This is a genomic window from Hydrosulfovibrio ferrireducens, assembly GCF_046883345.1.
Taxonomy (GTDB): Bacteria; Desulfobacterota; Desulfobulbia; order Desulfobulbales; family Desulfurivibrionaceae; genus Thiovibrio; species Thiovibrio ferrireducens.
Genome location: NZ_JALKCW010000013.1, coordinates 1 through 57,218, shown reverse-complemented (window position 1 = coordinate 57,218; position 57,218 = coordinate 1). Strand labels below are relative to the sequence as shown.

The window sequence follows — 57,218 nt, the reverse complement described above, 5'->3', positions numbered from 1 at the left end:
GGTATAGGCGGAGATCAGCCCAGGTTGTACGACAATTTCTTGTACGCCGTAAAGGCGGTCGATATGTCCGGCAAAAATCATATTGACGCCGTCAACACCGCCTTCGTCGATCATGCCCTGCGCGCCGCCGTCCCCTTCTTCCGCGGGCTGGAAGAGGAGAACCACCCGCCCGGGAAGTTCCGCCTCCTGTGCCTTAAGCAGGGCGGCCGCGCCGAGCAACATGGCCACATGGCCGTCGTGCCCGCAGGCATGCATCACCCCAGGGACTTCCGAGGCAAAGGGCAGTCCGGTCTGCTCGAGAATGGGCAGGGCGTCCATGTCGGCCCGCAGGGCGACACAGGGCGCGTCTGTTTCTCTGCTTCCCAGGGTGGCGACGATGCCGGTGCGGCCCACTTGCTCCCGGCAGGGGATGCCCATCTTTTTCAGCTCTTCGGCAATACAGCGTGCGGTGGCGAATTCGGCAAAGGCCAGCTCCGGGTGTTGGTGGAGGTGGCGGCGAATATCCCGCATCCAGGTGATCTGCGCGCTGCTGGGCTTTGGCAGGAGGTTCATGGCGGCTGTATCCCGAAATTAATGCCAACGCTGTTTTTTTTACTTGCGACTTTGCGCCGGTGCGTTATTTTTGCTCTTCTTTACACCCATCATAGTTCCAACTGGACCGCTGTACATCATTAAAATTTATCTTTTTGATGCCGATGACCACAGACTCACGCCCTGTGCAGACAGACGGGCAGGGTGCCGAAAATGGCCACCCCTGCCCCAGCAATGCCGATGATTTTTTCCACCGGGGTCTTGACCTGCACCGGCAGGGAGAGGCGGATTCGGCAATCTCCCTGTACCTTCAGGCCATTTCCCTCTGCCCGGAACATGTGGATGCCTGTTTTTACCTGGCCCTGCTCCAGCGCAATGAGGGCGATTTGGCCGAGGCCGCCCGTTGGTTTGACCAAGCCCATTGCTTGCTGCCGCAGGAGGCAACGATCGTCTATGAGCAAGGCGTAACCCGGTATTCCCTGGAACAGCATCACATGGCCATTGAGCATTTTAAAGAGGTTCTCGTTCTGGACGACACGCACTGGCAGGCGGCCTACAATCTGGGTACCGCGCTTCTCGCCCAAGGCAACATGGCCGAGGCCATCCAAGCCTATCACCGGGCCGCGCAACTCAATCCACAGGATGCCGATATCCATTTCAACCTCGGCTTGGCCTGTAAAAGGGCGGGGCGGCTGGAAGAGTCCATGCAGTCCTATCTCTGCGCCATGGAAATAGCGCCGGACGACGCGGAGGTGCATTACAACCTGGCCCTGGTCTACAAGGGACTGGGTTGCAAGGACGAGGCCATCGCCTCCCTGGAGATCGCCGTGGCCCTGCGCCCGGAATACGGCGCAGCCCACGGCAATCTGGGGGTTCTCTACCTTGACCAAGACAGGGTGGCCGAGGCAAAAGCCTGTTACCGCAAGCTCATCGAGCTGGATCACAACGCGGCCTCGGCCCGGCATATCCTTGCGGCCCTCACCGGCGAAACAACCGCAGTGGCCCCGTCCTCATACATTGCCGAGCTGTTCGACAGCTTTTCCGGCCACTTTGAAGAGCGGCTGCTGGTTGATCTGGAATACCGCACCCCCTGGGAACTCAAAAGCCTGCTGCTTGCCGATCCTGCCGGGCCTCAACATTTTGCCCGCCTTCTGGACCTTGGCTGCGGCACCGGTTTGGTGGGCCAGATTTTTCAGGAAATAAGCGGCTGCCTGGTCGGGGTGGATCTTTCCGCCAAGATGGTGGAGGCGGCAGCGGCCAAGAAGGTGTATGATCATCTGGCCGTGGCCGAGATCGTGACCTTTCTGGAGCAGAACCGGGAGCCCTTCGATCTGATTGTCGCGGCGGATGTCCTGATCTATGTGGGCGAGCTGGACCGGATTTTCGCTATTTTGGCCACAGGGCTTGCGCCACAGGGCAGGTTCCTTTTCTCCACCGAGCAGATGGCAGGGCAGGGCTACCAGTTGCGTCCTTCCGGCCGCTATGCCCATTCTTTTTCCTACATCGAGGCCGTGGCCGCCCGCCATGGCTTTCGCATCCTCAGCACCCAGTCCGCCAACATCCGCAAGGAAAAAGGCGCATGGATACTGGGGGAGCTTTTCCTCCTCGGCTTTTGACCCTTTCCCGACATTTCGTTGCCCGTCTCGGCTTTTTCCCTAAGCATTTCCTGGCCGCAGCCCAGGAAAATATGATTGGGATATTGCCCCTCTGCGGCTGTATACTAAAAGAAAATGATCGCCATGCCGGCTGCTAACACAGAGGGGGGGCTGTTATGACCGCACAGGAACTGGATCTGCTGAAAGAAAAACTCCTCGCCCTGCGTCAGGATGTCTTTCAACGCCTGCGGCGCCTCGACGATGACTGGCAGGAACTTGCCGAAAAGGATACCGAATTTGAGGAGGAGGCGCAAAAGGCCGGGCTCTCCGAACTCAATGCCTTGCTCGATGAGCGGGAAAAAGAGGAGATCGAGGCAATCGATCGTGCCCTGGACAAGATGGACGCCGTGCAGTATGGAAAGTGCGAAGGGTGCGGCGAGCCGATTCCCTTGCCGCGGTTGCTGGCTTTGCCTGCTGCGCGTTTTTGCCTTGCCTGCGGCGCCAAGGCTGAAGAGAAAAGCAGAATTCCGCCCGCACTTCCCTGAGAGCAACACGGGGTCAGCACACAATATTACCATTGCGGGGGATGAGATCTATTTCCACCGCAACAGCCTCATCAACGCCGATTTAGCCGGCCTCTCCTTTGGCGACGAGGCGCGGCTTGTCGAGGACCAGGGGGACAATGGCCCTCAGGCGACCAGTGTGCGCGTGGCCGGCAGACCTTAGCCCGGCGTTTTGGACGGAGAGCAAAATAACCCGATTTTGGGGAGTTGCGATGGTACGGATTTCACAGACGGTTGATATCCCGGAAAACGAGATCGAGATCACCGCCATCCGTGCCCAGGGGGCAGGGGGGCAGAATGTCAACAAGGTCTCCTCGGCCGTGCACCTGCGTTTCGATATCCGCGCCTCGTCCCTGCCGGATTTTTACAAGGAGAGGATGCTGGGGATAAGCGATCAGCGGTTGACCAAGGACGGCGAGATTATTATCAAGGCGCAGCAGTTTCGCAGCCTGGAAAAAAATCGGGCCGATGCCCTGGAACGGCTGGGGGAACTGATCAGGGAGGCGGTCAAGCAGGAACGTAAGCGCAGGCCCACCAAGCCCTCCCGCAGCGCCAAGGAAAAACGGTTGGAAGGCAAGGAAAAGCGGGGCAGGGTGAAGGCCATGCGCGGCAAGGTTTCCGAGTAAACTCTATTCACGAAGGTCAACCGGCGTAGCCAGCACTTTATCGATCCGTTTATCGTCCATGTCCACAACCTCCAGACGCCAACCTTCCCACTCGGTGTAATCTCCGGTGTTGGGCACGCGCCCGAGTAACAGCATGACCAGACCGCTGAGGGTGTGGTAGCGCCCTTTGTCTTCTTCCGGTACAGCCTTGAGTTTGAGGCGATCTTTCAGCTCCGGGATTGGAATTGCTCCATCCAGAAGCCAAGAGCCATCTTCCCGCTGTACAGCCCAGGCATCCTCGGCGTTATGCGGGGTGAACTCCCCGGTAACGGCCTCAATCAAGTCCTGCAGGGTCACCACCCCCTCTATTTCGCCATACTCGTCGATGACGAACGCCATTTGCATGCTATTGGCGCGGAATTGTTCCAGCAATTCCGTGCCGGTGAGCGTTTCCGGGACAAAAACACCGGGGCGGAGAATGGCCGAGAAATCCAACGCCTTGCCCTGAGCCACGGCGGCCAGGGCATGCTTGGCATGGACCACGCCGAGCAGCTTGTCGAGGCCGCCGTCGCACAGCGGAAAGCAGGAATGTTCCGATTCGATCAAGCGCCGCAGGTTGTCCTCCTGGGTCTGCCGGATGTCAAGGTACACCACGGCCGAGCGGGGAATCATCAGGGAGCCGAGTTGCCGGTCATCCAGCCGGAACACGTTGCGCACCATTTCATGCTGGTGCTGCTCGATGATCCCCGATTCAGAGCCCTCTTCCAGCATTGCGTGAATTTCTTCTTCGGTGACGCCGGTGGCGGCGTTCTGATTGACCCCCATGATCCGCAGAAGAGAGTGGGTGGAAAACGACAGCAACAGGACGAAAGGGCGGGCGAGAAGGGCCAGTGTCCGCATGGGACGGGCGACTATGCGGGCAATGGTTTCCGGGTTGATTTGTCCGAGGCGTTTGGGTACCAGTTCGCCGACAACGATGGCAACATAGGTGACCACCATGACGACGGCGGCCGTGGCAATAACGTCGGCTGTCGGTGCCGGCAGCCCGAAGGATTGCAGCCACTGGGAGAATGGGACAGCCAACACCGATTCACCCACAATACCACTCAAAACGCCGATGGAGGTAATGCCGATCTGGATGGTGGAGAGAAAGCGGGTGGGGTCTTCCCCGAGTTCCAGGGCGACACCGGCAGATGCGTCGCCATCGGCAACGAGCTTTTTCAGTCGTGCCTTGCGGGCTGTCAGGAGCGCAATCTCGGACATGGCGAAAACACCATTGAGGGCGATTAGGCCGAACAAGATCAGGATTTTCATTGGCAGCTCGTAATAATTATCATTGGATCGTGCCGGACCAGCGGCAAGACAAAAAAACGCGGTTTTTCAATGGGGTTGCGTGGGAAGCGCTACTTGCCGAAGCCGCAGATGGGATAGGCGCAGGTCTTGCACTGTCGGCACAGGCCGCCGTGCCCCAGCAAGGCCATATCATGCCGGGTGATCTTTTCGCCGCACAGCACCCTGGGCAGGATCAGATCGAAGACGGTGATCTTGTGGAACATGCCGCAGGCAGGCAGCCCCAGCACCGGCACCTCCCCGATATAGCCCACGAGAAACATGGCCCCTGGCAGAACCGGGGTGCCGTAGACGATATCCCGCGCCCCGGCCTTGGCAATGCCTTGCCTGGTTACATCATCCGGGTCCACGGACATGCCGCCGCTGGTGACGATGAGGTCCGCGCCTGCGTCCAGGCAGGCTTTGATTTCCGCGGCAATGGTCTCGATATCGTCCGGGGCGAAGCGGACCGCAACCACCTCCGAGCCGAGTTTTTCCAGTTTCTTGCGCAGCACCGGTTCAAAGGCATCCTTGATCCGGCCATGGAACACCTCGTTGCCGGTGATGATCAACCCGGCCTTGGCCTGTTTCAGTTGGGCAACCTTGAGGATTCCCTTGGCCTTGTCGGCGATGGCAACCGCAGCGTTCACGACCCCTCTTTTGGAAACCAAGGGGATGAGCCTGGTTCCGGCCAGTTGTTCGCCCTGCTTGACCGGGGTATTGTTGTGCAGGGTGGCGCACATGACCTCGCCCAATAGGTTGAACTGGTACAGGGCCTCGACCTCGATCTTGAGCAGCCCGTCATGGGCCGCGACGATGTTGAGTTTGCCTTCCACCGGTTCTCCGGAAACCGAGGTGCCCGGCCCGGCCAGGGAAGAGGCCATCAGTTCGGCCGCCTTGTTTTCATGGATATCGTCCGGCCCCAGCTCCAGCACATAGATGTTGTCCTTGCCAAGCCGTTTCAAGCGTTCGATATCCTCGGCCTGGATGATGTGGCCTTTACGAAAGGCACGGCCCTTGAATTCTTCGCTGCGGATTTCGGTGATGTCGTGGGGCAGGACCATGCCGACGGCCTGCTCAACCGGGATTGTTTTTGTCATATTGTGCTCCAGTAGCCCGATCAGGCTCAGATGATTTCGTAGTAGCGGCCCAACGCACAGGGCTTGCATAAGGGCTTGCCGTCTTGCATGATCTCGCGGCAGTCCTGCACCCAATCCCCGCAGCGCTCGCATTGCACTCGCCGTTTGGGTCGGCCCGGCATGTCCTCTTCGGGCACGGCGACTTTGACCGGTTGCACCTTAAAGAGCTCATTCTCGGGCATGATCCGGTAGGCCTCCAACTGCTGCTTGTACTTGTCGCCGATTTCCGGGCAATATTTTTTTGAGGTCTCCCGTGATTCCTCCAGAGCCGTGATCCGCACCGCCTTGCCGGTCTTGAGATTGACAAAGGTCGCGGCCATGATCCCGTAATCGAGCCATTTCAGGGAGCGCTTGCCCAGGGAACAGCCGGTCACGGTTTGGATGGCGTCGGTGGCACAGCGGTCGATTTCCACCAGCACGTAGAAATCCTTGCGCTGCACCTTGGGATCGTCGATGCCTATCTCCCGCAGGCCGATCATGGACATGCGCACCCCGATGACCTGGCCCGCGCAGATGTGACCATGAATTTTCGTCGATTTTTCAAGAAGTTGATCAAATGTTTCCATGTAATTTCTCCGGTAGTTACAACGGCGCCGTGACCGGCGCAAACCCATGCATACGAATGTAGGCGAAAGGGGAAAATTTTGCCAGAGAAAGTCACGGCGGCGGGAAAATGGCGATGGTTTTGGCACAACAAGGCGGAACCTGCCCGTGGCCAGGCCCTACACAACCTGAGAATATTTCTGCGGAATCGGCGTTACGCGGGGCATCTGGCCCAGGGAATTTTTTTCAACCAGCATGGCGCAGCCATAGCAAGCACCAAGACGCTCGGCAGTGAGCACCTCGTCGGGTGAACCCACCATTTCCACTCTGCCGTTATGCAGCAAGAGCAGCCGATCACCATAGAGGGAGGCCAGGTTGAGATCGTGGGATACCATGATGACCGTGGTGCCTTTTTCCACCCGGAATCGTTCCATGAGATCCATGATCTGAATCTGGTGGGCCGGGTCCAGGGAGGCTGTCGGCTCATCGAGCAGGATGATCTCCGGTTGCTGGCAAAGTGCCCGGGCAATGATCACCCGCTGCCTCTCGCCGCCGCTCAACTGGTCAAGAGGGCGGTCGGCAAGATGGGCCACATCGGTAAAATGCATGGCCTCTTGGGCCAAGGCATGGTCGGCAGACCCCTCAATTCCCATAAGGCCAAGATGCGGGGCCCGCCCCATGAGCACGGTTTCCGCCACGGAAAAGGGGAAGTCCAGGGAAATCTGCTGGGGCACCACGGCAAGCTTGCGCGCCAATTGCCGCCTGGTGTAATCGGCCAATGGCCGACCAAGGATATCTATTCTCCCGTGGGCAATGGGGAGAAGATTGGCCAGCCCCTTGAGCAGACTGGTTTTGCCGCTGCCGTTTGGCCCGATGATGAGATAGAACTCCCCGCGGTGCACCTGCATGGAAATATCCTGCAGCACCTGCCGCTTGCCGTACGAGAGGTCAAGCCCCGTGACAGAGATCACTGGCATCGGCGCGCCCTCCACAGCAAGACGATGAAAAGCGGCGCCCCGATGAGGGCGGTGACAATACCCACCGGCATCTCGCCAGAGGTAGGCAGGGTGCGGGCCAGGAGATCGCAGAGGATCAGGTAGGAGGCGCCGCCCAGGATGCAGGCCGGTACGAGCAGTCGGTGGTCCGGCCCCAGCAGCAAGCGAAGGACATGGGGGATAACCAGACCGACAAAACCGATCAACCCGGACTGGCACACCACCAGGCTCACCATGCAGGTGGTGACCAGCAACAGCAGCATGGTGAGCCGTCGCACGTTGATCCCCAGGCTGGCCGCGGATTCCCGTCCGGCCAGGAGCAGATTCAAGGGTTTCGCCAGCGCGAAAATTACGGCGAAACAAGGCAACAGGGTAAGCAGCACCGGCAAGCGGTCAAGACCGGACATGGAAAGGTCGCCCATGAGCCAGAAGAGGATCTGGTGGACCTCCGAAGTCTGGGTAATGGAGATGAGAAACATGATGATCGCCCCACAGAAGGCATTCATCATTACCCCGCCCAGGAGGAGGGAGTCCCGGCCCATGGAGGTGTTGCCGGAGATCAGGCCGACCACCAGGAGAAGAATCAGGAGGCTGCCCGCAAAGGCGGCCAGGGCCATGCCGGGAAAGGGGGAAAACCCAAGGAGCATGCCGCCGATGGCTCCCACCGCCGAACCGCCCGAGATTCCGAGAATGTACGGCTCGGCAAGCGGATTGCGGAGCAGGGCCTGAAACACCAACCCGCCCAAGGAAAGGGTGGAACCCACCGCAGCGGCCAGGATAACCCTGGGCAACCGGATCTTCCAGACAATAACACTGAAGACCGATTGCGGGTCATCGCTGCCGAAAACCGCGGCCAGCAGCTCGGAAATCCCGTTGCCGGATGGGCCGATGCCCATGCCGAGCAAAAAGCTTATTGCCAGCAGCCCGGCCAGCACGGTGGTCACCAGGGTGAGGCGGACGCCCAGACGAAGGTTATTGAACATGCCCGGCTCCGAACAACTCGGGATGGAGGATGCGAAGCAGCGCCTCCAACCCGTTGATGAGGCGCGGGGTAGGCCGGTCGAAAAAGTTGTCGTTCACCACATGCACCCGGCCCGAGCGCACCGCGGAAAGCTGTGGCCACTGCTGCCACTGCGCTTTCAGTTGCTCCGGCTTCTGTTTGCCGCCCATGGCCGTGACCACCACTACATCCGGATCAAGGGAGAGCACCTTTTCCCAACTGAAGCGCGGATAGTCAACCGGCCCGGCCCCCAGATTGACGCCGCCGGCGATGGTGATCAATTCGTGGATAAAGGTTTTGCTGCCGGCGGTGACGATGGGAGGGGAGTAGAGCTGGAAAAAGACCCGCGGCCGGGTTTGGGTTGTCGCCACCTGTTGCCGCACATGCGCGATACGGCCGGACATCTCGGCAACAAGTGCCTCGGCCCGTGCCGGTACGCCGAGCACCCCGCCCACCCCCTGGATGGCTTCCATGATCCCCTTGATATCGCGCGGGTCGATGACGTACACCGGAATCCCGGCAGCTTCGATCTTTTCCACCTGATGCTTGGGATTGCCGTCCCGGATTCCGAGACAGAGGTCCGGTTTGAGGGCCACGATCCGTTCAAGATCCAGCCGCACATAGGAGCCGACCCTGGGAAGGCTCTTGGCCTCGGCCGGGAAGTCGCTGAATTGGGTGACCCCCACCAGCCTGGCCCCCTGGCCCAGATCGAAGACGATCTCGGCCAGGCTGGGAGCGAGGGCAACGATGCGCTTGGGCGCATTGGGGATCGATACCGTACGGCCGGCCTGGTCCACCACGGTGACCGCAGAACTCAGCCCTGGAAAAAGCAGGGCAACAAGGAGGATGAGGGGGAAAATGGTGTTTCTTTGTATCACTGTGCCTCCCGGCCGTGCGTGCGGCAAAACTCGATGAGATGAGAGGTCGCCTCGGGGGTGGAGCCCAGATGCAGATGCATGTACCCGGCCAGGGTATTGTTCAGGCAAAAGCCTTCGGGCCTGCCGTCATCGAGGCGATACATCCTCTCAACCCAGTCGGGCATGGGGTCTGTCTCCGAATAGTGAAACTCATGGCCGAAAAGGCTCGCACCTTCGGGCCACAGGGTGTTTTTCGTAACCGTTGCCGTGCGGTAGCCGAGCCGTACCAGCCGTTTTTGCATCCGGGCTTTTACCGGAAATACGCCGGCCATGGGATATTCCGTGCCCTCCGCCGTAACCAGCGCCTCGCACAGATACATGAAGCCGCCGCATTCGCCATAGATCGGCAACCCAGCCTTGGCCCGGCGGCCAATCTCCTCCCGGAGGGAACGGTTGGCCGCCAGAGCCTCTGCATGGAGTTCCGGATAACCGCCGCCCAGGTACAAGCCGTCCAGGTCGTCCGGCAACTTCGAGTCGGCCAACGGGCTGAACGGAATCAGCTCCGCGCCGGCCGCCCGCAGCAGGTCGAGGTTGTCCTCATAATAAAAACAAAAAGCCGCATCCCTGGCAATGCCGAGGCGAACGCACGGCACTGTTTTGCGTACTCCCGCCGGCCCGCGAATCTCGGGCAGGACCGCGCCCTTCTCCCGCAACAGCGCGAGATCGACATGTTGGGCCATGACATCGGCGATCCTGTTGATCCTTTCCGAGGAAAGCGGTTCGTCGTGGTCCATGTGGAGACCGAGATGACGGCCGGAAACCAGAAAATCATCATGACGGGGAACCCCGCCCAACACCTCGGCCCGGCAATGTTCGTGCACAGCCTGGGCAAGCAGCCGGTAATGGCTCTCGCTGCCAACCCGGTTGAAGATGACTCCGGCAAAGGTGAGCTGCGGGTCAAAGGACTCAAAGCCATGCACCAGGGCCGCGATGCTCTCGGCGCAGGACGAAGCGTCCACCACTAGCACCACCGGCAGGGCAAGGGTTCTGGCCAAAGATGCAGTGCTGGCCTCGCCGCCGTCGAAGAGCCCCATCACCCCTTCGACAATGACGAAATCTGCAGCGCAGTGTTGGGAAAAGCTCTGCCGCACAAAGGCTGGGCCGCACATCCGCAGATCCAGGTTGCGAGACCCCCGGCCGCTCACCAGCCGGTGCAAGGTGGGATCAATGAAATCCGGGCCGCACTTGAAATACTGCACCGATAAGCCGTCCCGCACCAGGGCCGCACCCAGTCCCAGGCTCACCAGGGTCTTGCCGCTGTCGCTGGACGGGGCTGCCAGGACGATGCCGCTCCCGGTTTTTTTTAAGGTTTCTTGCATTTTTTTTCAGTTCCCCGCCCGCAGGCTGAAACGCACCGGCACCCGGACCCGCATGGCCACGGGCTGCCCGTTGCGCTGGCCAGCGGAAAACCGCCAGGAACGCACGGCCTCCAGGGCTGCGGCGTCCAGGGATTCATGGCCGCTGCCCACGGCAATCCGCAGATCATCCACCCGGCCGGCAACGGAGATCAGCGCTTCAAGCTGCACAACGCCTTCGTGGCCAAGTTTGCGGGCCAGCCGGGGGTAGGGCGGCGGCGGATTGGTTGTGTAGAGCGGGCGGGCCAGCACCTCGCCGGTTGGTGCACCTTCGCCTGTTCCACCGACCGGAGTGGTGTTGGGAGCGGTGCTGCCTAAGCCATCCCCTTGTTGGGCAGTGGCGTGCAGGGGTGGCTCTGATGCAATGGCAAGTCCAGCCTCGGGCCTGGCAGGCGAGGATGACAAGCGTGACGGAGCGATTTCAGGCCTCACCTCTTTATTGTCGTGTATCCCCTTGGCAATAGGTTCTTTTCTGTGTGTAACCGTGGGCGCATTTTTAGAACGCGCTCCACCCGGTGCGTCCGGTTCGCCTTCCTGCTGCAGGGTAAACACCGAAATCACCGAAGGGGGGGCCTGCTCCATGGGCAACAGGCGCCAACCAACCAGAGAGATAAAAAGCAGGGCCCCGTGCAACAGAAACGAGCACAGCAGCGCCCGCACGGGCCCTCCGTGCAAAACGGCAGAGGCAAGCCAAGTGAGAGATACCGGGGTGGGCCGGATTCCGGCCGTGACCTGCCTGTCCGATTGCCCGGCGGTATACAGCTCCAGTGCCCTCGAATCCGTCTTCAATCCGTGCTCCCTTTTTCCCTACCGCATACCCCATTGACCAGCGCTTCCAAGGCTTTTGCCACCAGCGGGGGCAACTGGCCCTCGGGGAAACGCTGGGGCCAGGGTGCAACCGTACGGCCAGCCAGACGTGCAGCCACCGCCTTGGCCCAGGATTCATGCCCTTGCGGATCGGCAAGCCCTGCTTGGGCCGCATCGCTCATGGCCAGCGAACCTGCCATGAACCCGGCGTATTCCGGCTGCATGAGCGCATCCTCCACGGCGGCAACCAATTGCCGGCGATCCAGGGAGCATTCCTCGGGCTCAAGGGGCAGCAGCGAGGCAAGATGTATCCGCCGCTCCTCCAGCCGGGCAAAGATGGAGCGTTCGGCGGTTATTCGGTTCTGTCCAGCAATGGCCCGGCGCACCCCATCATACACTGCGGCGGCAATGAGTTCCCCCATTTTGGTGTGTCCGCCCGCGCCGTTGATCCCGGGTCCCTCGCCCTGCACCACCAAAAGGTTATCGGTGCCAGTGCCCGTGGCGGCATAATGGGGGCTGTAGGTGCTGCGGATGTCCAGGTCGGTCAAGGCCGCGCTCTTGGCCTCGGTGGCGGTGATGATCGCGCGGCTCATGGCCTGTTCGCTCAACCGGGTGTTGGTGAGCAAGACGATATTGATGGTGCCGGGCTCGTAGAAATTGCCGCTGTCTTTGGCCATGCGCATGGCATTGGTTTTGACTCCGGCGGTGACCAGGGCATACACGGTGAGGTCGCGAAACGATTTTTCAGCCACGACCAGATGGTCCATGTCCGCCCCGGTGAACAACAGGCTGGTCTGGGCGGCTGGCCGGGCCAAGGCTGCGGTCACCGTCCGGCGCAAGCCGTCCAAGCCGCTGGTGTGGCCAAGCCCCCAGGAAGGCGGGGGATAATAATGATTGCCCACGCTCATCACGCCCTCCCGCATCCCCTCCAGGGTGGAGAGTACGCGCTGCGGCGTGGTGAAATCCACCACCAGGGTTTTGTTGATAAAATCGCGAATCCGGCTTTTCTGCACCAGTGCCTGCCGGACATAGGGAAGGGGCAGCGCAACCGGCCGCGCCTCGAGCATGTGGTCTGAATACGCCTGGTGCGCTGGATCGGAAAATTCCTGTTCGTACACCCGTGCCGCCAGCCAGGAGACAAAGCCGCCCATGTTGACCCCGGCCCGGCAGGTGAACTCGCAGGGGAAGGAAAAGACTCTTTTGTGTTTGACCGCCTCGATTTTTTGCAGGGCCGGGTTGGCCAGCACCGCCTCGGCGGCTGCGTCCCCGCACACATAGATGGCCTGCGGATTGAACCGGACAATCTCCGCCGGGCTCACCACGATGGACTCCCCATTTTTGCCGAAACGGGGAGGGATCCCGCCAGCGCTCCGGATGAAGTCGTTCTGGAAGGAGTCATCCCCCGGCGTCCTGAGCGGCGTCTGTCCCATCAGCCTCATCACCCGCTGCCGCTTGGTAGCGGGGATGGGCTCCACCTTGGCCCGGATCAGCGCCAACTCTGCGCGAATACCCCCGGCCAGTCCATCCGCCTCCTGCCCCCGGCCAAGCAGAGTGCCAAGATCGTGGAGCCGTTCAAGAGCCTGCTCCACTGAATGAACCGAGGGAAGTTCCACCACGGTGCATTGGTCTTGAAAACGTTTCTTCACCGTGCCGTGCAGGCTGGAGACCAGGATCAGATCGGGGTGGAGGGCCGCGATCCTCTCCAGGGAGGGGGCAACAAAACCACCCACGGTCTCTTTTTTTCCTTGGTCCACCGGCAGGGTATCGTGGCTGGTTATTCCAACAACTGCGTCGCCAGCGCCCACGGCCACCAGCATCTCGGTGGCGGCGGGCACCAGCGACACCACCCGTTGGGGAGGATGATTCACCGGAAATCTTTCCTGCGCATCCCGCAGCGGGTTCGCCCAGGCTGGGGCAGTTGCCCCAGCCCAGAGCAGCACGAGCACAACAATAATACAAGCAGGTCTCTTCCGCATATCTCTTCTCAAAACTCGTAGGCAAGAGAGGCAAAGACCGAGCGGCCCGCGCCGGGGTATCCCTGCCGGGTGGTGCTCCCCAGGGTTTCATCGCGGAAGGTGGCCGTGTAGGTGTCATACCCGGCATCAAAAATATTGTTGCAAGTGATGGCTGCCAGCCAGTGTTCCTGGAAACGCTGGCTTATCCGCAGGTCGGTGGTTATGTAAGAATCCAGGCTGTGCTGGGGTTCGGTGGCTGTGTCCGAGACATAGAAAGCGGGTCGGTCGCCCACATAGCGGACCACCACGCTGGTGGTAAGCCCGGAAAGCAGAAAATAGTCGACCTGCCCCTTAAATAGATTGCGCGGGGTGTATTGGGCCTGCCGCCACATCCCGACCGCCTGCTCTTCCTCCGCATTGGTCCTGGTATAGCCTACGCTCACCCTTACTGAATCCAGGGGCTTGGCCGAAACCCCCAATTCCCAGCCCGTGGCCTCGCAGGCATTGGTGTTTGACGGAGTATATTTGTCCCCCCACGGGCCAGGGAAGGCCGGGTTTTGGGCCCAGTCGATCTTGTCGTCGATGTTCCACTTAAAATAGGTTGCCGATACGGTCAGTTTCTTTTTCAGAAAGGATTGTTCCACTGTGAGATCGCTGTGCCAGCCGGTTTCGGGTTTCAGATCGGGGTTCCCCCGCACATACGCGCTTTCCGGCCAGTAGAGGTCGTTCATGGTGGGCGCCTTGAAGTGCTTGCCATGACCGAGCTTGATGCTGGTCGTCTCCTGGGGGGTCACCACCACGCCGAAACGGGGCAGGGTTTCGTGGCCGAACATGGAGTGCTCCTCATAGCGCAGCCCCGCAAGCAGCTTCAGATACTGGTTCGCCTGCCACTGTGCCTCGCCGTAGTTGCCTTGGGTGAAGACATCATGCTCTGCCTCGGTGGTGGCGGCGGGTAGCGCCACCCCATAGGCATCCAGGGTGCCGACCTCGTTGGTGTAATCGTAATTGCGGTACTGACTGCCTAGCAGCAGGGTAATCCCTTTTGGCAAGCGCATCTCCGCCGTACCCTCCAGCCCTAGAACCTCGTTGGTGACCCAGGTTTCCTGCCCGGCGCCGGTTGCGTTGTAACGCTGATAAAAATAATTTTCCATATTCACCGCATCGCCCCGCAGGGCAAGGGTCAGCCAGGAAAGCGGCTGGCTTTTCAACTCCAGGGCTGAGTAAAAGTTTTGATCACTGCCCTCGTTCACCAGACTTGCGGCATCAGCGTTGTACATCCGGGTTCCGTTGACAATATACTCCTGGGTGGTGTCGGGCGGCTTCACCCCCGGCACCCCGTATTCCCGGTCGATCCAGGCGCCATACAGGCTGGCGGAGAGCAGCTTGTTCTTGTCGTGGACCAGCTTGAGGGAGGCGTCGTTATGGCGGAGGTCGCTGTTGTCGCGAAAGCCGTCGCTTTCCCGGCGGGAAGCAGTGAGATAGTAGCCCAGGCCGTCGGCAACATACATGCCCTGTTCCGCGGAAAGCTCGTAATTGCCTTCGCTGCCAAAGCCGCTTCCCAGCTTCATATCCAGCTTGTCCGGCTCGGGGTTCTTGGTGAGGATGTTCACCGTACCGGCCATGGCGCCGGTGCCGTACAGCAGGGAACCAGGCCCCTTGACCACCTCAACCCGGTCGATGCTGCCCATGGGCAGCAGGCCCAAGTCGGCAGTGCCCACGGAAGGAGAATTGATGTTGATGCCGTTCAGGAAGACCTGGGTGGCGTCGCCGCCCATGCCCCGAATATGGATCTCTTCGGTGGCCCCGCCGTAGTCGCCCCTGGTGCGCCAGTCAAGCCCCGGCTCGTTGGCCAGCAGCTCGCCGAGACTCCTGGCCGGCGCGTCCTCGATATCCCCACCGTCTTTCAGGATCACGGCATTGGGCACATCATGGACGTTTTCCGCTGTCTTGGTCGCCGTTACCACCACCTCATCCATGGTGGCCACCGGCTCGGCGCTGCGTCCGTGAACCGGCCAGGCAACAGTCATGGCCAGCACCGCCGCATACATTTTCTTGTTCATTGTTTGCATCCCTCCAACCAAAATTTTTTTTGATCCGGGGGGCATCCATGAAAGGAAAGCGGATAAAAAAAAATCCCCGGACCGATAAGTATCGATCAGGGGATTTCCCGAAATATCCACTGGACCAGCGCCGCACCTCCCTGTCCACGAGAGGTGTGCGATACACATACTATCCCTGGCAGGTCTTCTGACTCCCGGTTCGTCCTTGCTTCGCGCCTTCCCGTTCAAAAACAGTGGCTGTATTGCGAAACTCGTCCCCGGTTACAGCGGCGGGCCCGTCCCGGATTTACACCGGGTTCCCTTTTAAGCTCTTTTCAGAGCGCCTGAGATATCGATGTCAAACTTAGCGGATCTACGGTGAAAGTCAAGAAAGAAGTTCTCGTCAACCGCGACAGTCGGCGGGACTATCTTCGGCATGCCTGTGAAAATGGAGACTTGTGCAGGAGAAAGTTTCGGGTGAGTTGTGGTCTGTTGCCTTTCAATTGACTGAAAAGGTGACGGTGTCACCATCGCTTGTGTGAAAGAAGAATGGTGGCAAAGTTTTGCTAACTATGCTAAATAACGCATTCCAAGGTGCTCCTAGGGAGCTTAATCGGGAACCCCGTGTAAATCGGGGACGGGCCCGCCGCTGTAACCGGGGACGCGTTTCGCAAGCACACGCCACTGTTTGCATGGTGTCCATCCGGAACGAGCAATTTCGTTCGAGTGCAAGGCGCGAGGGAGACGAAAAAGCGGAGCGTACACATTTACGTGAGCATTTTTCGACGACTGAGCAGCGCTGCAATCGGGCGAAAGGGCTGTTTCCGAATGGGCGCCAAGATGGGAAGGCGCGAAACAAGGATGAACCGGAAGTCAGAAGACCTGCCTTGAAAAATTATGCCGCATGATCGCCGTGGACAAGTGATTATGTGATGATCTGCCGTGGATGAAACAGGGCCTCCCCGGATCGAGAAAATCGGTCCGGGGTTTTTTTATGCCGCAGGAACTGCATCTTATCACCACCCTCTGGGCGCATCTGCTCTGGCCGTTGGCCAAGATCCTCTTCTGGATGTCCGTGGGGCTTATCGTTGCCAATTTCATCGAGGCCCTCAACTGGACACACCGGCTGGCCTCCTTGACCCATCCTCTGGTGCGTTTGGGCAGACTTTCCCCCACCTCCGGGGCCAGCTTTTCCATGGCGTTTTTCTCCGGAGTTACCGCGAATACCATGCTGGCCGAGGCCTTCGACAAAGGGCAGTTGAGCAAGCGAGAGCTGGTGCTTGCCAATCTCTTCAATGGATTACCCCGTTTTTTTCTCCATCTGCCCACGGTTTTCTTCCTCACCGCGCCGCTGATTAAAATGGCGGCCCTGCTGTACCTGGCGCTGACGTTCAGCGCGGCTATACTGCAAACCGTGCTGGTGGTGATCGGCGGCAGGTTGCTGCTCGCGCCGCTTCAGGCCGGACAGCCGGAGATAGCGGGCTTGATCCGGGAAAAAACCGGCTGGCGTCAGGCCCTGGATAAAAGCATCAAACGATTTCGCAAAAGGATCAAGGGGCTCCTCTATTTCACCGTGCCCGTGTACATCCTTTTCTACTTTTTGGGCAAGCATGGGGTGTTTGTTTGGCTGGAGCAATTGTTTGCCACCAAGGCCTGGTTTCTTGCCTGGCTCCAACCGCAAAGCCTCGGTATAGTCATGGCCCATGTCACGGTGGAGTTTTCCGCCGGTCTGGCCGCGGCCGGGGCTCTGCTGGCAAATAATAGCCTCGGTTATAAAGAGGTGGTTCTCGCTCTCCTGGTCGGCAATATCCTTTCCACCCCCATCCGGGCGGTGCGGCACCAGTTTCCGTACTATGTGGGGATCTTTTCCCCGCGCCTTGCCCTTGAGCTTGTGGGGGTCAGTCAGGTATTGCGCATGGGGTCGGTGGTTGCCGTTGGTCTGGTCTATTATTTCATGACCCTTGGCTAGAGTGAACCCGGATGATTTTCGTGTCTTGCGTGAGGTGAATCGCCGGTTTTTGTAGAATCCATAAGTGTGTTGTCAACAAGGCGCCCATTGGGCTTAAAAGGGAATCCCGTGCAAATCGGGAACGGTCCCGCCACTGTAATTTCCTCCTGCTTCCAATGCGAAGCAGGAACGCCGGTTCTCAAGCCACTGCCCCCTGTTGTGGGGTGGGAAGGCGAACCGGTTTTGGGAAAAGTCAGGAGACCTGCCTCGTTGATTTTGTTGCTGCAACCTTCGAGGAAAGGTTTCCGGCCTTGCGCGCTGAGCAGAATACGCAGGGGGATGCCGTCTTTTTTTGAAGGGAACTTATCAACCTTTTAAAAGATGGAGAAGAAGATGCGTTTGAAAAAAATGTCACACAATGCTGTTTGGTTGCTGGTCGCCCTGTTTCTGGCGCTTGGCGCTATGAATGCCCAGGCGGCCCCGGCCGAGAAAAAGGCGGTGGTGCTGGCGGTGTTCGGCACCAGCCATGAAAGCGGGTTGCCCGGCATCCTCAACATCCGGGATCAGGTCCAGGCATCCCTGCCGGGCATTCCGGTGCGATTGGCCTTTACTTCCAACATCATCCGGAGGATCTGGCAGGAGCGGCGTAAGGACCCTGCCTATGCGGGACAGCACCCCGAGGTGCCCGCGGAGATCATCAATGTCAAGGGGCCCCTGGCCGCCATCGCCGACCTGCAGGACGAAGGGTACGGTTATATCGTTGTCCAGCCGACCCATATCTCCAGCGGGGAGGAGTTTGCCGATCTGGCCGCCTATGTGCAGGGGTTGAACAGCATCAAAACCGTGAAGAAGCGGAACATGCCGTTCAAGAAGATCCTCATCGGGCGGCCTGCCCTGGGAACCCACGGCATCGAGCACGAATACCGGCACGATATCGCACAGGTGGCAGCCCTTTTGGCCCCGGACGTGGAGATGGCCCAAAAAGCCGGGCGGACGCTGGTCTATTTCGCCCATGGCAATGAGCATTATTCCACCGGGGTCTACCTGGAGTTCGAGCAGGTGATGCGCAAGCGGTATCCCGGGGCGCGTATCTATGTTGCAATGGTCGAGGGCTTTCCGGACAACGACCGTCTTTTTACGGAGTTGAAGGCGGACAAGACCAGGAAGGTGCTGCTTAAGCCCTTCATGACCGTGGCCGGAGATCATGCCAAGAACGACATGGCCGGATCTGAACCGGATTCCCTGAAAAGCCAGCTTGAGGCGAAGGGCATTAACGTGGCTGCTTCCCTTGTCGGCCTTGGAGAATCCGATGGTTTTGCCGCCATCTTTGCCCAGCATATCAAAGACGCCATGAACGATGAAGGGATTTGACACCCAATGAGGCAGAGCGGATACACCATATGGTTGCTGACCCTGTCCCTGGCGGCAGCCACCTTCGGGGCCATTGTCTATGCCACCGGCATGGGGCATATCGCTGTGCCCGGCGGCGATATCCTGCGGGTGATCGCGGCGAGGATAACCTCCAATCCCGCAATGCTGGCGGGGATCGACCCGGTGATCCCCTTTGTTGTTTTTGACGTCCGACTGCCCCGGATCCTCACCGCCACCCTGGTGGGCGGCGGCCTTGCCATGAGCGGCGTCATCTACCAGGGCATCCTGCTCAACCCGCTGGCCGACCCGTACACCCTGGGGGTTTCCTCCGGGGCGGCCTTTGGCGCGGCCCTGGCCCTGGTGGCCAACCTGAGCATGATGGGACATTTTTCCGTGCCGCTTTTTGCCTTTACCGGCGCGGCCCTCACCCTGCTGGTGGTGCTCTACCTTTCCAGCTTCAACGGGCAGATCTCGGCCAACACCCTGATCCTCTCCGGCGTCATCGTTGGAGCTATCCTGGCGGCCGGGATCAGCTTCTTGAAGTATCTGGCCGACGAGCAGGTGGCGGTGATCATCTTCTGGCTCATGGGCAGCTTCGCCTCCCGGACCTGGCTGGATGTGGGCGTGGTAACGGCGGCGCTGGTCTGCGGCCTGCTGCTCTCCCTTTTTTATGCCAGGGATCTCAATATCCTCAGTCTGGGCAACCGGTCGGCGGATACCCTGGGTGTTGAAAGCACCAGGGTGCGCTGGATTCTGCTCCTGTCCGCCTCCCTGGTGACGGCGGTCTGCGTGTCGGTTTCCGGGATCATCGGCTTTATCGGGCTCATAGTGCCGCACCTCATGCGGTTTCTGGTGGGTCCGGACAACCGGAAGCTGCTGCCGGTTTCCGTCCTGGCCGGAGCCTTGCTCCTGCTGGTGGCCGATACCGTGACCCGGGCGGTGCTGCCGGTGGAGGTGCCCATCGGTGTGCTCACCGCCCTGATCGGCGGCCCGTTTTTCTGCGTGATTTTCCGCAGGCGGCAGAGGAGGGCGATATGACCGCAACAAGCGGCTTTGGACTGACCGGGGTCAGTTTCGCCTACGGGGAGACCCCGGCCCTGGCCGATCTGGACATCTCTCTCCAGCCGGGCAAGTTTTACGGGATCGTCGGTCCAAACGGCTGCGGCAAAACCACCTTTCTCGATCTGCTCACCGGCACCAAGAGTCCGGACCGAGGAAGCGTCACCTTTATGGATCGGCCGGTTGCTGATTACCTCCGCCGCGATCTGGCCCGGCTGGTCGCCCTGGTGCCCCAGGATTTTGCCATCGATTTTGCCTTCACCGTGCAGGAGGTGGTGCTCATGGGGCGGCATTCCCATATCGGTCGTTTCGCCTCGCCTGGAGCGGAAGACTGGCAACAGGTGGATGCGGCCATGGCTGCCATCGGCATCAGCCATTTCAAGGACCGTTTTGTCAACGAGCTTTCCGGCGGGGAGAAACAGCGGGTTGTCGTGGCCCGCGCCCTGGCCCAGCAGACCCCCTGTCTGCTCTTTGACGAGGCAACCTCCAGCCTGGATGTGCAGTACACCATGCAGATCTTCAACGTGGCCAAAAAGCTGGTGCAAGAAGAGGGGCGGACCGTGATCGCTGTGATCCATAATCTGAACCTGGCTGCGGCCTACTGCGACGAGCTGATCTTCATGAAGAAAGGCAAGGTCGCAGCCAGCGGCCCCACGAACACGGTGCTGGAGTCGGCCATGATCAAAAAGGTGTTCGGGGTGGAGAGTAGGGTGGCGTTTGACGCATTCAGCAACACCCAACAGATATCTTTCCGTTACTGGAGCTGAAATCGTGTCAACAATAACCATGCGTATGCTTCTTTTTGTTTTTGCCCTGCTGGCCGGGCTCAGCCCGCATGCCTTGGCTGGCGCTGTTCCCGCCACCTTCCAGGACAGCGAGGGCAAAACGGTCATCGTTGCTCGCCCCTATACCCGGATTATCTCTCTCTACGCGGCCCATACAGAAAATCTGGTCAGCCTGGGGCTCGGCGCCGAGATTATCGGCATCGAAGGCGGGAATGAGGGAGCGGCCCACCTCAAGGATACGAAACATTTCAGCTACAGAGAAGACCCTGAGAAATTCATTGCCGCTCGGCCTGACCTTGTTCTGGTTCGGCCCATGATCGAGCGTTCCGCGCCGCAGTTGCTGGCCACCCTGCGCCAGGCTGGGATTACGGTGGTATCCCTCCAGCCAAAAACAGTGGAGGAGATCTTCGACTATTGGCGCGCTCTGGGTCTGCTCACCGGCAGAACCCGGCAGGCCGAGGAGATGATTTCCACCTTCCAGACGGAGCTGGCGGCCATCCGGAAGATCATTGCCAAGGTCCAGGAAACGGCCAGGGTCAAGGTCTACTTTGAGGCCATTCACACCAAGATGAAGACCTTTGCCCGGGAAAGCATCGCCATGTATGTGCTGGAACAGGCCGGGGGCGCCAACGTGGCCGCGGATGCCAGCCAGGTGCGGGAAACCAATATCGCCGCCTACGGCAAGGAGCGCATCCTGGCCAAGGGTGCGGAGATCGAGGTTTTTCTCGCCCAGCAGGGACGGATGAATCCGGTGACCATGGAGACAATCATGCAGGAGCCTGGATTTCAGGCGATCAAGGCGGTGCGCAGCAACCGGGTTTTCCTGATTGACGAACGGCTGGTTTCGCGGCCAACCCTGCGGATTATCGAGGGGATACGAACCATTGCCGCACTGCTCTACCCGGAGCTTTTTCCCGGCCTGAATCGAAAAAAGGTGACAGCCAATGGCCGGTGATCGCGACTCCGCCATCCTGATTGCCGGCACCAGCAGCGGCTCCGGCAAGACCACCATCACCCTGGGGTTGCTTGCCGCCCTGCGCAATATGGGAATGCCGGTACAGCCCTTCAAGTGCGGGCCGGACTTCATCGATCCGGGGCTGCACCAACTGGCCTGCGGCCGGGTTTCCAGGAATCTGGACCTGTGGATGATGGGCGAAGCACAGGTGCGGGGAACCTTCGCAAAAGGCCAAAAAAGTCCCCTCCCCCTTGGCGGGTTAGGGAGAGGGGGAACCAGCGATGAACCCGGCAGTTCGCGGTTTCACCCGTCCTCCTCCCCCTTCCCGTCGAGGGAGGGGGAGTCACTATTGATCTCCGTGATCGAAGGGGTCATGGGTATGTTCGACGGCCAGGATTCTTCCAGCGCGGCGTTGGCCAAGGTTTTGGGCGTGCCGGTGGTGCTGATCCTTGATGTGCGCTCCGCCGCGGAAAGCGTGGCTGCGGTCTTAAAAGGTTTTGAAACGCTGATGCCCGAGGTGGCGCCGGTGGCGGTGATCCTCAACCGGGTTGCCAGCCCAAGGCATCTGGAGCTGGTGAGCGGGGCCATCCGTAAGCATTGCCGGGCCGAGATACTGGGGCATCTGCCCCAGTCCCTTGATTTTTCCATGCCCGCCCGGCATCTCGGCCTGTTCACCGGAGTAGAGCAGCCCATCAGCCCCGAGGCCTTGGAGAGCTTGGCGGCAACGATCCGCGCCCAGGTCAACCTGGAGCGTTTGCTGGAGCTGGCCGCAAGCGCAATAGTGCCGGCAGTGGAAGATGCCCCTCCCCGTCACGAGCAGGGAACAGTGCAGGCCCGAATCGGGGTGGCCAGGGACAGAGCCTTTTGCTTTTACTATGAGGATAACTTCGATCTGCTGCGGGCCGCTGGCGCGGAGCTGGTTTTCTTCAGTCCCCTGGCGGATCGGGACCTGCCCGAGGGGCTGGACGGCCTCTATCTGGGCGGCGGCTACCCCGAGTTGTACGCGAGGGAGCTTTCCGGCAACCTCACCATGCGGCAGGCGATCTCCGATTGGGCCGACTCCGGCAGGGTGCTCTATGCCGAGTGCGGCGGCTTCATGTATCTGACTGAGGGCATCGTTGGCGAAGATATCGGGGTGCTGCCCATGGCCGGGGTATTCCCGGTGACGGCCCGTATGCAGAAAAAGCGGGCCAGCCTGGGCTATCGGGAGGTGCGCCTTGAACAGGATTGCTTCTTTGGCCCGACTGGCACTGTGTTGCGGGGCCATGAGTTCCATTACTCGGTGATCGATCAAATGCCGGATCATGTTGAACGGATCTACACGGTGAACAGTGGTAACGGCGAGCAAAGCCGGGAAGGCTATAGGTATAACAATGTGCTGGGCGGGTACCTGCACCTCCATTTCGGTTACAATCCGCAGATGGCGGTGGAATTTGTCCGGGCTTGCCGCTCTGCTGGCCCCATGGGAGAGAAACAATGAAGAGCACCATCATGGAGATAGCACCGGAAGCCATCGAGGCCGAAAGCTTCCGCATCATTGCCGAGGAGCTGGGCCCCACCGAGTTCGACCCCAGAACCTTCAAGGTGGTGCAGCGGGTGATCCACGCCACCGGGGATTTCTCCTTTGCCGAGAGCCTGGTCTTTTACCCCCAGGCCATTGATGCCGGGATTGCGGCAATCCGGGCGGGACGCAATATCTTGACCGATGTCAACATGGGTGCGGCCGGGGTGAGCAAGGGGCTGTTAGCGGCTTGGGGGGGCTCGGTGATCTGCAAGGTGGCTGATCCGGAAGTGGACAGAATCGCCAAAGAGAGCGGCCTGACCCGTTCCGAGGTGGCCATTGAGATGGGCTTGACCGAAAATATCGGTATCGTTTCGGTGGGCAACGCACCCACCGCCCTGCTCAAGGTCATGGAGTGCTGGGATGCTTTGGCCCCGGAGCTGCGCCCCGGTCTGGTGGTCGGAGTGCCCGTTGGTTTTGTCAATGCCGCCGAATCCAAGGAGCTGTTGAGCGAAAAGACATACCCCTTTATCACCTGCCTGGGCAGAAAGGGGGGCACTCCGGTGGCTGTGGCCATTGTCAATGCGCTCATCCGTCTGGCGAAAGAGGTATAGGGAACCCATGGCGCGCAGACTGCGAAGCGGATATACCACCGGCGCCTGTGCGGCTGCGGCGGCCAAGGCGGCGGTGCTGCTGCTTGTGGGGTGGCCCCGGCCCGAGCAGGTGGAGATCCCCTTTCCCGATGGCAGCCGTCATGGCTTTGCGGTGCATCACTGCCAAGTAAAGTCCGGCCAGGCCTGGGCCTCGGTAATCAAGGACGCCGGGGATGATCCGGATGTGACCAACGGCGCGGAGATCGTGGCCAGTGTTTCTTTTTTGCCGGAAGGGTTTTCCTGCAAAAATTCCCTCCCCCCCGGAGTCTGCGCTTACCTGGCGGGGGGAGGGCTAGGGAGAGGGGGAAACAGCGATGAACCCGGCAGTTCGCAATTTCACCCACCCCCCAGCCCCCTCCCGTCAGCAGTGACAACGGCGAGGGAGGGGGAGCTGAACTGTGTCCAGCTCGAACAGACAAATATCTTTCTCGACGGCGGGGCAGGGGTTGGCCGGGTAACCAAGCCGGGCCTCGCGGTCAAGCCCGGGGAACCGGCGATCAACCCGGTGCCGCGCCGGATGATTCTGGCCGCGGTTCTGGAAGGTTTGGGTAAGGAGACGGGGAAACCCTTGGAGATAGTAATTTCCGTTCCCAGGGGCGAGGAACTGGCGGAGAAAACTCTGAATAAACGGCTGGGCATCGTGGGCGGGCTTTCCATCCTCGGCACCACCGGCATCGTCCATCCCGTGTCCGTGGAAGCGTGGACCGCCACCATCGAGGCTTCCCTGTCCGTGGCCAAGGAGGCAGGACTTGCCGAGGTGGTGTTGTCCACCGGCCGCACCTCGGAAAAGGGGGTGCAGACCCTGCTCGCCCTGCCTGAGGAAGCCTATGCCATGATGGGGGATTACCTGGAATTTTCCCTGCTGGCCGCGGCCCGGCGCGGTTTTGCCTCCATTCATCTGGCCGGGATGTGGGCCAAGATCATGAAGGCGGCCCTGGAGATTCCCCAGACCCATGTCCGGCATGGCGCCCTGGAAGTGACGGACGGGCTGGCGCTGCTGGCCCGGTTGGGGGCGGATTTCTCCTTGCTGGCAAGCCTCAAAGAGGTCAACACTGCCCGGGAGCTCCATGAACGGTTGCATGCACAGGGGAGAAACGATTTGATCCGGGCGGTGTGCGAAACGGCCAAGCGCTATGCCCAAAAGGTTTCCGGCCTGGAGGTGCAGATTTATTTGGTAAATAGCCATACCCAGGTGGAGCTGCATGTTTAGCCTGATTTTGTTCGGCGTTGGCTGTCTGGGACTCACGGAGCAACAGGCCGGGATGCTGGCCCAGTGCAGGCTCATCGTGGGCGACCGCCGCCATCTTTCCCAGGCAAAGGAAATGGCGGCGGAGCAACTCCCCATTTCCCCCTTGGCGCCTGCCCTGGCCAGTATCCGACAGGCACTGGCCGGCGGGGATGTCGGGGTGCTGGCCAGCGGCGACCCGCTGTTTTTCGGGATCGGTCGCATGCTGCTCAAGGAATTCGGGAGGAAGCAATTGGTGGTTCTCCCTGCGCTCTCCACCATGCAGGAGGCCTGCGCCCGGTTTAAATTGCCCTGGGACGACATGAAGATGGTCAGCCTGCATGGGAGGAAAACCCTGCATGCTCCCGGCCTGTTGCTTGGCAGTGAAAAGACCTTTGTCTTCACCGACCGGCACAACGCACCTGCCCATCTGGCCCAACAGCTTATCGAGTATCTGGAGCTGATCGAAGACGAACCCCTGTTGGCCCAATGCCGGGTGCATGTGGCGGAAAATCTGGGCGCTACGGATGAGCGTCTTTTTTCCGGAACCCTGGCTGAGGCAGCGAACCAGGATTTTGCCGAACTGAATATGCTGATTGTCACCCGACCGCCTGTGGCGGCAGAAGGCATTCCGGTGTTCGGGCTTACTGAGGAAGAGATTGCCCACAGCCGCGGCCTGATCACCAAGGACGAGGTGCGGGCCGTGACCCTGCATACCCTGCGACTGCCAAGCACCGGGGTGCTCTGGGATATCGGCGCAGGCAGCGGTTCCATCTCCGTGGCCGCTGCCCGGATGCATCCGGATTTGACCGTTTTTGCCGTTGATCAGCATCCCGAGGCCTTTGCCAATGTGAAAAAGAACATCCGGCAATTCGGCTGCTACAACATCATCCCCATCCAGGGGGAGGCCACCGAGGTTTTAAACAGCCTTCCGGACCCGGACCGGGTCTTTGTCGGCGGCAGCGGCGGCAAATTGCCTGCCATCATTGGCCAGGCTGCTCATCGTCTGCCCAGCGGGGGCAGGATGGTGGTGAACGGAGTGATAGGCGCAACCGTGGCCGAGGCGCCGCAGTGCATGGCCATGCATGGCCTACAGGTTGATTTGACCCGAGTACAGATTGAACGAACGACTTTTCCAAAAACAGAATCGGGAAAGGTATTGAATCCCATAACAGTTATGACAGGTAGAAAATGAAGGGAACATTGTATGTGGTTGGCGTGGGGCCTGGCGATCCGGAGCTCATGACCCTCAAGGCCGTGCGGATTTTGGAGCGTTGCGGGGTGTGGCTTGCCCCTGCGGCGAAAAAGAACGGGGCAAGCACGGCCCTGGGGATTGCGGAAGGGGTTGTGGCGCGTGGGGACAAGGAGATCATCACCCACCATTTCCCCATGAAAAAGGTTCGCATGGGACAAACGCCGGACCCGGAGGTGAAAAAGGCCTGGGATGCGGCGGCAGCCCAGATCGTTGGCCATTTGCAGGCGGGCCGGGATGTGGCCTTTCCAACCCTTGGCGATCCGGCCATCTACAGCACCGGTTTTTATGTCTGCGAAACCCTGTTTACCCTGGCCCCTGATCTGCCAGTGGAGATCATTCCCGGGGTCTCCGCCATAGGCGCTTCCGCTGCGGCCGCAGGGCAGCCGCTCTGTCTGGGCGACGACCGGCTGGTGGTCATTCCTGCCACCTTTGAAAATGGCCGCTTGCGGGAGACCCTGGAGCAGTTCGACTCGGTGGTCCTCATGAAGGTGCACCGGGTTATGGACCGGCTGGTGCCGCTGCTCACCGAGATGAATCTGCTCGACAAGGCCGTGCTGGTGGAGCGCACGAGTCAAAATGGCCAGCGGATCAGACGCGATCTGACCACCGCGCTTACAGGCAATAATGATGAGCCCCATTATTTCTCCACCATCATCGTGAGAAAATCATGACTTCAGCGCGCCTAATGCAAAAGGCCAGAAAGTTCCCTCCCCCCTGGCGGGTTAGGGAGAGGGGGGACCACCTATGAGTTCGGCAGGTTGCAATTTCACCCACCCCCCTGCCCCCTCCCGTCAAGGGAGGGGGAGTCAAACAAAACGCTTTCCCGTATATTTCGTTGGCGCAGGGCCGGGCGATCCGGAGCTGATTACGGTCAAGGGGCAGCGGTTGCTGCGGGAAGCCGATTGCATCGTCTACACCGGCAGCCTGGTGCCAGAACCCCTGCTTGCCGGAGTGACCGCTAAAGTGCATAATTCCGCCGGCCTGAATCTCGACGAGGTCATGGCTCTGGTGATCACTGCCCATGAGCAAGGGGAAAGGGTGGTCCGGCTCCATACCGGCGACCCTTCCATCTATGGAGCAATCAACGAGCAGATCGCCCGTCTGGTTGCCGCAGAGATTCCCTTTCAGGTCGTGCCTGGGGTGAGTTCGGCCATGGCCACTGCCGCTGCCCTGGCCACCGAGCTGACCCTGCCCGAGGTTTCCCAGACCGTGATCATCACCCGCAGGGCCGGACGGACCCCAGTGCCGGAGCAGGAATGCCTTTCCTCCCTGGCAAGCCATCAGGCCACCATGCTGATCCTGCTCAGTGTGGGCATGATCGAGCAGGTCGTGACCGATCTGCGCAGCGGCGGCTACCCGCAGGACACCCCGGTGGCGGTAGTCGAGAAGGTGAGCTGGCCCGAGGAACGGAGCATCAGGGGAACCCTTGCCACCATTGCTGCCCAGGTCAAGGAGGCGGGGATCACCAAAACCGCGATCATCGCGGTGGGCAAGGTGCTGGCCAGCAGCCCGCCTCCGGCCCTGTCCAAGCTCTATGACCGGCATTTCGGCCATGGTTTTCGGGATGCGGACCAGTAGGGTTATGAAGATCGGCATCCTCGCCATAACCGACGGCGGCAAACGACTGGCCGCCGATCTGGCCACAAAAATGCCGGAGGCCCAGGTTTTGCCGCAGGAGGGTGGGGTGGCGCAGATTCTGGCCGAACATTGGCGGGAACTGGACGGCTTTGTCTGCATCATGGCCACCGGTATTGTGGTGCGGGCCATAGCTCCTCTTCTGCAAGGTAAGACAAACGACCCCTGTGTGGTGGTGCTGGATGAGAAGGGGCGCCATGTTGTCAGCTTGCTTTCCGGCCATCTGGGCGGGGGCAACGATTTGGCCCGGCAGGTGGCGGTTCTCTCCGGCGGCGAACCGGTGATCACCACAGCTTCCGACACCTTGGGTCTTGTCCCCCTTGATCTCTGGGCCAGAGCGCAGAACCTTGTCTGCAAGAGTAAGGAAGGGTTGACCCAGGCCAGCGCCAAGCTGGTCAACAGCGGCAGCCTCAGAATTTTTTCCGAGGTGGCCATTGCCTCGCTGCCCCAGGGATTGGTGGAGGTTGGAGGGCCGGAACCGGCCGATATCGTGATTTCACCGTATCTTGGTGATTACGGTACGGCGGTGGTCTTTCGCCCCAAAAATCTGGTGGTCGGAGTAGGGTGCAACCGTGGGACTCCGGTCATGGAACTCCGGCAGGCCTGTGATGAGTTGTTTTCCGACCAAGGGCTGTCGCAGTTGAGCATCCGCAATCTGGCCTCCATCGATGTCAAGCAGGATGAAGTTGCACTGCTGGCCTTTGCCAAGGAGCAGGGCTGGCGGCTGGAATTTTTCAGCAAGGAAGAGTTGAACAGGGTTGAAGGTGTAACGGTTTCCGTGGCGGCGCTGCGGAATGTGGGCGTGATCGGCGTGGCCGAACCCGCTGCCCTCCTCAGCGCACAGAGTAACGATTTACTGGTTGGGAAAAGAAAATGGCACAATGTAACCATGGCGGTGGCAAGGGTAAACTGTACGTTGTCGGAACAGGACCCGGCTCTGCAAAACATATGACCCCTGCTGCAGCCGAGGCCCTCGGTGCAGCCGAGGTGATCGTCGGCTACCAGACCTATCTTGATTTGATCCCGGAGTTTCTTGCGGGCAAGGAGGTGCTGGCCTCCCAGATGATGAAGGAGGTCGACCGCTGCCGCAAGGCGCTGGATTTGGCGGACCAAGGCCGCATTGTCGCCCTGGTTTCCGGCGGCGATCCCGGCATCTATGCCATGGCCGGGCTGGTCTTTGAGATGGCCAGGGAGCAGAACGTTTGTGTGGAGATAGAGGTAATCGCGGGCATCGCCGCGCTCAATGCCTGCGCCGCCCGTTTGGGCGCGCCGCTCATGCATGATTTCGCCGCGATCAGCCTGTCCGACCTGCTGACCCCTTGGGAAAAGATCGAGAAACGGCTTGAGGCTGCGGCAGCGGCGGATTTTGTCGTGGCGATCTATAATCCGAAATCAAAGAAGCGGGCCGAGCACATCGTGCGGGCCCGTGAGATTCTCCTGTCGCACCGTGCCCCTAAAACCCCGGTGGGCATCGTCACCGCCGCCACCCGCGAGAATGAACGGATTGTGCTCACCACCCTGGGCAAGATGCTGGAAAACGAGATCGACATGCAGACCACCATCATCGTCGGCAACTCCATGACCTTTGCCTGGCAAGGGTTCATGGTCACACCCCGGGGATACGCGGCAAAGTATGCTTTATAAGAAAGCTGACAGCTTTCAGCTAATCATGCTTCCTTGATCGCCAGCAGCGGTTCCATCCGGGCCAGGCGGAAAATGGGGATGGCCGCGCCGAGCAGACAGATGACGATGCCGACTCCCGTGGCGATGAGCCCGATGGTGATGTTGGCCGTGGTAATGGTCGAAACCGTGCCCAGCGTGCGGAGCAGGGTAAAGTCCTTGGCCAGGTAATGGATCAGGGAATGGCCGATGACCACTCCGGCCGCGCCGCCCATGGTGCTGATCAGCAACGCCTCAGCCAGGAAGATCTTCATGATGTGGAGCTGATGGGCGCCGATGGCTCGAAGGATCCCGACCTCGCGCCGCCGCTCGTTGGCAAGCACGGTGAATGTCGACCAGGCCAGGAGCAGGGCGAGCAGCGAGGAGATGAGGATGGTTATGGAAAACACCCGGAGGATGTCCCCCAGGGTGTTTCGGACGTCGGCGCCGATGTCGCCTCTGGTCATCACCCCCACCGTGGGGTTGAGGGTGCGGATATCCGCCACCACCTTGTCCGTCGGCACCCCGTCTTTCACCTTGATGAAGATGATGGAGATTTTATCGGTCTGATACCCGCCCGTTGCCTCGGGGGAGATTTTATTCAGGTCGTCGAGGCGCATGAACACCCCGTGGTCAAGGCCGGTGCGGGTCTGCCGGAGATGGCCGACCACCTTGACGCCCTTGCCAAAAAGGCTGGCCGTGTTGATCAGGCCGAGATACTCGTACACATAGCTTCCCACGTAGATCTCGCCCGGCTCCAGACGTTTGGGCCCGGTCTCCAGCCAGGGGGCGACGACAAAATCCTTGTCCTGGTCGAAGACGATGACCTGCCCTTCGTCGATGCTGCAGCACCCGGAACTCAGGGTGTTGAGGTAGATATGGTAGGTTGCCTGCTTGATGTCGGGCAGCTCGCTGATGTCGTCGAACACGAACTTATCCATGTAAAAGCTCTTGATCCTGCTTTCCAGGATGAATTCCTCGGCATTGCCCTTGGCCTCGGAGGGGACGATGACGATGTCTGCGCCGAGCCGCTTGCTTGCCTCCTCGATATCGTCTTCCACCGCCTTGTTAAAGAGCATGGCAAAGGTCAGCAGGGCGACGAGCAGACCAACCGCCAGCATGAGGATAAGGTTGCGGAATAATTTCCGGGTGACGCCTTTCCAGGCAATGGCGATGATGGTGTGGGCGTTGCGGGGTGTCATAGGGTTTCTGGTCGGTTGAGGAAAGGGGGTTGGATTCAGAAAACACAAAAACCGGAGGGCTGTGGCCCCCCGGTTTTTGTATAGAACATAACGGTGCTGAAGAAAACTTATTTCTTCTTCGCTACCTTGGCCCAGTTCACGTCAAGGCCGCAGAGAACGGCGTGGGGAGCGTCTTCGCCGGTGCCGAGCTGCTCGTCATGGCACTTGAGACAAGCAGAGGTCGATTTGCCGACCAGCTTCTTGGCGGCAACGTCGAAGAGACGCAACTGGCCGTCCATGCGCCACTCGCCGTCAGCAGGCTTGGACGGATCCTTGCAGCCGGGAAGAACGGCTTTGGTGCGGGTGGTGATCATGACGTACTTGCTGTCCGGGGTGAAAATGGCGTCGTGGGTCTCTTCCAGCGGAGCCATGGTCACGGAGGCCAGGGTCTTCAGGGTCTTGGCGTCGATCAGGAAGAGGATGTCGCCGGTGGCGTTGGCGATGTACTTGCCGTCCGGTGAGTAGTACTGACGGAAGCTGATGGTTTTCTTGGCGTTGCCGTCGGCCACGCCCTTGCGCAGTACCTTGACCTTGCCCTGCTCAAGCGCCTTGGCGTCAAGAACGAACATGTGCATCTTGCCGATGCCGTCGCCCAGCTCCTTGTTGTCCGGAGCAACATTAGATTCGTTGAGGGTGATCAGGATCTCTTTCATGTCCGGAGAGTTGATGCCGTGGGTGTATTTAACCCCGCCCTTGATGTCGGCCTCGGTGCCTTCAAGAAAGATGTTGTGCTTCATCTCCATGGTCTTCTTGTCGATGACGCTGATGTAGCCGGGTTTGTTCATGGAGATGGGCATGAAAAAGTTCTTGGTCTGGGCGGAGGCGCAGTAGCCGGCCTTGGTGTTCATGACCTTGGCCGGAACCGGGAAGGTTTTGTCCATTACGACCTGGCCGGTCTTGAGGTCGGTCTTGCCGTAATGGTAGGAGTTGTTGGCCGCGGCATCCGGCTTGTAGGTGGACCAGAACATGGTGTTGCGGTCCTTGTTGTCGATGCGGGCGTCATGGGTGGGGTGGGTCGCGCCGCTGCCGATGTCGATCTTATCCAGTTCGTCCAGGATGATGGGGGTCTCGGCTTTGGGGTCGATCTTGAACACGGCCTTGGCGAAATGACCGCCCATGCCGGCAATATAGGCGGTGCCGGAATAGTTGCCCGCGGCCATTGCCGCGGTGGCGCCGGCGAGGCCAAGGGCGACGACGGTGCCGGTGATCAGGGATTTGCGCCAGGTAGACTTGGTGAGTTGCATGATTTTCTCCTCGTTGTAAACGCCGGCAAGGTCATGGGGGCGTGCCGGCATCCGACAGTTGGTGACTGTCTGTTCATGTACTAATCGCCTTGGACGGAGGCGATTGGCTCGCTGCTCTCGCTCAAGGCGGAATTCCCAGGTGCGACAAATTGCCATGCGACAAAATGCCGCATTCATGTTTACGATATTACCACTCAGTGGTATATTGGCAACCTGATTTTTACGCAGAAGCAAATAATTTTGCAGCAGATCGTGCCTTGGGCTGTTTTTCGCTTTTCAGCCCCCTGGCCCATGACCTGATACCGCATCGAAACAATGGGGAAAAACGTGATCATCGAATGCAAGGATCTCACCAAGACCTACCCGGTGGAAGCCACCATGGTCCACGCCGTCAACACCGTAAATCTTTCTGTAAACAGGGGGGATTTTCTCGTTATTCTGGGGCATTCCGGTTCCGGAAAAACAACGCTCTTGAGTCTGATCGGCGGGCTGACCTCCCCGGACAGCGGGCAGGTTTTTATTGATGGGGTGGAAAACTGGCAGCAATCCGACCAGGCCCTTTCCACCATGCGCAACAGCAAGATCGGTTTCATCTTCCAGTTCGCCAGCCTGATTCCCACCCTCTCGGTCATGGAAAATATCCTGCTGCCCTTGAGTTTCGGGCACAATCCCGCGGGCAGCCGCGATCTTGCCCTGGATATCCTCTCTCAGGTCGGCCTGGCGGACAAGGCTAATGCCTTTCCCTCCCAGCTTTCCGGCGGCCAGCAGCGCAGGGTCGCCATTGCCCGCTCCTTTATCAACTGCCCGGACATCATCCTGGCCGACGAGCCCACCGGGGATTTGGACGAAGAAACAGAAAAGGATATCCTTGCACTGTTTAGACGATATAATGAACAGGGCACGACCTTTGTGGTGGTGACCCACAACAGCGACCTTGCCGCAACCCAAAAGGGCGCCAGAGTTTTCTCCATGCGCCAGGGCGTTCTCACTCCACAGGCCGGCTGAGTTTTTTTGCATTTCCGGAATAAGCGGAATTCGTAAAAAGCTCCCTCCCCCTTGGCGGGGGAGGGGGACCTAGACATTGCTGAGTATTATGTATGGTAAAAAAAATCCTCCCGATATTTCTACTCTCCACGGTCTTGCTTGTCCTTACCGCCTGTTCCGGCGGTGAGCAGGCGGCCAAGAAACTGAAAATCGGCGATCCGGCCCCTGCGTTTGCCGGAACCGATTTGAGCGGGCAGCCTCTATCCCTTGCCGGATACCAGGGAAAACCGGTCATCCTCCGTTTCTGGTCCACGGATTGCAAGTTTTGCCGGGCCGATACCCCGATCTTCAACCAATATTTTGAAAAGTACAAGCAAGCAGGGTTGCGGGTGGTCTATATCAACCGCAATTCCGACGAGGCAACGGTGCGCCAGTTCGTGGCGGACCTGGAGATCGGCTTTCCGGTGCTCATGGACAAGGACGGAGCGATTTCGAAGCAGTACAATATCAAGCTGGAGCCGCAGACCATTGTCCTTGGTCCGGACCATCGGATCCTTGCCGCCATCCTCGGCGGGGTGAGTGAGGCGGAGTTGAAGGGGCTGCTGGGCGAGTATTTTGGCGAAATTGCGGAAAAACAACAGGTTGACTGAAAATGACAAGCATGGTTATCAGAAAAAAGAATATTCGAAAATATGCCCTGATTCTCTGTGTGCTCTCTTTTCTCCTGCCGGCTCAGCCGCTCCTGGCCCAGCCCGCCAAGGAGGTCGCCCCCCAGGAGCGCTGCCCGGTCTGCGGGATGTTTGTGGCCAAATATCCTAACTGGCTGACCCAGGTCCGGCTGAGCAACGGGACAGTAAAGTTTTTCGACGGGGTAAAGGACATGATGGCCTTCACCTTCACCCCGGCCTCCTTCGGCGCGCCGGGGCAGGCAGCCAAGGAGATCTGGGTGAAGGACTATTACACCCTTGCCTGGCTCGATGGCCGTTCGGCCTGGTATGTCATCGGCAGCGATGTTTACGGGCCCATGGGCCACGAGTTCATCCCCTTTGGCTCCGCTGCGGCGGCGGAAAATTTCCGCAAGGATCACAAGGGGACCAAGGTCATCCGTTTTGACGAAATCACCGAACCGCTGGTGCAGTCCATGCGTCACGGCCAAAAGATGCGTTGAACCGATGCGGCCCGCTCTTCGTTTCGCCATGTTTCTCTGCCTGCTGCTGGCCCTTGACGGGGCGCTGTTTCTCGATGGCCTGGCCAGGCGTAAGGCTCAGGAGGCGACCCTGGCCCAACTGGAGGTGGTCACCAGCGGCTTGGGGCTCACCGACCTGGCCGTGGCCACCGAGGCCCGCTACACCCGACATCCCGCGGTGAGCGACCACGTGGTCCCCTTCATGGATCATCCCGGAGCCATCGAACATTTTCCCACCGGCGCCTTCTGGCTGCCGCCGCAACGCTGACCGCCATGGCCCAACACAATCTGGAAAAACAGCTCAACATCCTCGAGTATGCCCTTTCATCCCTGTGGCGGCACCGCCTGAAAAGCCTCAGCGTGCTGCTGGTCTTTGGAGCGGTTATCTTTTTGCTTGCTTCCTTCCAAATGGTGACCCAGGCCTTATCGGACAAAGCAAAGCAGGTGCTGGTCCATACCCCGGAGATCACCCTGCAGAAGATGTCCGCCGGCCGTCAGGAGGCCATCCCCCTGGCGTATGGGGACAAGCTGGCCGGTATCTTCGGCATCCGCAGGGTGGTGCCCCGGATCTGGGGCTATTATTTCGATGAGGTCCGTTTGGCCAATTACACGGTCATGGGGCTGGAGGTGGCTGAGATGCCGGAAGGCGCTCGCCTCGATACGACCCTGGCCAGCGGCACCATGCCGGGGCCTGGTGATGATGCGCAGGGCTGGGCGGTTATCGGCTGTTCCATCACCAACGCCCTGGACCTTGCAGGCCGCGACACCTTCTCCCTGTTTCGGCCCGATCTTTCCCTGAAACCCTTTGTGGTCAGGGGCGAGTTTTCCCGGGACACCGATATCCTGACCAACGACCTCATTGTCATGAACCTGGCCGATGCCCGCGATCTCTTCGGGATTCCCGCCGGGCTGGTCACCGACCTCTGCGTCTACGTGGCCAACCCCACGGAGATCGAGACCATCGCCAAAAAGATCTCCGAAACGTTGCCTGGGGTCCGGGTGTTGACCCGGCCGCAGATCCAGAAGACCTATCAGGTCGTGTTCGGCTGGCGCAGCGGCTTCGGTTCCATCTGCCTGCTTTCCGCCCTGGCAGCCTTTGTCATCCTGGCCTGGGACAAGGCCTCCGGCCTTTCCCCGGAAGAGCGGCGGGAGATCGCCATCCTGAAAGTCCTGGGCTGGGAAACCAGCGACATCCTGGCGGTCCGTTTTTGGGAGTCGGTGATTGTTTCCGGGCTGGCCTGCATTGTGGGGATGACCGCGGCTTACATCCATGTGGTCTATTGTGCCGCCGCCCTTTTTAGGCCGGTGCTCATGGGCTGGTCCGTGCTGAGGCCGGATCTGCATCTTCTCCCCAGGCTGGCGGTGGGGGATATCCTGCTGATCCTCGCCTTCACCGTGATTCCCTATCTGGCAGCCACGGTGATCCCGGCCTGGCGCAGCGCCACGGTTCCCGCCGATTCGGCGCTGGGAGGCTGAGGCGATGCTGATCGAACTTTCCCAAGTGAGCAAGATCTACAACCAGGGCAGGGCCAACGAAGTTCGGGCGCTCTCCGGCATCGATCTTACGGTGGAGCAGGGGAGCATGGTCTGCCTCAAGGGGCCGAGCGGCTCGGGCAAGTCCACCCTGCTGGCCATCATCGGCTGCATCTTCCCGCCCACCAGCGGCAGGGCCGCCATTGCCGAGCGGCAACTGGCCCGGCTGCCGGACCGATTCCTCACCCTGCACCGGCGGGAGACCATCGGTTTTATCTTCCAGCGCTTCAACATCCTGCCCGAACTCACGGTGCTTGAGAACATCACCCTGCCCCTGCTGCCGCTGGGTGTAGCGCCCAAGGAGCGCAGGCAAAGGGCGCACGAGCTGCTGGAGCGCTTCGGCATCAGCCACCGGGCCCAGTTCCCGGCCGGGCAGATCTCCGGCGGCGAGCTGCAGCGGGTGGCCATTGCCAGGGCGCTGATCAACAACCAGCCCATCATCCTGGCGGACGAACCAACAGCCCATCTCGACACCACCCTGAGCCGGGAGTTCATGGCGATCATGCAGCAGCTCAAGGCGGCGGGCAAGACCATTGTCATTGCCTCCCACGATCCTCTGGTCTTCGAACATCCGGCCATCGACCGGACCGTGACCATCCAGGACGGCAGAATCCATGTTCCTTAATCCCTGGAGCCTGGCTCTCACCCTCTGCAGCCTGGTGGTGCTGGTGCTCGGCGCGGTGGCCGCAAAAACAGCGGTGCGGGTCCTGCGTTTCTGGGAACCGGGCAGCGACAGCAACCAACAGATCAGGCTGGAAAACGAGATCTGGCTCTCTTCCACCCTGGTCGCCTACGGCCTGGGCTTTCAGATCATCACCCTGATCCTCTTCGTGCTGGCAGCCGATGAGTTCTGCCAGGTCATTGTCGGGGCCATGTGCGCCACCGGCGCCTTGCTGGCAAACCCCTACGGCATGCCCGCGCTGCTGGTCAAACTGTTCGGCGTCTTCTTCTACGGCTTCTGGATTCTTCTCCACCAATTGGACATCCGTTCGGAGCACTACCCCCTGGTGCGGATCAAGTATCTGGCCCTGCTCCTGCTTTTGCCTCTGCTTGTCCTCGATGTCACCCTGCAAACCCTGTACATCGCCGGGATCAAGCCGGACATCATCACCTCCTGCTGCGCCGTGGTTTTCGGCGAGAGCACCGGCGGCTCCACCAATCTCATTACCGGGTATTCGCAACAGGGGGTGCTGCTGGCCTTTGCCGGCTCCATTGCCGGGCTTCTGCTTGTGGGATGGGGGCTGTTGCGGCGGTGGCAAACCTGGCTGGCCGGGCTCTATGCCGTGGGCTGGCTCTGGTTTCTTGTCCTTTCCCTGGTGGTGATCACCACGGTGGTTTCATCCTATGTCTATGCCATGCCCTACCATAAGTGCCCGTTTTGTATCCTCAAACCGGAGTATCATTATTTCGGCTTTGCTCTGTATGGTACCTTGATTCCAGCAACGTTCTTCGGAGCCAGCGCACCGATTGCAGGGCTGGTGCGGGGCAAGGCAGGGTTGGAGGGGGTGGTAGATGGCTACCAGCGGCTGGCGGTGCAACTTTCTTTGATTTTGCTGGTGATTTTTTCAGGGCTGTCGTTTTATCACTATCTCAAGTACCTGATCAGCGGCGGGGAAGGGTAGGGCAACTAGACGTATTGGGGTTTGGCCGACATGAAGCTGAGATCCTGCTTTCTAGCTGCCTCACCTTCTGACCGGACACCTTTCTTCGGCTTCCTTGGTGTTGTCGAACAATCGACAATCCTTCAGAAATTGCAGATGGCTAAGATCGGCGCCGACCTGGGCCTCATAGCGCTTGTCGTTAATCTCTTCGATGTTTTCATAGATCAGCGCGACAAAATCCTTATCGATCTTCTGGCAGGTCGCCATATCCCGCATGATTCGATCGGTGCTTGCCGCGCTGATGCCGCAGCGATAGGGACGGTCCTCCATCAAGGCAGTGAAGGTGTCGGCAACGGAGAGTATCCGGGCGCCAAGAGGTATTTCTTCAGCCGTTTTTTTGTATGGATATCCGGTGCCGTCCAACCGTTCGTGGTGCAATGCCCCCCATTGCGCGATATCCTCAAGCCCTTCAATGCCACGGAGAATTTCCGCGGAATAATAGGGATGTTTGTAGATAATGGCAAAATCCTCGCTGGTGAGCCCTTCGCGTTTCTCAATAATTTCAAGGGGAACCACCAGCTTGCCGATATCGTGCAGCAACGCGGCGATTTTTATCCTGTCCGGGTCTTCTTTTTTAAAACCGCTGTGATTGGCGATGGCCACCGCAACGGCAGCCACTCCGCTTGAATGGGTGGCGGTAAAACGACTCCGGAAATCGATGATCCGCCTGAACATCTCCGCCAGGGCCAGGATTTCACCGCGGTCAAGCTCCATTCCGCCCAGGGGGAAACGCTCCTGCAAAATCGTGCTCACCGACGGGGAGAGCAGATCGAGCCAGAAGGCCTCTTTGCCGGCCACTTCCTGAAAGGCTTCGACCTGCTCGGGTACAAACATTTCCCCGGCTTCCGCGGTGATCCGCCGGACAATATCCGTTTTTTGGCTCAGGATTTCGCGGTTCGCATCAAGCTGCACCGCGATGCGGTCCGAAAGGTGGATGAGATGACTGAGCAGCGGGACTTCCTCGCCCCGGTCCACCATGCCTTGGCCGTTTTGCCAGTAAACATGATGAAAACGGATGAGCCGGGCCAGGTCCGCAAACGGCGCGAATCCAGCGAGCAGGGAATATCCCGGCAGGGTGTGGCGATCCGGCTCCGCCACTTCGAACTCGAATGTTTGCACCCGGGTCTTGCTCGACAGCCCGCCGATATCATGTACTGCCGCGGCCAAGATAAGCCGTTCCAGACTGTGCTGGTCCAATCCCAGCGTTTTGCCGAGGGTGGCGGCGACAAAAGAGACCTTTTTATGGTGGTCCACCAGCACCGGGCTGATCAAGTCAGTGGCGGCTGAAATGCTGCTGAGCAAGGGATATAATTTGAGTTGGGTCTTTTGGTTCGTTTCTGAGCTCATATCTCTATTCTTATCCATTTTGGCTGAATTAGTAAACCCCTGCACCGCGCCTCCATCCAAGTCATGGCCTGCGGCTCCTCAGCCTTTATTTCCTCCGGTGTTTCCTGGGACTAGCAGGGTGTTGAAAAACTCGTTTTTCGATGCCCTGCGTGCGATCCAGGGATGGATCGCCAATTTCGACGAGTCCTAACTCGTTGAAATTGTGAGATCGGACAGAATTCACTTCTGACCGATCGTGGTTGAAAAAAGCCAGGACGGCTTTTTTCAACATCCTGCTAGATCTTCTGCCGTAAATCCAGGAACTCAGCTTCGCTGGGAATCAGTTTTAAAAAAAGCTTTTGACTTAGGTCAAGGCGGCTTGGCGCCACTGTGCTTTATGATGGAAACAATTGGGAGTTTATCGATATTCCATCCATGGGAGGTGCGCGATCATGATGAATGCGGAAGAGCTTTGCCGCCAGCAGCAACTGCTGGAATCCATCGACTGGCAGATGACCCCGGAGAAGGCGGTGGACATGTATCTCGAATGGGGCTCGGGCTGGACCCGGGGCCACGATTTCGTCAGCTCCGTCCATGATGAATCGGTCTATTTCGTCTTGTTCGACTGGGAGACCCCGCCCCAAGTCACCCTTATCCGCAGGAACATGGGCGGCGCCGAAGAACTTGCCAAGGTGGAAGTGCCTGCCGGTCTTTTCGAGGCGGCGGTGCGGGAGGACGGGCGGTTGCCGGGCGGCACCGTGCATCGTCTGAACCAGCCGCTGGAGGAATGGCTGCGGGACAGGCTTGCCGCCTTGCAGAGGTAATCCTGTTTATTCGGAACTTCGTTTTCTTTTCTTCCTCTCTGGTACGATTCTATTTTAAGATGAATCAGGTACATGCCTTGTTGGCGTTTTCCAGACACGCTCATTTTCCAGAGAGACAGCGTCATGTTGAAAAAAACAAAACTAGTGCTCCTTATTCTGGGTGGCGTTTTTGCTCTTTCCGCCTGCATGAGCGTCCAGCAGATCAGGGACCGCCGCATCGCCTCGAATCAGGAACTCTTCAACTCCTTCAACGCGGAAATCCAGCAGAAAATCCGGGCCGGCCAGGTGGAACTCGGGTTCAGCGAAGAAATGGTCAAACTTGCCTGGGGGATGCCGGACACGATCTATACCCGGACCACTGACAAGGGTGACGCAACGGTCTGGACGTACTCGAGAACGCGAATACTGACCCACACGGATCGGATGACCATCCCGGTGCGGGTGCGCGATACATCGGGAAGGAGCAGCGTTCAGTACGAAAACGTCTGGGTCAACCGCGACACTCGGGAGGAATATGCCGTGGCCCGGGTGGAATTCACCGGCGGAGTTGTCACCGCTCTGGAACGACTGAACATGTAGGTGTCATCCCAGGGCAACTATCTGCCTGCGCGGATTTTTTCCTCCCGGGTCTTGAGACACTTGCGGTTGTGATCATCGAATTCGGTGCAGGTTTTCAGGACAAAGGCTTCCTGTTGGGGATAAAAGGTGCATTTGCTTGTGTAGTCGCAGGTGTTGCTGAACGAATCCCAATACTGGCACTCTTCGACACATTCCACTTCGCCATAACTATGAATGGTTTTTTCAAAGAGGCATTTTTTTGAAAAATCGTCCCAGTACTGGCACTCGCGCACGGCTATGGGCTGGACAAGGTCGGAAACTGTACCCGGCGCCCCTTCGCAGATCACGGTAAGATCCCGGTCGCGGAAAACCTCGCCCTTATTGAGCCGGATCTCTCTGGCCTCGACGGCGCCAGGCAGGAAAACAAGCAAAACAGCCAACAGGATCATCAGGCGCGGATTCATCTTCGTCTCCTTTGTTATAGGTAGTACGGAAAGCGGGAAAAGCTTATTGCTCCAGTTGGCCGGAGTTTACTATCACCACTTTTGTTCGCGGCCGGCCGCTGCGCGACCCCATTTCTTCGATCTTCTTGACCACCTCAAAGCCTTCAACCACCCTACCGAAGACCACATGCTTGCCGTCAAGCCAGGGCGTTTTGACGGTGGTGATGAAAAACTGGGAACCGTTGGTATTCGGCCCGGCATTGGCCATGGACAACATGCCCGGCTCCACATGCTTGCGGATGAAATTCTCATCGGCAAAGGTGCGGCCATAGATGGATTTGCCGCCGGTGCCGTCGCTGTTGGTGATATCGCCGCCCTGGAGCATGAACTCGGGAATAATGCGGTGGAAGATGCTGCCCTTGAACCCGAAGCCTTTTTCATGGGTGGCCAGTTGCCGGAAATTCTCCGCTGTTTTCGGCACCACATCGGCAAACAGCTCTATCACGATCCGCCCGGCTTTTTCATCGCCGATGGTGACATCAAAAAACACCTTGGGATTAGCCGCGGCCGCTGATTTCTCCGGTGCGGCTAATCCTCCGGCCAGAAACAGGCAGACCATGATCACCCCGCCAATGAGCAGTTTTTTTCCGTGTTTTTTCATTTTTTTCTCCTTGGAGTAATTGTTCCCCAACGCTTATCCCATGTGAAACCGGTCGGCTCAGACCGGAGCCAGGTCAAAGGCGGCGGAAAAAAGCTTTTGCGTATAAGGGTGGGCCGGGTTGGCAAAGAGCTGGGCCGCAGGGCCGGACTCGACAATGCGGCCGTTCTGCATCACCGCCACCTCGTCGGCCATGGCCTTGATCACCCGCAGATCGTGGGAGATGAAGAAGTAGGTGATGTTGTGCTTGGCTTGCAGGTTTTTTAACAGCTCGATAATCTGGGCTTGGATGGTCATGTCCAGGGCACTGGTGGGCTCGTCCAGCACCAGGAAGCGGGGCTTGAGCACCACGGCTCTGGCAATGGCGATGCGCTGGCGCTGGCCCCCGGAAAACTCGTGGGGATAGCGCTCGATCATCTCCGGCTCAAGACCGACCTCGATCAGCGCCTCGGCCACCCGTTTCTTGCGCTCCTCCCGGTTGCCCAGGCCATGCACGCTCAAGCCCTCGCCCACGATCTGGCCGACATTGAGCCTCGGGGACAGGGAGGAGAAGGGGTCCTGAAACACCACCTGGAGATCGCGGCGCAGGGGGCGCCACTGACTGTTGGACAGGGTGAGCAGATCGCGGCCTTCGTAGAGCAGGGTTCCCCGGCTGTTGACCAATTTGAGCAGGCACATGCCCAGGGTGCTTTTCCCAGAGCCTGATTCGCCCACCACCCCGAAGGTGGTGCCCTGGTGGATGGTGAGGCTTACCTCGTCCACCGCCTTGATGGTATTCACCGTGCGCCGCAGGAATCCGGCCTTGATCGGGAAATGGCAGGAGAGGTTGGCCGCGGTAAGGAGCGGAGGCGGGCTGTCCTTGGGCGTCGGGGGGTCGTGGGGCACGCTGTTTAAGAGATGGATGGTGTAGGGGTTCTGCGGGTTGCGGAACACCGCGGCGGTGGGGCCGCTTTCCACGATTTTGCCCTGGTGCATGATGTGGACCTGCGCCGCGATCTTTTCCACCATGTTGAGGTCGTGGGTGATGAGCAGCAAGGCCATGCCCAACTCCTGCTGGATCTCCTTGATCAGGGCCAGGATCTGCGCCTGGATGGTGACGTCGAGGGCCGTGGTCGGCTCGTCGGCGATCAACAGATCCGGGCGGCAGGCCAGGGCCATGGCGATTATCACCCGCTGGCGCTGGCCGCCGGAGAGCTGGTGGGGAAAGCTGTTCAGCCGCTGAGCCGCGTCGGGAATCCCGCAACGCTCCAGGAGATTTTCAGCTTTTAGGGCCGCCGCTTTTTTGCCAAGACCCTGATGCAGGATCAGCGGCTCGATGAGCTGGGCGCCGATGGAGTAGACCGGGTTGAGCGAGGTCATGGGCTCCTGGAAGATCATGGCGATGCGGTTGCCGCGGATCTGACGCAAGCGGCTTTCCGGGCAAGTTACCAGATCCTCGTTGTTGAAGAGGATCTGCCCCTCGACCTTGGCTGCGTCTTTTTCCAGCAACCCCAGGATGGAAAGGGCGGTTACCGATTTGCCGGACCCGGATTCGCCCACCAGGGCCGCGGTTTCGCCGGGCGCGATGGCCAAGGAAAGCTTGTCCAGCACCGGGGTAAAGCCGCGGTCCGAGTAGAAACCGGCGGAGAGATTTTTCAGCTCAAGCAGCATGGATCATTCCTGGCATGGTACGCCTTGTAGCTTTTTGTTTTAAGCTCCCCCTCCCTTGACGAGAGGGGGCTGGGGGGTGGGTGAAGGTGCCGACATGGTTACTTCTGCCGACTTCACCCCCACCCTGACCCTCCCCCGTCAAGGGGGAGGGTAATACATCACACCTTCCTCGGATCAAAGGTCTCCCGTAACGCTTCCCCGATAAAGATCAGCAGCACCAGGGTGCCGACCAGCACCCCGAAGGTGGTCAGGGAGAGCCACCACGCCTCGATGTTGTTCTTGCCCTGGGCCAGCAGTTCGCCCAAGCTCGGGGTGGGGGCGGGCACGCCCAAGCCCAGGAAGTCGAGGCTGGTCAGGGCCAGGATCGAGCCGCTCAACCGGAAGGGCAGGAAGGTGATCACCGGGGTCATCCCGTTGGGAAGCAGGTGGCGGAACATGATGGTGATGTTGCCCACGCCCAGCGCCTTGGCCGCCTTGACATAATCGAGGTTGCGGCCCTTGAGGAACTCGGCCCGCACGTAGTCGGCCAGCCCCATCCAGCCGAAGATCGAAAGCAGGATCAAAAGCAGGAGCACGCTGGGCTTGAAGATCGAGGCAAAGATGATAAGCAGGTACAGCTCGGGCATGGCGCTCCAGATCTCGATGAAGCGCTGCATGAACAGATCGGTGCGGCCGCCGAGGTACCCCTGTATTGCCCCGGTGATAATGCCGATGATGGTGCCGATGAAGGTGAGGACAAAGGCGAAGAGCACCGAGAGGCGAAAGCCGTAGAGCAGCCGGGCCAGGACATCGCGGCCCCGGTCGTCGGTGCCCAGATAGTTGGTGCTGTCGGGCGGGGAGGGCACCGGCTGGTTGAGCTGGAGATTGATCGAGGCAAAGCTGTGCGGGTTGGGCGGGAACAGGGCATAATTGGCGCCGCTGGTGAGTCTGTGTTTGACAAAGGGGTCCTGGTAATCGGTCTCGGTTTCAAACTCCCCGCCAAAGGTGGTTTCCGGGTATGCCTTCAGCATGGGAAAATAAAGGTTTCCCTGGTAGGAAACCAGCAGGGGCTTGTCGTTGCTGAGGATCTCCGCGCCTAAAGAGAGGAAAAAGCAGATCGAAAAGAGGATCAGGCTGTAATAGCCCCGCTTGTTGGCCTTGAATCGCCGCCAGCGCCGGGAGGAGAGTTTCTGTGGTTTCTGGTGCATGGGTAAATCGTTCACCGGGACTCCACGCTTTCAAAGCTGATGCGCGGGTCCACCACCACGTAGCTCAGGTCCGAGAGCAAGCGGGAGATTAAGCCGATGATGGTGAAAAAATACAAGGTGCCCAGCACCACCGGGTAATCGCGGTTGAGCATGGATTCGTAGGCCAAAAGCCCCATGCCGTCCAGGGAGAAGATGGTTTCGATGAGCAGGCTGCCGGTGAAAAAGGCGGTGATGAAGGAGCCGGGAAAACCGGTGATGATGGGGATGATGGCGTTGCGGAACACATGGCGGTACAGAACCTGATTTTCGCTCAACCCTTTGGCCCTGGCGGTGAGCACGTACTGTTTGCGGATTTCTTCAAGAAAACTGTTCTTGGTCAAGAGGGTCATGACCGCCAGGCTGCCCACCGTGCTGGAGAGCACGGGCAGGACCATGTGCCAAAGGTAGTCCGCCACCTTGGCCGCCAGCCCCATCTCTGCCCAGTTGTCCGAAACCAGGCCGCGCAGGGGAAAAATGCTGAAAAAACTCCCGCCGCCAAAGAGGACGATGAGGGCGATGGCCAGGACAAAGCCGGGAATGGCATAGCCGATGAGGATCACGGAGGTGGTGACCACGTCGAAGCGGGAGCCTTCCCGCATGGCCTTGGCAATGCCGAGCGGGATGCAGACTCCGTAGACGATGAGAAAGGACCACAAGCCGAGGGACATGGAGACCGGGAGCTTGGAAATGACCAGCGAGGCCACGCTGCTGTGGTGGTAATAGCTGGTGCCGAAATCAAAGACCAGATAGCTCTTCATCATGGTCAGAAAACGTTCCGCCGGCGGCTTGTCAAAGCCGTAAAGCTTGGTGAGCTGCGCCACCCGTTCCTCGTCGAGCCCCTTGTTGCCCTGGTAGAAATCCATGCTGCGGCTGGCCCGCACCTCGCCGCCGGCGCGGTCTTGCCCCTGCAACTGGGCGAGCATCCGCTCCACCGGCCCGCCCGGCACGAACTGGGTGACGGCAAAGGTGACCAGCATGATCCCGAAAAGAGTGGGGATCATGAGCAGGAGACGTCTGAGAATATAGGCGGCCATGTCGGATATCAGGCCGGATTGTTCAACTGGGCAAGGGTTTCATCGATTATCGCAAAGAGTTCCTGCATGCGAAAGGGCTTGGACAGGTAATTATCCATGCCCGCCTTGAGGCACTCGTCCTTATAGCCCGGCATGACATGGGCGGTAACGGCAATGATCGGCACATGCTTGCCAACGGGTTTCTCAAGCTCCCGGATGGCGGCGGTTGCTTCAAATCCGTTCATCCCCGGCATCTGGACATCCATCAGAACAAGGTCTATATGCTCGCTCTGGAAGACGGCAACGGCTTCCTTGCCGTCGGCGGTCACCAGCACATGATGGCCATGCATCTCAAGCATGAGGCGCAGCAGCTTTTGATTTACCGGATTATCTTCGGCGACAAGTATGTTCATCCCCTTTCCTCCGCTGGAGTGTTCGGTTGTTTCGCTGGTGGGTATTTCCGGCTCTTTCTCCGCGGTTGCGGAGGATGCCGCTTCCTTGGCCACCGGCAGGTCGAGATCGACATAAAAGGTGCTCCCCTGGCCGGGTTCGCTTTTCATGCTGATCTCCCCATGCATGAGTTCGATGAGCTGCTGGGAGATGGTGAGGCCGATCCCGAGGCCGCCGGCCTTGCGGGTGGCATAGGGATCGGCCTGCTTGAAGGATTTAAACATGGCTGCTTGCTGTTCTAAGGGAATACCGCAGCCCGTGTCGGCCACCTCGAAGCGGAGATGGATGATGTGCCCGTCGTTGCTGGCCTTGAGGGTAAGAGGGCGAACCCGCAAGGAGATCTCGCCGTGTGCGGTATATTTGATGGCGTTGTCCAGCAGATTTTCCAGCACCTGGAAAATTCGCCCTTCGTCACCGACAACCGTGGTTGGCACCGCTTCCGCTTCTGTGTACAGGAGGGTAAGCCCCTTGGCCCTGGCGGCAGGCTCGTATTTTTTCTTCAGCCGGCCAAGGATGGCGAAGAGGTCAAAGGGGGCAGGCGTAAGGCTTATGGTGCCGCTTTCCAGACGGGAAAAATCGAGAATGCCGTCGATGAGCTGGAGCAGGTTCCGTCCGGCTTCCTTGATGGCTAAGATCTTCTGGGATGATTTTTCGTCCTGCGCGCCCTTGTCCAGCAATTCGGCCATGCCGAGAACGATATTAAGCGGGGTCCGCAGCTCATGGCTGATCTTGGAAAGGAATTCGCTTTTATGCTGGTCCGCGAGTTCTGCCTTCATTCGGGCGGCTGCTTCCGCGGCGAGGAGCTGTTTTTCCCGGGCGACAAAGGCGCCGAGCTGCTCGGCCATGGAGTTGAAGGATTGGGCCAGATCGCCGATTTCGTCCTTGCCCGCGTCAACCCGTTGCGAAAAATCCCCTTGGGCCAGGGCGGTGCTGGCCATGGCGAGTTTTCTGATCGGGGAGGTGAGGGAGCGGGCGAGAAAAAAGGTGATGATGCCTGCCAGGAGCAAGAGACCAAGAAAAAGGCCGATGGAAAAGTTCCGAAACAGTGCGGGCACCGCGTTGTATTGCCGCGAAGGCAGCACCGCCATGGCGAGCCAGGGGGTGCCAGGGATCAGGCTGACGGAAAAATAGCAATCCTCGCCATTGACCGCGGCATGCCGAATTTGCCCATTGGGCTCTGTCTCGGCCTTGGCAAACAGCGCGCCAAGGTTGGGGGTGCCGATAACCACAGGTTGCGAAACGTTTTTTGCCTCGGGGGTGCTCAGGATCGTGCCGTCCTGGGCAACGATCAGACAGTAGCCTTTTTTGCTGGGGATGCAATTGGCGGCCGGGGCGACAAAATTCGCCAGGGGCGCTTGCCCGAAAATCAGGCCGAGGAATTGATCGCCGAAATAGTCTATCCGGGCATAGGCAAACTGCAAGGCGTGGTTTTTTAAAACAGGATCAAGCACCACCTCGCCGAGAATGACCTGGTTCGGGGCGGACAGGGCAGTCCGGAATATCTTCTGACCGGCAAGAGTTTCGAGGTCTTCGCTGGCCTGGCCGTTGACCAGGCGAAATTCCTGGACGCCCTCCTGGTTGACATATGCAAGAACCGGGAACTGTTCCCGGTGTTGGCCCAGATGCTTGGCAAGGAGGAGCTCCTGGAATTTTTGGGCATACAGGGCTACCTCCTTGGATTCGGCGACTTCCTTGAGGATGGCCCGGTGCTGGGCAACCTTGTTTGAAACCCGCATGGCCGTTGCGGAGGAAATAATCCGCAGCGTATCGTTCTGGGATTCGTTGTACTGCCGGACCATGAAAAGATAGCTGGCCAGGGAAATGCAGCCTGAGGCAATGATGATCAGGGCAAATTGGCTGATAAAGATCTTTTTGAATATGGAGGTGCGCATTGGGCGAAGGCTCACTCAACAGGGATGGCGCCGTTTTCCAGCATGAGCTTTTTGGCGGCGGGGGTTGAGAGGAAATTCACAAAATCCTGGGCCAGCGGCGGGAGGGGATCTTTCCATACCACGGTAAAGGGAACAACCAGTTGGTATTTCTTCTGACGGACATTGGCCGCGGTTGGGGCGATATCCTGGACGGACAGCACCTTGAGTCCGGTCCCGGCCACGGCGGGCATGGGCAGGTAGCCGATGGTGTTTGGCGAAGCCGTCAGGATGCGCACGGCCTCCGGGGTAGTATACACCACTGCCCCGGCAGGGGCGGAAATCTCCTTGAATCCCGGGAGGAAATTTTCGAGCACGGTCCGGGAAGAATCGCCGTCCTCCCGGTTCATCACATAAATCTTGCCGCTACCGCCCAGTTCATCCCATTGCCGTATTGTGCCGGAATATATTCCGAGTATCTGCTCTAAAGAAAGGTTCGTCACTTCGGCAACCCCGGAGCTGACCGCGAAAACGATGGGCGCCAGGGCAAAAATGCGGGAGGTGAGGCCTTGGCTGCTTTCTTTTTCCGTTATTGGGCGGGCCACCCGGGCAATTCGGCTTTTTCCGCTCAGAACGGATCTGATGCCGCCGCCGCTGCCGATGCTTTCCGGGATTTCCACCGTGATTCCGGGTCGGTTCCTGGTGTAAAGCTGAGCGAGGTTGCGCAAGAGCACCTCGCTGTCACCGGTGCCGGGGATAACCAGCGCCTTCGGGTTCTCCGCGGTTTTCTGCGCCACGGGCTGCAGGGCCAGGGCAGAAGCAGGAGCAAGGGCCAGAAGGCAGACGAGCGTAAGGAGGATATTTTTTTTCTTCATAGAATAAAAAAACCAAGGCCCTACGGGAAAAGGATACATCAAGAAGTCGTATAATACATTTTACCCCACCGCAGGGTAATACGCTTTGAAAAAAAGCTATCGGGGCTGACGGTTGTCCTGCGTGAGCCACCAGGTCATCAGGGCCTGAAACGGCGAGTAATAGAGGGGCAGGGTGTCCGGCCGGGCGAAGATGGTGCGATAGGCGACCCGGTGCTGGGCCAGATACCAATTGGGCACCACATAATACCCGTACCAGAGAACCCGGTCTAAGGCCTTGCAGGCGGCGAAGAGTTCCTCCTGGGTTTGGGCGTAGATGATCCGGTCCACCAGATAGTCCACCGCCGGTTCCTTGATGCCGATGAGATTCCGGGAGCCTTGCCGCTGGGCCGCGGTCGAATGCCAGTAATTGCGCTGTTCGTTGCCAGGGGATTGGGCCTGGCCGAAAACGGAAACCGTCATGTCAAAATCAAAGGTATCCATGCGGCGGATGTAGAGGGCCGGGTCGATGACCCGGGAATGCGCGCGCACCCCGAGTTTTTTCAGATTGTTGATGTACGGCTCCATCACCCGCTCAAAGCCCGCGCCGACCAGAAGGATTTCAAATTCCAGGGGCTGGCCTTTGCGGTTGACAAGCATGTTATTTTTTACGGTCCAGCCCGCCTCGCGTAAAAGCTTTTTTGCCTGGAGCAGGTTGCTCCGCAGGCTGGCTGGCGGTTTTGTGCTGAAAGGAGCGGGCTGGGTGGTGAACACCTCCTTGGGCAGCGAGGCGCGGAACGGTTCAAGATAGGAAAGCTCAAGGCCCGCGGGCTGTCCTTTGGCGCTCATGGCCGAATTGCTGAAGAAGCTGTCGCAGCGGGTGTATTGGCCGAAAAAGAGGGCCTCGTTGGTCCACTCAAAGTCAAAGGCCAGGGACAGGGCCTTGCGAACCTGGGGATCTTGAAAAACCGGCTTGCGCAGGTTGAAGACAAAAGCCTGCATCCCGGCGTTATTCTTGTGGGGCATGGTTTCCCGCACGAGTTCGCCGCGCTTGAACCTGGGGCCGACCAGATCGCGGGCCCATTGCTTGGCCATGTTGACCGGGAGAAAATCGAATTCCCCGGCCTTGAATGCTTCCACCGCCACGATCTGATCCTTGAAGTACTTGTAGGTGATGGAGTCGAAGTTGAACATCCCCCGCCGCACGTTGAGATCCCTGGCCCAGTACTGCGGATTGCGCACATAGGTGATGGATTTGCCGGGGATGACATGCTTGACCAGATAGGGGCCGGAGCCCACGGGCGGGGTCAGACTTTGGGCGTCAAAGGGATGGGCGGAGTAGAATTTTTTGGAAAAAACCGGGAGCTGGCTGGCGATCATGTGCAGCTCGCGGTTGCGCTGGGCAAAATGAAACCGGACCCGGCGCGGGTCCAAAACCTCGGCCGAGGCGATGTCCTGAAAATAGATCTGGTACGAGGGGCTTGCCGCCGGGCTTTTGAGGGTGTCCAGGGAAAATTTTACATCCTCGGGCGTGATGGGGGTGTTGTCGGAAAAACGGGCCTCTTCATGGATGGTGAAGGTGACGGACAATTTGTCTTCGGCCAGAGCGATATCCTTGGCGATCAGGCCATAGGAGGCAAAGGGCTCATCCAGGCTCGGCACGGCAAGGGGCTCAAAAACCAGCTCATCAAGCCCTGCGGGAGGCGTGCCCTTAAGGGTGTAAGGGTTGAGCTTGTCGTAGCCGCCGATATCATGCAGAACCAACTGGCCTCCTTTTTGCGCTGTGTCGGAAGCGTAGTCGAACTTGCGGAAACCGGGAGGGTATTTCACCTTGCCGTCGATGCTGATTCCCTGGGCGCCCAGGGCGGCAGCGGGCAGGGCAAGGATAAGGGCCAACAGGACGGAGAAAAGACTTTTCATTGGGAAAGGATGCTCAAGGGTTTATTGGAATCGCCACGATTTCAGGTTGTTTCGAAAATATTCTCCCCTTTGTTAAAGGGGGAGATGAAGAATGTGCCCGATTGGGCCGGCTCCCGGTTGTGCCGATGCCGTTTTTGCGTGATTACTCATGGTTTGCCTGGATGCACAAAACACCGACCATGACATTGGCAAGCATGTTGGCAAGGATGGCGAGCACATTCATGTCGTGGGTGGTGAAATCGTCATCGTTTTTGTTCAGCGCCTCCACGGCGCCGATGCACTCGCCATTCACATGCAGGGGCACGGCGAGGATGGAGCGGGTGACAAAGCCGATATTTTTGTCCATGCCATCGTCGAATCGGGCGTCAACATTGACATTGCTCACCCGCGCCGGTTGGCCGTTGCGGTAAACCCAGCCGGAAAGCCCCTTGTCCATGGCAATCCCCTTGCCGTAGACCGCGTTTTTCTTGGGGCCGGTGGGCAGGGCGACCAGCATCTCCTTTTCGTCAAGATCCGCGATGAGGATCGAGCTGGCTTCGCACCCAAGGATTTCGTTGGCCATCTCCAGAACCACCCCCAAAATCCAGGGGCCTTTGCAGATATTCTGCAAAAGGATGGCGGCCTGGAGCAGGAAGTGCAACTCCCGGGGAGAAAGCGACTCATACAGGGAATCGGGCAGCATCTGGGCCAGCAACCCTTTGGCCAGGGATTTCGGCTCCACCGCCTGCATCTCCATGAGGATGTCGCCAAGACAGCGCCCTTCCTGGGAGCGGGCCGTAAACCAGGGAAGCAGGTGCTCACGGATCAGAGCGTTGAAACTTTGGGTGGAACCGGATTTTTTCCCGGCCAGACTCTTTTGCCGGGCCAGGGCGTCGGCAATCTGTTTGTTGGAAGCCAGCCCGAGGTCGGTGAGGATGTCGCCGATGCGGCGCCATTGGGAGCGGTCATCCATGAGGTGATCGGAGAGATTGGCGGTGATGTTTTCCTGGTACGGATTTCTGCCGTCGCCGAAAAAATTGGTCAGATAACGGTCCATGCGGCCGAGCTTGGTCAGGGTGGGGAGGACAAACTTCTCGTAAAAATCAATGGTGCCGTCCTTGATCTCTTGGACGGTTTTATACACCTTGGTCCCCTTTTTGGCTAGGGTCTTATGGTTTTCAAACTCATAGACCTCCTTGAACTCGGCAAAGAGATCGTCGATGCGCCGGACATAATCGATATCCGCCATCTGGGCGATCAGATCGGCGGTGGCAACCATCTGCGCCATGATTTTCAGGCGCGGCTCGGTAAACAGGGGGGCGAGATCCGGCAAGCTGGCGTAATCGGTGATGGAGATTATCCGGACAACCGCCTCCACCTCTTCTTGAGGCCACTGGTTTTGCCCCAGGTATTCCCGGGCAATCTCCATGCTCCGCTGGACATGCACCAGGGTGAATTTGCCGCCTGCTCCGGCCTGGTCGCCCTTGTCCTTGATATAGCCGGCGTCATGGAAAAGGGCGGCGGCCATGCCAAGCTGAAAGTCCTTGTGTCCCAAGGGGTGCGCCGGCTCCGCCTTGTTCCAGCCGGAGAGCATGCGGGCCGCGGCAAGGCAGACATCAAGGGCGTGGTTGAAGTTGTGGTAGGTGACAGCGCAGGCTTCGTGGCTTGGCCAGTTTCCGGCGTAAAGAGCGGCGACATCATCGAACAGCCCACCAAGCCGGGGGGGGATTTCTCCATATTCATCCCTGGCGATTGTCAGGATGAGTTCGACGGTTTGCAGATTTTCAACCTGGGCGGCAGACCGTTGCCGGGCAGGGGTATGGGAGGTCTTTCGTGCCATGTGCATGCTGTAATCCTGAGAGAAATTTCCCGCGCCCAGAGAGGGAGGACCCGGCGGCAAAACATCCGGGTTCCTAGCATGATATACAGCCGTTCAACTCCGGTCAAACCTTAAGTATGAAAAAAAGTGTTTCCGTTTGGGAAACCGGGTATTGCCGGTATTTTTTTAGGCCAGCCCCTGTCATTTATCATGGCTAACGGCTATTGGTTTGTGGTAAAAAACTTATTTACCGTGGGCATGACCCCCACCCAAAAAATCTCAGACAATCCCCCCGCACGGAGGCTTATGACCAATGGGTAAAACCATAGCTGAAAAGATTTTCGCCGCGCATCTGCGCGACACCCCCACCCCGGAAAACGTCATCTTGGATATCGACGTGGTCATGTGCCACGAGATCACTACGCCCATCGCCATTACCGACCTCGAAGCCCGCGGCATGGACCGGGTTTTCGACACCACCAAGATCAAGGCGGTCATCGACCATGTCACCCCGGCCAAGGATTCCAAGACCGCCATGCAGGGCAAGATCATCCGCGATTGGGCCAGGCGCCATAAAATTCAGGACTTCTTCGATATCGGGGCCAACGGGGTCTGCCACGCGCTCTTCCCGGAAAAAGGCTTTGTCCGCCCCGGCTACACGGTGATCATGGGTGATTCGCATACCTGCACACACGGGGCCTTCGGCGCCTTTGCCGCGGGCGTGGGCACCACCGACCTGGAAGTTGGTATCCTCAAAGGGGTTTGCTCCTTCCGCACCCCGGAAACCATGAAAATCACCATCACCGGCGCCTTGCAGGACGGCGTCTCGGCCAAGGACGTGATCCTCTTTATCATCAAGAAGCTGACCGTGAACGGGGCCACCGACAAGATCATGGAATTCAGCGGGCCGGTGGTTGAGGCAATGAGCATGGAAGCGCGGATGACCCTGTGCAACATGGCCATCGAGGCCGGGGGAACCTGCGGCATCTGCCTGCCCGACCGGGTGACCGCCAAATACCTCTGGCCCTTTATCAAGGATCAGTACGAGTCCATTGATCTGGCGGTGGAGGATTTTGCCCAGTGGCATTCCGACCCCGACGCGACCTATGTTCAGGAAATGACCCTGGACGTCTCCACGCTGGTGCCCCAAGTGACCTTCGGCTACAAGCCCGACGAGGTGAAAGACGTCACCGAGATGGAGGGCACCCCGGTGGACCAAGTGTACATCGGCTCCTGCACCAATGGTCGCATCGAGGATCTCCGTTCCGCGGCCCGGATACTGAAAGGGAAGAAAATCGCCGCCACTGTGCGCGGCATCCTTTCCCCGGCCACGCCCAAGGTATATGCCCAGGCTCTGGAAGAGGGGCTCATCGCCATCTTCATGGAAGCGGGTTTCTGCGTGACCAACCCCACCTGCGGCGCCTGCCTGGGCATGAGCAACGGGGTTCTTGCCGATGGCGAGATCTGCGCCTCCACCACCAACCGGAACTTCAACGGCCGCATGGGCAAGGGCGGCATCGTCCACCTGATGAGTCCGCTCACCGCCGCGGCCACTGCGGTGCAGGGCCATATCACCGACCCGCGGAAACTTTTATAGAAACAACCGGGTTCCAACGACCCAACGACATTGGAGTAAACGATAATGAAAGAGTTTGGCGGCAAAGCGCTGTTTCTTGACAGAAACGATATCAATACCGACGAGATCATCCCGGCCAAGTACCTGACCGAAAACACCAAGCTGGCCCTGCAGCCCTATATCCTGGAAGACCTTAAGCTCGGGGGCTTTAATCCGCGCAAGGACATCGAGGGCAAGGGGGTTATCGTCACCCGGGCCAATTTCGGCTGCGGCTCCTCCCGCGAGCATGCGGTCTGGGTCTTTGAGGTCAACGACATCAACGTGGTCATCGCCGAGAGCTTTGCCCGTATCTTCCGGCAAAACATGTACAACTGCGGCATGTTGGCCATCGAGCTGCCGAAAAAGGATATCGAGACCATTTTCAGCCTTGGGGATGCAGTGACGATCAGTGTGGATCTGGCCGGTTGCACGATTACGGCTCAGGGCGACAAGAAGGTGGCTATCCCGTTCAAGCTCAACGAATTTGACAAAAAACTCGTGGAAGCGGGCGGTTGGCTCGCCTATGCTGACAAGAATTATTAGGTTGTGACGGGGAGGATTGTCCCCCAAATGCCGGTATGGGGCTGTGGCCCTGTGCCGGTTTTTTTTATTGTCCTCTTTTTCTTCTTTTGCGTGCCCAAAAGAAGAAACAAGAAAAAGGCACCCCAGCCAATCCTGGCCCTACGGGCTTCCCTTACTTCTCGCCGGGGGCGGGACGCGGAAAAACTCGGGCTTCGCCCTCAAACAGTTCCCGCGTCTTTTTCCGCCCCCGTCTGCGAGGCGCGGCAGGACAAATGGGGGGAGAGGAAAAATCCCATCGGTACGCAGCCGAGCACCGGAAAAGCTGCCGAAAAGGGAGGTTGCACTGTTTGAGCGCAGCGAGTTTGCAACATCCCGGCAGTTTTGAGGAGTACCCCATGCGGGGCATAAACTCCGGGTATCCCGCCTTCGGCGGGACAAGTGCCCTGGGGGCCTTTTCTTTGGTTCGTTTCTTTGGGCAAGCAAAGAAATGAACATATTATGCGGAGCCGTTGATGAGCAAATCCGTGGAACTCACGGTTGACAAGATAATCAAAGGTGGCCTTGGCCTGGGGCGTCTGCCCGATGGCCAAGTGGTCATGGTCCCCCGCGTGCTGCCTGGAGAGCGGGTGCGGGTGCAACTACGCCGTAGCCACAAGCAGTATCAGGAAGCAGACCTCTTGGAACTGCTTACCCCCTCGGCACAGCGAATACCCCCGATCTGCCCGGTGTACGACACCTGCGGCGGCTGCGATTTTCAGCACGCCACCTACGAGGAACAGCTTCGGTTGAAAAACGGTATCCTGGGGGAAACGCTCTGCCGGGCAGGGCTGTGCCGGGAGGAGGAGCTTCCCGATCTTCTGGGCGCCCCCCTGGCCTCGCCTCAAATCTTCGGCTATCGGCAGCGGATCAGGTTGCAGGTGGCGCAAGGGATGATGGGATATTTCAGCCGCCAGAGCCACAAACTTATCCCTGTTTCCCGCTGCCCCCTGGCCGGAGAGGGGATCAACTCGGTGCTTGCCGCACTTTCCGCCTCCAGGCCGTTCCAAGCCCTCCTGTCCATGGCCTCGGCCATGGAGCTGCTCGAAAACCCAGGTCACAACTCGGTTATCCTGCTCATCCACTACACCAGAAAAACCAGGCCTGGAGATCACCAGGCAGCACGGCTTCTCTGTCAGGCCTTGCCCTTGCTTGAGGCGGTGATCTTCAACGTGGAAGGCCAGGCCAAGGGGCCGTGTTTCAGCGATGCGGGCGAGATTCCTTTAAGCGGACTCCGGGTGGAATTTTCCCTGCCTGAAGGACTGTGCGGTCAGCCACTCACCCTTGCCTTGGAATCGGGGGGGTTCTGCCAGGTGAATCTCGGCCAGAACGAGAACTGCATCCGGCTGCTCCTGGAATGGACCCGGGAAATGGAGCCCACCAAGGCGCTGGATCTCTTCTGCGGCATGGGCAACTTCTCCCTTCCCTTGGCCATGCTGGGTTGGCAGGTAACCGGCATGGACATGCAACGCTCCACCATCCGCAGCGCTGTGCGCAATGCCGAGGCAGCCGGGCTTGCCGACCGCTGCCAATTCAGCCAGGAAAGCGCCACCAAGGCAGCCAGACGTCTGCTCGCCGAAAAGGCCACCTTTGACTGCCTCCTCCTCGATCCGCCCCGATCCGGCTGCGCCGAACTCATCCCCTTGCTGCCCGGCCTTGCAGCCCGGCGGATCATCTACATCTCCTGCGACCCCGCCACCCTGGCCCGCGATCTGGCCGGACTTATCCAGGCCAGCTACCGGCTGGCCGAAGTCCGCTTGGTGGATATGTTCCCGCAGACCGGCCATCAGGAGACTATGGTGCGGATGGAGCGGGAGTAGGGGAGGGTGTTTTTTCTTTTTGACTTCCTCTGTCCTATCACATAGGATCGCCATATGTGGCAATCAACCAGAAATGAGAAGGCGCCCAAAATGGTCCGTGAGTTTAATGTCGTTATAGAAAAAGATGTCGGTTGATATTTTAATGAAAAGAATACGAGAGGCTATAGAAGTTTACTTGAAAAGAGTAGGTCGGGTAGAGGAACGAAACCCGACGTTTCCACGGCAACCGCATTTGCACCTCGCCTGAAACTTGTCGGATTTCGCTTCGCTCTATCCGACCTACGAATTGGTGGACATATTCCCGCAAACCGCGCATTAGGAGAATATGGTGCGGATGGCGCGGGAATAGGGGGTATCAACAATGTGGTACCGATTTGAGCCGCCAGAAAATGATTAAAGAGGGTAATTATTTCTTCTCAAGAAAGAAACAATTTGTTAAAATTTCTCGAATTTACCTAGCATTAACTGCTTGATATTGAAGAAACTTTCCACCTTATCCAACAACAGAAAGGAATTTTATGAAGCATTCAATTATCTTCGTCATAATTGCCTTTGCCTTAACCGGCTGTGGCGCCACAAGCAATTATCTTGCTCAGAAAACAAAGACGGTGGAATACTACCGAATTTTTGACATCAAGACTTCTGCATCCCGACAAGTAGTCAGTAAAGCGGCCAGTGATGGCATCGGACGTAACGCTGGCAATGCACAGGAGGCAACCCCAATTCCAGCTTCCGGGGAAATTCCAGAAAAACCCAGTAGATTTAAGCTTGTAAATCCTCTTGAAGGATCAAAGCTTGCGTTATTGGCGGGTGGTGGGGGAGGAAGCCTCGGGTTTCGCATGGCAACATGCGAGGGAGCCAGTTGGACGGCCCAGGCCCAGCGAAACGTTGCTGGAAGCAATAGCCTGAATTTGACGGCCTGTCTTTTTCAATATAAAGAGGGCTACCACCTTGATCTTTACGCCGTATTCACCAAGCAGGAAGGTGGCCTAAACCAAATCAGCCGCGATATGGCATTCGCAATAGTCGGAACCCCAGAGGAGTGGACCGAAAAAACCTTCCTTGATATTGTTCGTTCTATTCATGCAAAGACTGGCGCTGAAGTTACTCTAGTCGAAGCTCAACCAGAAATTGCTGGAACGCCTTGGCTAGATAGCATAGATTCTCCATGAAAATAATTATCAATATTTGGGACAGACGTGGAAATATCCTCGTCTGTCCCCTCTTTTTAGGGGTGTGTAAAGAATTTTGTGTAAATGGTTTTTGTGATCAAAATTCCGGCAGCCTGTCTTCAAACATGATGCTGAACTGATTCAGCGCCGATTTCCAGTTTTTAATCGGCATCGTCCAGCGTTTCGAAATATTCGTCAGC

The 57,218-nt window shown here is 58.9% G+C and carries 52 protein-coding genes and 3 riboswitches (1 of these 55 running past the window's edge); of the genes, 29 read left to right on the top strand and 23 right to left on the bottom strand.

Annotation, left to right across the window (positions count from 1 at the left end):
* Positions 1-552, bottom strand: the 5' end (the start) of a protein-coding gene (locus MWR57_RS06080; protein ID WP_423123908.1) for a M20 metallopeptidase family protein. 657 nt of this gene lie to the left of the window's left edge; 552 of the gene's 1,209 nt are visible here — the first part of the coding sequence; the start codon lies at positions 550-552; its stop codon lies beyond the left edge, outside the window.
* 143 nt (positions 553-695) lie between these two features.
* Between MWR57_RS06080 and MWR57_RS06075 the strand changes: the two genes are divergently transcribed.
* From MWR57_RS06075 to arfB, 3 genes are all read left to right on the top strand, one after another.
* Complete coding sequence (locus MWR57_RS06075; protein WP_423123907.1) at positions 696-2,147, top strand: tetratricopeptide repeat protein; 1,452 nt, start codon at positions 696-698, stop codon at positions 2,145-2,147.
* Between the two features lie 155 nt (positions 2,148-2,302).
* On the top strand, positions 2,303-2,671 hold the full coding sequence (locus tag MWR57_RS06070; RefSeq protein WP_423123906.1) for a TraR/DksA family transcriptional regulator: 369 nt from the start codon (positions 2,303-2,305) through the stop codon (positions 2,669-2,671).
* Between the two features lie 230 nt (positions 2,672-2,901).
* Positions 2,902-3,315: an alternative ribosome rescue aminoacyl-tRNA hydrolase ArfB gene (gene arfB / locus MWR57_RS06065; protein ID WP_423123905.1), complete on the top strand. Its 414-nt coding sequence runs from the start codon at positions 2,902-2,904 to the stop codon at positions 3,313-3,315.
* Positions 3,316-3,318: 3 nt separating this feature from the next.
* On the opposite strand, the gene MWR57_RS06060 is transcribed toward arfB, so the two are convergent.
* The 10 genes from MWR57_RS06060 to MWR57_RS06015 form a co-directional block, all read right to left on the bottom strand.
* A complete protein-coding gene (locus tag MWR57_RS06060; RefSeq protein WP_423123904.1) occupies positions 3,319-4,608 on the bottom strand; it encodes a hemolysin family protein in 1,290 nt (429 codons plus the stop codon).
* Positions 4,609-4,697: 89 nt separating this feature from the next.
* Entirely contained in the window at positions 4,698-5,723 is a 1,026-nt protein-coding gene (locus MWR57_RS06055) for a molybdopterin-binding protein (protein WP_423123903.1), read from the bottom strand.
* A 26-nt stretch (positions 5,724-5,749) separates the two neighbouring features.
* Positions 5,750-6,328, bottom strand: coding sequence for an FmdE family protein (locus MWR57_RS06050; RefSeq protein ID WP_423123902.1), 579 nt, complete (start codon positions 6,326-6,328; stop codon positions 5,750-5,752).
* A 156-nt stretch (positions 6,329-6,484) separates the two neighbouring features.
* Positions 6,485-7,282 carry a heme ABC transporter ATP-binding protein gene (locus MWR57_RS06045; protein WP_423123901.1) on the bottom strand — a complete coding sequence of 266 codons (798 nt, stop codon included), beginning with the start codon at positions 7,280-7,282 and terminating at the stop codon, positions 6,485-6,487.
* Positions 7,273-8,283 carry a FecCD family ABC transporter permease gene (locus MWR57_RS06040; RefSeq protein WP_423123900.1) on the bottom strand — a complete coding sequence of 337 codons (1,011 nt, stop codon included), beginning with the start codon at positions 8,281-8,283 and terminating at the stop codon, positions 7,273-7,275. The genes MWR57_RS06045 and MWR57_RS06040 overlap by 10 nt, the downstream gene beginning before the upstream one ends.
* Positions 8,273-9,178 (bottom strand): ABC transporter substrate-binding protein, encoded by a 906-nt coding sequence (locus tag MWR57_RS06035; protein ID WP_423123899.1) that lies wholly within the window; start codon positions 9,176-9,178, stop codon positions 8,273-8,275. The genes MWR57_RS06040 and MWR57_RS06035 overlap by 11 nt, the downstream gene beginning before the upstream one ends.
* Complete coding sequence (locus MWR57_RS06030) at positions 9,175-10,536, bottom strand: cobyrinic acid a,c-diamide synthase CobB (RefSeq protein ID WP_423123898.1); 1,362 nt, start codon at positions 10,534-10,536, stop codon at positions 9,175-9,177. Before MWR57_RS06030 ends, MWR57_RS06035 begins: the two co-directional genes overlap by 4 nt.
* A 6-nt stretch (positions 10,537-10,542) precedes the next feature.
* Entirely contained in the window at positions 10,543-11,361 is an 819-nt protein-coding gene (locus MWR57_RS06025) for an energy transducer TonB (protein ID WP_423123897.1), read from the bottom strand.
* The gene (locus MWR57_RS06020; RefSeq protein ID WP_423123896.1) at positions 11,358-13,355 is read right to left on the bottom strand and encodes a helical backbone metal receptor; all 1,998 of its coding nucleotides are present in this window, start codon (positions 13,353-13,355) and stop codon (positions 11,358-11,360) included. Before MWR57_RS06020 ends, MWR57_RS06025 begins: the two co-directional genes overlap by 4 nt.
* 8 nt (positions 13,356-13,363) lie before the next feature.
* Positions 13,364-15,394, bottom strand: coding sequence for a TonB-dependent receptor plug domain-containing protein (locus MWR57_RS06015; RefSeq protein WP_423123895.1), 2,031 nt, complete (start codon positions 15,392-15,394; stop codon positions 13,364-13,366).
* A gap of 160 nt (positions 15,395-15,554) precedes the next feature.
* Positions 15,555-15,736: riboswitch (cobalamin riboswitch) on the bottom strand.
* A gap of 212 nt (positions 15,737-15,948) precedes the next feature.
* A riboswitch (cobalamin riboswitch) is annotated at positions 15,949-16,277 on the top strand.
* A 90-nt stretch (positions 16,278-16,367) separates the two neighbouring features.
* Here MWR57_RS06015 and MWR57_RS06010 point away from each other — a divergent pair.
* The 13 genes from MWR57_RS06010 (at position 16,368) to cobJ (ending at position 29,404) form a co-directional block, all read left to right on the top strand.
* Positions 16,368-17,342, top strand: a complete 975-nt coding sequence (locus MWR57_RS06010) for a hypothetical protein (RefSeq protein WP_423123894.1) — start codon at positions 16,368-16,370, stop codon at positions 17,340-17,342.
* A gap of 61 nt (positions 17,343-17,403) precedes the next feature.
* Positions 17,404-17,605, top strand: a riboswitch (cobalamin riboswitch).
* 109 nt (positions 17,606-17,714) lie between these two features.
* The gene (locus MWR57_RS06005) at positions 17,715-18,692 is read left to right on the top strand and encodes a sirohydrochlorin cobaltochelatase (RefSeq protein WP_423123893.1); all 978 of its coding nucleotides are present in this window, start codon (positions 17,715-17,717) and stop codon (positions 18,690-18,692) included.
* Between the two features lie 6 nt (positions 18,693-18,698).
* Positions 18,699-19,730 (top strand): FecCD family ABC transporter permease, encoded by a 1,032-nt coding sequence (locus MWR57_RS06000; protein ID WP_423123892.1) that lies wholly within the window; start codon positions 18,699-18,701, stop codon positions 19,728-19,730.
* Positions 19,727-20,518 (top strand): ABC transporter ATP-binding protein, encoded by a 792-nt coding sequence (locus MWR57_RS05995; RefSeq protein WP_423123891.1) that lies wholly within the window; start codon positions 19,727-19,729, stop codon positions 20,516-20,518. Before MWR57_RS06000 ends, MWR57_RS05995 begins: the two co-directional genes overlap by 4 nt.
* 4 nt (positions 20,519-20,522) lie before the next feature.
* Positions 20,523-21,491 (top strand): ABC transporter substrate-binding protein, encoded by a 969-nt coding sequence (locus tag MWR57_RS05990; protein WP_423123890.1) that lies wholly within the window; start codon positions 20,523-20,525, stop codon positions 21,489-21,491.
* Positions 21,481-22,971, top strand: a complete 1,491-nt coding sequence (locus MWR57_RS05985; RefSeq protein ID WP_423123889.1) for a cobyrinic acid a,c-diamide synthase CobB — start codon at positions 21,481-21,483, stop codon at positions 22,969-22,971. Before MWR57_RS05990 ends, MWR57_RS05985 begins: the two co-directional genes overlap by 11 nt.
* Complete coding sequence (locus tag MWR57_RS05980; protein ID WP_423123888.1) at positions 22,968-23,606, top strand: precorrin-8X methylmutase; 639 nt, start codon at positions 22,968-22,970, stop codon at positions 23,604-23,606. Before MWR57_RS05985 ends, MWR57_RS05980 begins: the two co-directional genes overlap by 4 nt.
* Before the next feature lie 7 nt (positions 23,607-23,613).
* Positions 23,614-24,855, top strand: coding sequence for a cobalt-precorrin-5B (C(1))-methyltransferase CbiD (gene cbiD / locus MWR57_RS05975; protein ID WP_423123887.1), 1,242 nt, complete (start codon positions 23,614-23,616; stop codon positions 24,853-24,855).
* Positions 24,848-26,065: a precorrin-6y C5,15-methyltransferase (decarboxylating) subunit CbiE gene (gene cbiE, locus MWR57_RS05970; RefSeq protein WP_423123886.1), complete on the top strand. Its 1,218-nt coding sequence runs from the start codon at positions 24,848-24,850 to the stop codon at positions 26,063-26,065. Before cbiD ends, cbiE begins: the two co-directional genes overlap by 8 nt.
* Entirely contained in the window at positions 26,062-26,796 is a 735-nt protein-coding gene (cobI, locus tag MWR57_RS05965; protein WP_423123885.1) for a precorrin-2 C(20)-methyltransferase, read from the top strand. The genes cbiE and cobI overlap by 4 nt, the downstream gene beginning before the upstream one ends.
* 73 nt (positions 26,797-26,869) lie before the next feature.
* Positions 26,870-27,703 carry a precorrin-4 C(11)-methyltransferase gene (gene cobM / locus MWR57_RS05960; RefSeq protein WP_423123884.1) on the top strand — a complete coding sequence of 278 codons (834 nt, stop codon included), beginning with the start codon at positions 26,870-26,872 and terminating at the stop codon, positions 27,701-27,703.
* Positions 27,660-28,712: a cobalt-precorrin 5A hydrolase gene (locus MWR57_RS05955; protein WP_423123883.1), complete on the top strand. Its 1,053-nt coding sequence runs from the start codon at positions 27,660-27,662 to the stop codon at positions 28,710-28,712. Before cobM ends, MWR57_RS05955 begins: the two co-directional genes overlap by 44 nt.
* Positions 28,709-29,404: a precorrin-3B C(17)-methyltransferase gene (gene cobJ / locus MWR57_RS05950; protein ID WP_423123882.1), complete on the top strand. Its 696-nt coding sequence runs from the start codon at positions 28,709-28,711 to the stop codon at positions 29,402-29,404. Before MWR57_RS05955 ends, cobJ begins: the two co-directional genes overlap by 4 nt.
* A 23-nt stretch (positions 29,405-29,427) precedes the next feature.
* Here the strand turns inward: cobJ and MWR57_RS05945 are convergent, their stop codons facing one another.
* Both MWR57_RS05945 and MWR57_RS05940 read right to left on the bottom strand, forming a co-directional pair.
* On the bottom strand, positions 29,428-30,621 hold the full coding sequence (locus MWR57_RS05945) for an ABC transporter permease (protein ID WP_423123881.1): 1,194 nt from the start codon (positions 30,619-30,621) through the stop codon (positions 29,428-29,430).
* A gap of 107 nt (positions 30,622-30,728) precedes the next feature.
* Complete coding sequence (locus MWR57_RS05940) at positions 30,729-31,904, bottom strand: hypothetical protein (RefSeq protein ID WP_423123880.1); 1,176 nt, start codon at positions 31,902-31,904, stop codon at positions 30,729-30,731.
* 327 nt (positions 31,905-32,231) lie between these two features.
* Here MWR57_RS05940 and MWR57_RS05935 point away from each other — a divergent pair, with 327 nt between their 5' ends.
* From MWR57_RS05935 to MWR57_RS05905, 7 genes are all read left to right on the top strand, one after another.
* Entirely contained in the window at positions 32,232-32,909 is a 678-nt protein-coding gene (locus MWR57_RS05935) for an ABC transporter ATP-binding protein (RefSeq protein WP_423123879.1), read from the top strand.
* Between the two features lie 92 nt (positions 32,910-33,001).
* Complete coding sequence (locus tag MWR57_RS05930) at positions 33,002-33,538, top strand: TlpA family protein disulfide reductase (protein ID WP_423123878.1); 537 nt, start codon at positions 33,002-33,004, stop codon at positions 33,536-33,538.
* 2 nt (positions 33,539-33,540) lie between these two features.
* Positions 33,541-34,056 carry a nitrous oxide reductase accessory protein NosL gene (locus tag MWR57_RS05925; RefSeq protein ID WP_423123877.1) on the top strand — a complete coding sequence of 172 codons (516 nt, stop codon included), beginning with the start codon at positions 33,541-33,543 and terminating at the stop codon, positions 34,054-34,056.
* A 4-nt stretch (positions 34,057-34,060) separates the two neighbouring features.
* Positions 34,061-34,342, top strand: coding sequence for a hypothetical protein (locus MWR57_RS05920; RefSeq protein WP_423123876.1), 282 nt, complete (start codon positions 34,061-34,063; stop codon positions 34,340-34,342).
* 5 nt (positions 34,343-34,347) lie between these two features.
* Positions 34,348-35,550: an ABC transporter permease gene (locus MWR57_RS05915; protein ID WP_423123875.1), complete on the top strand. Its 1,203-nt coding sequence runs from the start codon at positions 34,348-34,350 to the stop codon at positions 35,548-35,550.
* Positions 35,551-35,554: 4 nt separating this feature from the next.
* Positions 35,555-36,232 carry an ABC transporter ATP-binding protein gene (locus tag MWR57_RS05910; protein ID WP_423123874.1) on the top strand — a complete coding sequence of 226 codons (678 nt, stop codon included), beginning with the start codon at positions 35,555-35,557 and terminating at the stop codon, positions 36,230-36,232.
* A complete protein-coding gene (locus MWR57_RS05905; protein ID WP_423123873.1) occupies positions 36,222-37,229 on the top strand; it encodes a hypothetical protein in 1,008 nt (335 codons plus the stop codon). The genes MWR57_RS05910 and MWR57_RS05905 overlap by 11 nt, the downstream gene beginning before the upstream one ends.
* A 60-nt stretch (positions 37,230-37,289) precedes the next feature.
* On the opposite strand, the gene MWR57_RS05900 is transcribed toward MWR57_RS05905, so the two are convergent.
* The gene (locus tag MWR57_RS05900) at positions 37,290-38,615 is read right to left on the bottom strand and encodes an HD-GYP domain-containing protein (RefSeq protein WP_423123872.1); all 1,326 of its coding nucleotides are present in this window, start codon (positions 38,613-38,615) and stop codon (positions 37,290-37,292) included.
* Between the two features lie 431 nt (positions 38,616-39,046).
* On the opposite strand from MWR57_RS05900, the gene MWR57_RS05895 reads away from it, so the two are divergent.
* A complete protein-coding gene (locus tag MWR57_RS05895) occupies positions 39,047-39,418 on the top strand; it encodes a DVU0772 family protein (RefSeq protein WP_423123871.1) in 372 nt (123 codons plus the stop codon).
* Between the two features lie 123 nt (positions 39,419-39,541).
* Positions 39,542-39,997 (top strand): hypothetical protein, encoded by a 456-nt coding sequence (locus tag MWR57_RS05890; protein WP_423123870.1) that lies wholly within the window; start codon positions 39,542-39,544, stop codon positions 39,995-39,997.
* 17 nt (positions 39,998-40,014) lie between these two features.
* On the opposite strand, the gene MWR57_RS05885 is transcribed toward MWR57_RS05890, so the two are convergent.
* The 9 genes from MWR57_RS05885 to MWR57_RS05845 all read right to left on the bottom strand — a co-directional run bounded on the left by MWR57_RS05885 (position 40,015) and on the right by MWR57_RS05845 (position 51,880).
* The gene (locus MWR57_RS05885; protein WP_423123869.1) at positions 40,015-40,440 is read right to left on the bottom strand and encodes a hypothetical protein; all 426 of its coding nucleotides are present in this window, start codon (positions 40,438-40,440) and stop codon (positions 40,015-40,017) included.
* Between the two features lie 43 nt (positions 40,441-40,483).
* Positions 40,484-41,038 carry a peptidylprolyl isomerase gene (locus tag MWR57_RS05880; RefSeq protein ID WP_479723950.1) on the bottom strand — a complete coding sequence of 185 codons (555 nt, stop codon included), beginning with the start codon at positions 41,036-41,038 and terminating at the stop codon, positions 40,484-40,486.
* A gap of 99 nt (positions 41,039-41,137) precedes the next feature.
* The gene (locus MWR57_RS05875; RefSeq protein WP_423123867.1) at positions 41,138-42,727 is read right to left on the bottom strand and encodes an ABC transporter ATP-binding protein; all 1,590 of its coding nucleotides are present in this window, start codon (positions 42,725-42,727) and stop codon (positions 41,138-41,140) included.
* A 158-nt stretch (positions 42,728-42,885) separates the two neighbouring features.
* Positions 42,886-43,914, bottom strand: coding sequence for an ABC transporter permease (locus MWR57_RS05870; RefSeq protein ID WP_423123866.1), 1,029 nt, complete (start codon positions 43,912-43,914; stop codon positions 42,886-42,888).
* 11 nt (positions 43,915-43,925) lie between these two features.
* Complete coding sequence (locus MWR57_RS05865) at positions 43,926-44,987, bottom strand: microcin C ABC transporter permease YejB (RefSeq protein ID WP_423123865.1); 1,062 nt, start codon at positions 44,985-44,987, stop codon at positions 43,926-43,928.
* A gap of 8 nt (positions 44,988-44,995) precedes the next feature.
* Positions 44,996-47,308: a response regulator gene (locus MWR57_RS05860; protein ID WP_423123864.1), complete on the bottom strand. Its 2,313-nt coding sequence runs from the start codon at positions 47,306-47,308 to the stop codon at positions 44,996-44,998.
* A gap of 11 nt (positions 47,309-47,319) precedes the next feature.
* The gene (locus MWR57_RS05855; RefSeq protein WP_423123863.1) at positions 47,320-48,159 is read right to left on the bottom strand and encodes a PstS family phosphate ABC transporter substrate-binding protein; all 840 of its coding nucleotides are present in this window, start codon (positions 48,157-48,159) and stop codon (positions 47,320-47,322) included.
* 96 nt (positions 48,160-48,255) lie between these two features.
* Positions 48,256-50,055 carry an extracellular solute-binding protein gene (locus tag MWR57_RS05850; protein ID WP_423123862.1) on the bottom strand — a complete coding sequence of 600 codons (1,800 nt, stop codon included), beginning with the start codon at positions 50,053-50,055 and terminating at the stop codon, positions 48,256-48,258.
* 142 nt (positions 50,056-50,197) lie between these two features.
* Entirely contained in the window at positions 50,198-51,880 is a 1,683-nt protein-coding gene (locus MWR57_RS05845; RefSeq protein ID WP_423123861.1) for a GAF domain-containing protein, read from the bottom strand.
* A 286-nt stretch (positions 51,881-52,166) separates the two neighbouring features.
* Here MWR57_RS05845 and MWR57_RS05840 point away from each other — a divergent pair, with 286 nt between their 5' ends.
* The 4 genes from MWR57_RS05840 to MWR57_RS05825 all read left to right on the top strand — a co-directional run bounded on the left by MWR57_RS05840 (position 52,167) and on the right by MWR57_RS05825 (position 57,018).
* A complete protein-coding gene (locus MWR57_RS05840; protein WP_423123860.1) occupies positions 52,167-53,450 on the top strand; it encodes a 3-isopropylmalate dehydratase large subunit in 1,284 nt (427 codons plus the stop codon).
* A 45-nt stretch (positions 53,451-53,495) separates the two neighbouring features.
* Positions 53,496-54,011, top strand: coding sequence for a 3-isopropylmalate dehydratase small subunit (locus tag MWR57_RS05835; protein WP_423123859.1), 516 nt, complete (start codon positions 53,496-53,498; stop codon positions 54,009-54,011).
* A gap of 491 nt (positions 54,012-54,502) precedes the next feature.
* Positions 54,503-55,846, top strand: a complete 1,344-nt coding sequence (gene rlmD / locus MWR57_RS05830) for a 23S rRNA (uracil(1939)-C(5))-methyltransferase RlmD (protein ID WP_423123858.1) — start codon at positions 54,503-54,505, stop codon at positions 55,844-55,846.
* A gap of 518 nt (positions 55,847-56,364) precedes the next feature.
* The gene (locus tag MWR57_RS05825) at positions 56,365-57,018 is read left to right on the top strand and encodes a hypothetical protein (RefSeq protein ID WP_423123857.1); all 654 of its coding nucleotides are present in this window, start codon (positions 56,365-56,367) and stop codon (positions 57,016-57,018) included.
* The last annotated feature ends 200 nt before the right edge of the window (positions 57,019-57,218 follow it).

Coding starts and splice junctions, on each gene's coding strand:
- MWR57_RS06075 (WP_423123907.1), top strand. CDS start 696: ATGACCACAGACTCACGCCCTGTGCAGACAGACGGGCAGGGTGCCGAA.
- MWR57_RS06070 (WP_423123906.1), top strand. CDS start 2,303: ATGACCGCACAGGAACTGGATCTGCTGAAAGAAAAACTCCTCGCCCTG.
- arfB (WP_423123905.1), top strand. CDS start 2,902: ATGGTACGGATTTCACAGACGGTTGATATCCCGGAAAACGAGATCGAG.
- MWR57_RS06060 (WP_423123904.1), bottom strand. CDS start 4,608: ATGAAAATCCTGATCTTGTTCGGCCTAATCGCCCTCAATGGTGTTTTC.
- MWR57_RS06055 (WP_423123903.1), bottom strand. CDS start 5,723: ATGACAAAAACAATCCCGGTTGAGCAGGCCGTCGGCATGGTCCTGCCC.
- MWR57_RS06050 (WP_423123902.1), bottom strand. CDS start 6,328: ATGGAAACATTTGATCAACTTCTTGAAAAATCGACGAAAATTCATGGT.
- MWR57_RS06045 (WP_423123901.1), bottom strand. CDS start 7,282: ATGCCAGTGATCTCTGTCACGGGGCTTGACCTCTCGTACGGCAAGCGG.
- MWR57_RS06040 (WP_423123900.1), bottom strand. CDS start 8,283: ATGTTCAATAACCTTCGTCTGGGCGTCCGCCTCACCCTGGTGACCACC.
- MWR57_RS06030 (WP_423123898.1), bottom strand. CDS start 10,536: ATGCAAGAAACCTTAAAAAAAACCGGGAGCGGCATCGTCCTGGCAGCC.
- MWR57_RS06020 (WP_423123896.1), bottom strand. CDS start 13,355: ATGCGGAAGAGACCTGCTTGTATTATTGTTGTGCTCGTGCTGCTCTGG.
- MWR57_RS06015 (WP_423123895.1), bottom strand. CDS start 15,394: ATGAACAAGAAAATGTATGCGGCGGTGCTGGCCATGACTGTTGCCTGG.
- MWR57_RS06010 (WP_423123894.1), top strand. CDS start 16,368: ATGCCGCAGGAACTGCATCTTATCACCACCCTCTGGGCGCATCTGCTC.
- MWR57_RS06005 (WP_423123893.1), top strand. CDS start 17,715: ATGCGTTTGAAAAAAATGTCACACAATGCTGTTTGGTTGCTGGTCGCC.
- MWR57_RS06000 (WP_423123892.1), top strand. CDS start 18,699: ATGAGGCAGAGCGGATACACCATATGGTTGCTGACCCTGTCCCTGGCG.
- MWR57_RS05995 (WP_423123891.1), top strand. CDS start 19,727: ATGACCGCAACAAGCGGCTTTGGACTGACCGGGGTCAGTTTCGCCTAC.
- MWR57_RS05985 (WP_423123889.1), top strand. CDS start 21,481: ATGGCCGGTGATCGCGACTCCGCCATCCTGATTGCCGGCACCAGCAGC.
- MWR57_RS05980 (WP_423123888.1), top strand. CDS start 22,968: ATGAAGAGCACCATCATGGAGATAGCACCGGAAGCCATCGAGGCCGAA.
- cbiD (WP_423123887.1), top strand. CDS start 23,614: ATGGCGCGCAGACTGCGAAGCGGATATACCACCGGCGCCTGTGCGGCT.
- cbiE (WP_423123886.1), top strand. CDS start 24,848: ATGTTTAGCCTGATTTTGTTCGGCGTTGGCTGTCTGGGACTCACGGAG.
- cobI (WP_423123885.1), top strand. CDS start 26,062: ATGAAGGGAACATTGTATGTGGTTGGCGTGGGGCCTGGCGATCCGGAG.
- cobM (WP_423123884.1), top strand. CDS start 26,870: ATGAGTTCGGCAGGTTGCAATTTCACCCACCCCCCTGCCCCCTCCCGT.
- MWR57_RS05955 (WP_423123883.1), top strand. CDS start 27,660: ATGACCGGCATTTCGGCCATGGTTTTCGGGATGCGGACCAGTAGGGTT.
- cobJ (WP_423123882.1), top strand. CDS start 28,709: ATGACCCCTGCTGCAGCCGAGGCCCTCGGTGCAGCCGAGGTGATCGTC.
- MWR57_RS05945 (WP_423123881.1), bottom strand. CDS start 30,621: ATGACACCCCGCAACGCCCACACCATCATCGCCATTGCCTGGAAAGGC.
- MWR57_RS05940 (WP_423123880.1), bottom strand. CDS start 31,904: ATGCAACTCACCAAGTCTACCTGGCGCAAATCCCTGATCACCGGCACC.
- MWR57_RS05930 (WP_423123878.1), top strand. CDS start 33,002: ATGGTAAAAAAAATCCTCCCGATATTTCTACTCTCCACGGTCTTGCTT.
- MWR57_RS05925 (WP_423123877.1), top strand. CDS start 33,541: ATGACAAGCATGGTTATCAGAAAAAAGAATATTCGAAAATATGCCCTG.
- MWR57_RS05920 (WP_423123876.1), top strand. CDS start 34,061: ATGCGGCCCGCTCTTCGTTTCGCCATGTTTCTCTGCCTGCTGCTGGCC.
- MWR57_RS05915 (WP_423123875.1), top strand. CDS start 34,348: ATGGCCCAACACAATCTGGAAAAACAGCTCAACATCCTCGAGTATGCC.
- MWR57_RS05910 (WP_423123874.1), top strand. CDS start 35,555: ATGCTGATCGAACTTTCCCAAGTGAGCAAGATCTACAACCAGGGCAGG.
- MWR57_RS05905 (WP_423123873.1), top strand. CDS start 36,222: ATGTTCCTTAATCCCTGGAGCCTGGCTCTCACCCTCTGCAGCCTGGTG.
- MWR57_RS05900 (WP_423123872.1), bottom strand. CDS start 38,615: ATGAGCTCAGAAACGAACCAAAAGACCCAACTCAAATTATATCCCTTG.
- MWR57_RS05895 (WP_423123871.1), top strand. CDS start 39,047: ATGATGAATGCGGAAGAGCTTTGCCGCCAGCAGCAACTGCTGGAATCC.
- MWR57_RS05890 (WP_423123870.1), top strand. CDS start 39,542: ATGTTGAAAAAAACAAAACTAGTGCTCCTTATTCTGGGTGGCGTTTTT.
- MWR57_RS05885 (WP_423123869.1), bottom strand. CDS start 40,440: ATGAATCCGCGCCTGATGATCCTGTTGGCTGTTTTGCTTGTTTTCCTG.
- MWR57_RS05880 (WP_479723950.1), bottom strand. CDS start 41,038: ATGGTCTGCCTGTTTCTGGCCGGAGGATTAGCCGCACCGGAGAAATCA.
- MWR57_RS05875 (WP_423123867.1), bottom strand. CDS start 42,727: ATGCTGCTTGAGCTGAAAAATCTCTCCGCCGGTTTCTACTCGGACCGC.
- MWR57_RS05870 (WP_423123866.1), bottom strand. CDS start 43,914: ATGCACCAGAAACCACAGAAACTCTCCTCCCGGCGCTGGCGGCGATTC.
- MWR57_RS05865 (WP_423123865.1), bottom strand. CDS start 44,987: ATGGCCGCCTATATTCTCAGACGTCTCCTGCTCATGATCCCCACTCTT.
- MWR57_RS05860 (WP_423123864.1), bottom strand. CDS start 47,308: ATGCGCACCTCCATATTCAAAAAGATCTTTATCAGCCAATTTGCCCTG.
- MWR57_RS05855 (WP_423123863.1), bottom strand. CDS start 48,159: ATGAAGAAAAAAAATATCCTCCTTACGCTCGTCTGCCTTCTGGCCCTT.
- MWR57_RS05850 (WP_423123862.1), bottom strand. CDS start 50,055: ATGAAAAGTCTTTTCTCCGTCCTGTTGGCCCTTATCCTTGCCCTGCCC.
- MWR57_RS05845 (WP_423123861.1), bottom strand. CDS start 51,880: ATGCACATGGCACGAAAGACCTCCCATACCCCTGCCCGGCAACGGTCT.
- MWR57_RS05840 (WP_423123860.1), top strand. CDS start 52,167: ATGGGTAAAACCATAGCTGAAAAGATTTTCGCCGCGCATCTGCGCGAC.
- MWR57_RS05835 (WP_423123859.1), top strand. CDS start 53,496: ATGAAAGAGTTTGGCGGCAAAGCGCTGTTTCTTGACAGAAACGATATC.
- rlmD (WP_423123858.1), top strand. CDS start 54,503: ATGAGCAAATCCGTGGAACTCACGGTTGACAAGATAATCAAAGGTGGC.
- MWR57_RS05825 (WP_423123857.1), top strand. CDS start 56,365: ATGAAGCATTCAATTATCTTCGTCATAATTGCCTTTGCCTTAACCGGC.